Annotated in this window: 38 protein-coding genes and 5 pseudogenes (1 of these 43 running past the window's edge); 14 read left to right on the top strand and 29 right to left on the bottom strand. The window is 68.2% G+C overall.

Annotated features, from left to right (window positions below; genetic code table 11):
- Together ACFC8N_RS16610 and ACFC8N_RS16605 are read right to left on the bottom strand one after the other, a co-directional pair.
- A protein-coding gene (locus ACFC8N_RS16610; RefSeq protein WP_376288546.1) for an APC family permease crosses the window boundary here: on the bottom strand, nt 1–744 show its 5' portion. The gene continues 816 nt to the left of window position 1, outside the view; 744 of the gene's 1560 nt are visible here — the first part of the coding sequence; it begins with the start codon at nt 742–744; the stop codon falls past the left edge of the window.
- 1429 nt (nt 745–2173) lie between these two features.
- The gene (locus ACFC8N_RS16605) at nt 2174–3367 is read right to left on the bottom strand and encodes an FG-GAP-like repeat-containing protein (protein WP_376288545.1); all 1194 of its coding nucleotides are present in this window, start codon (nt 3365–3367) and stop codon (nt 2174–2176) included.
- A gap of 230 nt (nt 3368–3597) precedes the next feature.
- On the opposite strand from ACFC8N_RS16605, the gene ACFC8N_RS16600 reads away from it, so the two are divergent.
- On the top strand, nt 3598–4071 hold the full coding sequence (locus tag ACFC8N_RS16600; RefSeq protein WP_376288544.1) for a hypothetical protein: 474 nt from the start codon (nt 3598–3600) through the stop codon (nt 4069–4071).
- A 13-nt stretch (nt 4072–4084) separates the two neighbouring features.
- Here the strand turns inward: ACFC8N_RS16600 and ACFC8N_RS16595 are convergent.
- Nucleotides 4085–4222: pseudogene (locus ACFC8N_RS16595) on the bottom strand (IS5/IS1182 family transposase); the annotation flags it as partial.
- An 836-nt stretch (nt 4223–5058) separates the two neighbouring features.
- Here ACFC8N_RS16595 and ACFC8N_RS16590 point away from each other — a divergent pair.
- Nucleotides 5059–5403: a MerR family transcriptional regulator gene (locus ACFC8N_RS16590; protein WP_265566022.1), complete on the top strand. Its 345-nt coding sequence runs from the start codon at nt 5059–5061 to the stop codon at nt 5401–5403.
- Between the two features lie 323 nt (nt 5404–5726).
- Here ACFC8N_RS16590 and ACFC8N_RS16585 read toward each other — a convergent pair whose 3' ends face one another.
- Nucleotides 5727–7412 (bottom strand): ribonuclease J, encoded by a 1686-nt coding sequence (locus tag ACFC8N_RS16585; protein WP_376288543.1) that lies wholly within the window; start codon nt 7410–7412, stop codon nt 5727–5729.
- Between the two features lie 1205 nt (nt 7413–8617).
- On the bottom strand, nt 8618–14302 hold the full coding sequence (locus ACFC8N_RS16580) for a LamG-like jellyroll fold domain-containing protein (RefSeq protein WP_376288542.1): 5685 nt from the start codon (nt 14300–14302) through the stop codon (nt 8618–8620).
- A 1578-nt stretch (nt 14303–15880) separates the two neighbouring features.
- On the opposite strand from ACFC8N_RS16580, the gene ACFC8N_RS16575 reads away from it, so the two are divergent.
- Nucleotides 15881–22318: a polymorphic toxin-type HINT domain-containing protein gene (locus ACFC8N_RS16575; protein WP_376288541.1), complete on the top strand. Its 6438-nt coding sequence runs from the start codon at nt 15881–15883 to the stop codon at nt 22316–22318.
- A gap of 474 nt (nt 22319–22792) precedes the next feature.
- Here ACFC8N_RS16575 and ACFC8N_RS16570 read toward each other — a convergent pair whose 3' ends face one another.
- From ACFC8N_RS16570 to ACFC8N_RS16550, 5 genes and pseudogenes are all read right to left on the bottom strand, one after another.
- Nucleotides 22793–23356 carry a transposase gene (locus ACFC8N_RS16570; protein WP_376288769.1) on the bottom strand — a complete coding sequence of 188 codons (564 nt, stop codon included), beginning with the start codon at nt 23354–23356 and terminating at the stop codon, nt 22793–22795.
- Entirely contained in the window at nt 23353–23898 is a 546-nt protein-coding gene (locus tag ACFC8N_RS16565; RefSeq protein ID WP_376288540.1) for a winged helix-turn-helix domain-containing protein, read from the bottom strand. The genes ACFC8N_RS16570 and ACFC8N_RS16565 overlap by 4 nt, the downstream gene beginning before the upstream one ends.
- Before the next feature lie 81 nt (nt 23899–23979).
- A pseudogene (locus ACFC8N_RS16560) lies at nt 23980–24372 on the bottom strand (tyrosine-type recombinase/integrase); the annotation flags it as partial.
- 296 nt (nt 24373–24668) lie between these two features.
- Nucleotides 24669–27794 (bottom strand): tetratricopeptide repeat protein, encoded by a 3126-nt coding sequence (locus tag ACFC8N_RS16555; protein WP_376288539.1) that lies wholly within the window; start codon nt 27792–27794, stop codon nt 24669–24671.
- A complete protein-coding gene (locus ACFC8N_RS16550) occupies nt 27791–28279 on the bottom strand; it encodes a hypothetical protein (RefSeq protein ID WP_376288538.1) in 489 nt (162 codons plus the stop codon). The genes ACFC8N_RS16555 and ACFC8N_RS16550 overlap by 4 nt, the downstream gene beginning before the upstream one ends.
- Before the next feature lie 165 nt (nt 28280–28444).
- Here ACFC8N_RS16550 and ACFC8N_RS16545 point away from each other — a divergent pair, with 165 nt between their 5' ends.
- A complete protein-coding gene (locus ACFC8N_RS16545; protein ID WP_376288537.1) occupies nt 28445–31723 on the top strand; it encodes a DEAD/DEAH box helicase in 3279 nt (1092 codons plus the stop codon).
- A 487-nt stretch (nt 31724–32210) separates the two neighbouring features.
- Here the strand turns inward: ACFC8N_RS16545 and ACFC8N_RS16540 are convergent, their stop codons facing one another.
- The 9 genes and pseudogenes from ACFC8N_RS16540 to ACFC8N_RS16500 form a co-directional block, all read right to left on the bottom strand.
- Entirely contained in the window at nt 32211–32549 is a 339-nt protein-coding gene (locus ACFC8N_RS16540) for a hypothetical protein (RefSeq protein WP_376288536.1), read from the bottom strand.
- A gap of 15 nt (nt 32550–32564) precedes the next feature.
- On the bottom strand, nt 32565–35264 hold the full coding sequence (locus ACFC8N_RS16535; protein ID WP_376288535.1) for a DNRLRE domain-containing protein: 2700 nt from the start codon (nt 35262–35264) through the stop codon (nt 32565–32567).
- Nucleotides 35265–35637: 373 nt separating this feature from the next.
- The gene (locus tag ACFC8N_RS16530; protein WP_376288534.1) at nt 35638–36093 is read right to left on the bottom strand and encodes a hypothetical protein; all 456 of its coding nucleotides are present in this window, start codon (nt 36091–36093) and stop codon (nt 35638–35640) included.
- Between the two features lie 68 nt (nt 36094–36161).
- A pseudogene (locus tag ACFC8N_RS16525) lies at nt 36162–36451 on the bottom strand (integrase core domain-containing protein); the annotation flags it as partial.
- A 330-nt stretch (nt 36452–36781) separates the two neighbouring features.
- Nucleotides 36782–37279: a hypothetical protein gene (locus tag ACFC8N_RS16520; RefSeq protein WP_376288533.1), complete on the bottom strand. Its 498-nt coding sequence runs from the start codon at nt 37277–37279 to the stop codon at nt 36782–36784.
- A gap of 29 nt (nt 37280–37308) precedes the next feature.
- Nucleotides 37309–37731: a hypothetical protein gene (locus ACFC8N_RS16515; protein ID WP_376288532.1), complete on the bottom strand. Its 423-nt coding sequence runs from the start codon at nt 37729–37731 to the stop codon at nt 37309–37311.
- Nucleotides 37728–38012: an integrase gene (locus tag ACFC8N_RS16510; protein ID WP_376288531.1), complete on the bottom strand. Its 285-nt coding sequence runs from the start codon at nt 38010–38012 to the stop codon at nt 37728–37730. Before ACFC8N_RS16510 ends, ACFC8N_RS16515 begins: the two co-directional genes overlap by 4 nt.
- A gap of 565 nt (nt 38013–38577) precedes the next feature.
- Nucleotides 38578–39039, bottom strand: coding sequence for a YbhB/YbcL family Raf kinase inhibitor-like protein (locus ACFC8N_RS16505; RefSeq protein ID WP_376288530.1), 462 nt, complete (start codon nt 39037–39039; stop codon nt 38578–38580).
- 505 nt (nt 39040–39544) lie between these two features.
- Nucleotides 39545–40378: an S-methyl-5'-thioadenosine phosphorylase gene (locus tag ACFC8N_RS16500; RefSeq protein ID WP_376288529.1), complete on the bottom strand. Its 834-nt coding sequence runs from the start codon at nt 40376–40378 to the stop codon at nt 39545–39547.
- Between the two features lie 609 nt (nt 40379–40987).
- Here ACFC8N_RS16500 and ACFC8N_RS16495 point away from each other — a divergent pair.
- The 4 genes from ACFC8N_RS16495 (at nt 40988) to ACFC8N_RS16480 (ending at nt 44309) form a co-directional block, all read left to right on the top strand.
- Nucleotides 40988–42124, top strand: a complete 1137-nt coding sequence (locus ACFC8N_RS16495; protein ID WP_376288528.1) for a molybdopterin-dependent oxidoreductase — start codon at nt 40988–40990, stop codon at nt 42122–42124.
- Nucleotides 42121–42534 (top strand): hypothetical protein, encoded by a 414-nt coding sequence (locus ACFC8N_RS16490; protein ID WP_071376289.1) that lies wholly within the window; start codon nt 42121–42123, stop codon nt 42532–42534. The genes ACFC8N_RS16495 and ACFC8N_RS16490 overlap by 4 nt, the downstream gene beginning before the upstream one ends.
- 76 nt (nt 42535–42610) lie before the next feature.
- The gene (locus ACFC8N_RS16485) at nt 42611–43204 is read left to right on the top strand and encodes a hypothetical protein (protein ID WP_362822710.1); all 594 of its coding nucleotides are present in this window, start codon (nt 42611–42613) and stop codon (nt 43202–43204) included.
- Between the two features lie 52 nt (nt 43205–43256).
- Nucleotides 43257–44309, top strand: a complete 1053-nt coding sequence (locus ACFC8N_RS16480; RefSeq protein ID WP_376288527.1) for an NAD-dependent epimerase/dehydratase family protein — start codon at nt 43257–43259, stop codon at nt 44307–44309.
- Nucleotides 44310–44387: 78 nt separating this feature from the next.
- On the opposite strand, the gene ACFC8N_RS16475 is transcribed toward ACFC8N_RS16480, so the two are convergent.
- Both ACFC8N_RS16475 and ACFC8N_RS16470 read right to left on the bottom strand, forming a co-directional pair.
- Nucleotides 44388–45500, bottom strand: a complete 1113-nt coding sequence (locus tag ACFC8N_RS16475; protein WP_376288526.1) for a sensor histidine kinase — start codon at nt 45498–45500, stop codon at nt 44388–44390.
- Nucleotides 45490–46218 carry a response regulator transcription factor gene (locus tag ACFC8N_RS16470; protein WP_356038901.1) on the bottom strand — a complete coding sequence of 243 codons (729 nt, stop codon included), beginning with the start codon at nt 46216–46218 and terminating at the stop codon, nt 45490–45492. Before ACFC8N_RS16470 ends, ACFC8N_RS16475 begins: the two co-directional genes overlap by 11 nt.
- A gap of 142 nt (nt 46219–46360) precedes the next feature.
- Here ACFC8N_RS16470 and ACFC8N_RS16465 point away from each other — a divergent pair, with 142 nt between their 5' ends.
- From ACFC8N_RS16465 to ACFC8N_RS16450, 4 genes are read left to right on the top strand one after another with little or no spacing between them, the layout of a single operon-like run.
- Complete coding sequence (locus ACFC8N_RS16465; RefSeq protein WP_376288525.1) at nt 46361–47086, top strand: glycosyltransferase family 2 protein; 726 nt, start codon at nt 46361–46363, stop codon at nt 47084–47086.
- A complete protein-coding gene (locus tag ACFC8N_RS16460) occupies nt 47083–47724 on the top strand; it encodes a DUF2064 domain-containing protein (RefSeq protein ID WP_376288524.1) in 642 nt (213 codons plus the stop codon). The genes ACFC8N_RS16465 and ACFC8N_RS16460 overlap by 4 nt, the downstream gene beginning before the upstream one ends.
- Nucleotides 47721–48596, top strand: coding sequence for a class I SAM-dependent DNA methyltransferase (locus ACFC8N_RS16455; protein ID WP_376288523.1), 876 nt, complete (start codon nt 47721–47723; stop codon nt 48594–48596). The genes ACFC8N_RS16460 and ACFC8N_RS16455 overlap by 4 nt, the downstream gene beginning before the upstream one ends.
- Entirely contained in the window at nt 48593–50119 is a 1527-nt protein-coding gene (locus ACFC8N_RS16450) for a glycosyltransferase 87 family protein (RefSeq protein WP_376288522.1), read from the top strand. The genes ACFC8N_RS16455 and ACFC8N_RS16450 overlap by 4 nt, the downstream gene beginning before the upstream one ends.
- Before the next feature lie 111 nt (nt 50120–50230).
- On the opposite strand, the gene ACFC8N_RS16445 is transcribed toward ACFC8N_RS16450, so the two are convergent.
- Nucleotides 50231–52054, bottom strand: a complete 1824-nt coding sequence (locus tag ACFC8N_RS16445; RefSeq protein ID WP_376288521.1) for a glycoside hydrolase family 15 protein — start codon at nt 52052–52054, stop codon at nt 50231–50233.
- 98 nt (nt 52055–52152) lie between these two features.
- Between ACFC8N_RS16445 and ACFC8N_RS16440 the strand changes: the two genes are divergently transcribed.
- Nucleotides 52153–52497, top strand: a complete 345-nt coding sequence (locus ACFC8N_RS16440) for a hypothetical protein (RefSeq protein WP_376288520.1) — start codon at nt 52153–52155, stop codon at nt 52495–52497.
- On the opposite strand, the gene ACFC8N_RS16435 is transcribed toward ACFC8N_RS16440, so the two are convergent.
- The 3 genes from ACFC8N_RS16435 to ACFC8N_RS16425 form a co-directional block, all read right to left on the bottom strand.
- Nucleotides 52498–52905, bottom strand: coding sequence for a hypothetical protein (locus tag ACFC8N_RS16435; RefSeq protein WP_376288519.1), 408 nt, complete (start codon nt 52903–52905; stop codon nt 52498–52500).
- Nucleotides 52906–52969: 64 nt separating this feature from the next.
- Nucleotides 52970–53125, bottom strand: coding sequence for a hypothetical protein (locus ACFC8N_RS16430; RefSeq protein WP_376288518.1), 156 nt, complete (start codon nt 53123–53125; stop codon nt 52970–52972).
- 78 nt (nt 53126–53203) lie between these two features.
- On the bottom strand, nt 53204–54478 hold the full coding sequence (locus ACFC8N_RS16425) for an MFS transporter (RefSeq protein ID WP_376288517.1): 1275 nt from the start codon (nt 54476–54478) through the stop codon (nt 53204–53206).
- 82 nt (nt 54479–54560) lie between these two features.
- Here ACFC8N_RS16425 and ACFC8N_RS16420 point away from each other — a divergent pair, with 82 nt between their 5' ends.
- Nucleotides 54561–55565 carry a helix-turn-helix domain-containing protein gene (locus ACFC8N_RS16420; RefSeq protein ID WP_376288768.1) on the top strand — a complete coding sequence of 335 codons (1005 nt, stop codon included), beginning with the start codon at nt 54561–54563 and terminating at the stop codon, nt 55563–55565.
- 108 nt (nt 55566–55673) lie between these two features.
- Here the strand turns inward: ACFC8N_RS16420 and ACFC8N_RS16415 are convergent, their stop codons facing one another.
- The 4 genes and pseudogenes from ACFC8N_RS16415 to ACFC8N_RS16400 all read right to left on the bottom strand — a co-directional run.
- Nucleotides 55674–56315, bottom strand: a complete 642-nt coding sequence (locus ACFC8N_RS16415) for a class I SAM-dependent methyltransferase (protein ID WP_376288516.1) — start codon at nt 56313–56315, stop codon at nt 55674–55676.
- 225 nt (nt 56316–56540) lie between these two features.
- A pseudogene (locus ACFC8N_RS16410) lies at nt 56541–56615 on the bottom strand (flavodoxin family protein); the annotation flags it as partial.
- Nucleotides 56611–56871 (bottom strand): annotated as a pseudogene (locus tag ACFC8N_RS16405) (transposase); the annotation flags it as partial. The pseudogenes ACFC8N_RS16405 and ACFC8N_RS16410, both read right to left, overlap by 5 nt.
- A 161-nt stretch (nt 56872–57032) precedes the next feature.
- On the bottom strand, nt 57033–57671 hold a 639-nt coding region (locus tag ACFC8N_RS16400; protein WP_376288515.1), incomplete at its 5' end, for a diacylglycerol/lipid kinase family protein.

The raw sequence follows: 57671 nt of genomic DNA, 5'->3' as shown, positions 1-57671 counted from the left end.
GTTGCGGGACTCCTCGCCGTAGACCGCGGTGGTCTCGAAGCCCACCCACGACCAGAAACCGAAGAACAGACCGATCGCCACGCTGCCGCCGGCCACCGCGGTGAAACCGCCTGCCGGGTCGAGGGAGCCGGTCATCAGCCCGTCGGGGCCGCCGCCGTGGAAGAGCACCGAGCCGCCCATCAGCAGCAGGATCAGTACCTCGGCGACCAGGAAGACGCCCAGCACCTTCCCGGAGAGCTCGATGTCGAAGTAGCCGAGTACCGCGATGGCGAGGATGCCGAAGAGCGCGTAGACGATCCAGCTCAGTTTCGGCCCGCCGAAGGTCTCCACGTCCGTCTTGAAGAAGGACGCGAAGATCCCGATCAGCGAACCCTCGAAGACCACGTAGGCAAGGGCCGCGATGAGGCCGCTGGCCAGCCCGGCGACCCGGCCCAGGCCGCGGGTGATGAAACCGTAGAAGGCGCCGGTGGCGGTGATGTGCCGGGCCATCGCGGAGTAGCCGATGGTGAAGATCACCAGAACGGCGGTGCAGAAGATGAAGGTGGCCGGGGTCCCCGTGCCGGCTCCGGAGCCTATCGCTATGGGCACGTTGCCCGTCATGGCGGTGATGGGAGCGGCGGTGGCCAGCACGGTGAAGACGACGCCCCACATGCCCAGCGCCCCGGTGCGCAGGCGCTTGGGCTCGGGAGTGGCGCCCGTGCCGGGACCGTCGAGAGGCGTGTGGGCGGATTCTGTAGTAGTCACGCGATCTGGCTCCGGATGTTGCGGGATGTTGCGCTGGACGGTGTAAGTGCCCGATCGTCGCGAACCCTCTTTACGGAATGCGGCGGCCGCCGTTTCGTCCTCGTTAAGCAGGGCGAAAGAGACATATCTCAGGCCATTCGTGGCCGCGTAGGCCGTAGTGAGGAAGTCCTGCGACACCTCCGCGAGCTGCAATCGCGTCGGGGGCGGTTCGCGTTGAGGGCCCGCGATCACGCCGGCGGCAGAGCCGCCGCGTGCGGAAAGACGGGGCCGCTGAAGCCTGTGTGGCCGTGTGTGCCGGATCAGACGGCGACGTTGGGCTCGAGCCGTCCGGTGAGCCGCTCAACGCGCCCCAGCTGGGTCCCCGCCCTGGCCATGGTGGGAGCGAGCACACTGCCCGCTCCAGCGAGTACGGCGCCCTGCGGGCGAGGCACATGGACGTGACCGGGTGCAGCGCCCGTGTGACGGTGAAGCGCATCGAAACCCTGACGGTCGTAGACCACCCCGCCGGCGTCAGGCACTGTCCCGGAACGCTGCAACTCTTCCAGCTCACGCGAACGGCCGGCGCCACGGTGCAGGCTACGAGGGTGAGACGCAGAGAACCGCCCGAGGTCGTCATCGAGTACGTCTTCGTGGATGGACCGAAGGTGAGCAGCTGGCGATCAAGCAGGGCGAAGCCATCCGTGATCTCCTCGCGTGGCTGTACACGCACCCCGGCTGTGCGGAGCGCAACAGGGAACCAGACGGCAACGCAGAGTCACAGCCCAATCCCCCAGGCCCGAGTGCATGAAGCAGCGCACCAAGACCGGCGGAAGCATCGTTCCCATGTCCTGGGTGCCCCCCGGGGGACCCACCTGCGCAGAAACCCAGACCAGCCCCGACCTGCGCAGAAGCGGAACAGCTGAGGGTCGGTCAGGATAAATCTGACTGACCATCAGCTGTTGGAGTCGCCCCCAAAGCGCACTCACCTGCAGCTATTCTGCGCAGGTGAGTCCCCCCCGGTGGGTGACGCAGAACATGGCCAGGGGCGGTAGCTCGGCACGATCGAGTCCCCAACCCGCTCTACCGGGACGCTTCGTGAGCTGCGATCGCCGCCAACTGCGCGGTACAGCCCGACGGCATCCGTCCGGACCTTCTCCGGGCATGGAGGCCGGCCTTGCCGTCGGGCTCACGGTGTTTTCCCTGACAGGTGAGCACCGTTGGAGGAGCGGCGTAGCGCGGTAACAATAGGACGAGCGGTTCCCCTCCGTCACGGTGGCACGGTCATGGACTTCGCCGGCCCGGGCTAGTCGGCAGGCCCACCACCTAGGTCGTGTCCGACGGGTCGCGGAATCGCGTGAGAGGCGGTGGACCGATGATGCGCGAGGTTCTCCCTTGCCGACCGTTGGAGCGTGGGCCCCTCCAGGGCTGTCCTCCCCTAAACGGGCCGCGTTCAGAAGCCGCCGTTGAGGTCGTACCAGCTGTGGTTCAGCAGTTGGTACTTGGCGAAGGAGCCCTTGCCGTTGTCCGCGTAGAGCCGTAGCTCGTCCGCTGTCGACGTGGCGTTGGGGTTGTCGTAGCCGTCCTGCGTGGCGGCGACCAGGTCGTTGTGACCGTCGCCGTTGACGTCGCCGACGCTGAGGAAGGTCGACATCTGGCCCCATCCGCTGCCGATGAGCTTGCGGGCGGCGAAGGAGCCGTGGCCGTTGCCGGGGTACAGCCACAGGTTGCCGGAGGTGTCGCGGGCGAGGAGGTCGCCGTGGCCATCGCCGTTGAGGTCGCCCAGAGCGGTGAGGGCGTTCATGGGCTTCCAGCCGCCGCCCAGGGATTTGCGGGCGCCGAAGGTGCCGTGGCCGGTGCCTGCGTAGAGCCACAGGGTGCCGGCGGAGTCGCGAGCCAGCAGGTCGCCTCGCCCGTCGCCGTTGAGGTCACCGGTGGCGGTGATGGTGGCCATCGACTTCCAGCCGCCGCCGAGGTCCTTGCGGGCGCCGAACTTGCCCTGGCCGTTGCCCGGGTAGAGCCACAGCTCGCCGGAGGAGTCGCGGGCGATCAGGTCTTCGTGGCCGTCGCCGGTGAGGTCGCCGTGCCGGGTGAGGGCGGTCATGGAGTTCCAGCCGCCGCCGATCAGCGTGCCGTTCCCGGTGCCGGAGACGAACCAGAGCCGACCGCTGCGGTCCCGGGACAGCAGGTCCGCGCGACCATCACCGTTCAGGTCGCCGAATCGGGCGGCGTTGGGGCCGGCCTCCGCGTACCACTCGGCGTAGGGCGTACCGGCACACTCGCGCTCGTTGGGAACGAACTTGATGGAGCTGATCGCCTTGTCGAGGCTCGAGTCGTAGTCGGCGCCGTTGCCCGGTGGGTCGGCGAAGAAGGTGCCGTTGTAGTTCGGGTCGGTGTAGAGGCAGGAAACGCTGGACGTGCGGTTCCAGTAGGAGCGGATCTTGTTGTCCCACGTGCCCATCGTGGTCATGTTGGTGCGGGTCTTCATCATGGAGCCGGTCTCGTTCGTACCGCTCCATCCGCACAGGTAGCCGGACGGGCATGCGCTCGCCGACGTGGTGGCGGCCTGCGCAGGTGCGGTGAGTGACACTGCCGCCAGCGCCATGGTCCCCGCCGCCACCAGCAGCCGTTTGAGGCGTTTGTTCACCTCGGTCCCTTCTGAAATTATCCCTGAAGATCGAATAGGACGAGCGCACTGTACGCCTGTTCTATAGGCGCCTCTCCACCGGAGAGTCAGTCGTGTTCCTCGTGCGGCAGCGAATCCAGCGTTTCACGTGTCGCGACCGACTCGACCACGTCACGGCCCCGCCCTAGGCAGTGTCCGATTGGTCATGGAAGTGCGTAGTCGTCAACGCAGCGTGCGGCGATGATGTGCGGGTGTTCTACGAAGATCTCAGCGAGTACACCTACCGGAACGAGGACGCGTTCGGTGACAGGGAGTCGCTCTACGAGCTCTGGTATCGCCCTGAGTACATCCGCCTGAATGTCGGATGGCTGGAGGCCCGCAAGCCATACTCGACAGGGCCTGTTCCCGCAGGCTTCGTGGAGAAGTTGCAGGCCATCCAGCAGGTCCAGTGGATGAACGTCTGCCTCGGTGTCCACGAATGCGACCTGTGTCCTGAGGCCGAGGCTCCGGAAGGGAACGGGGAGGTACGGATCCCGGGTGAGGTCGGCATCGCCTACGCCGCCCCGCTCCTGGTCACCCACTACATCACCGTTCACGGCTACCAACCGCCTGAGGTTTTCATCGACGCCGTTCTCGCCGTCGATCTCGGCGCGTGGGCTGCCGCTCGGTGGCCTGACGTGCCCTTCCCGTGGGTCCCGGAAGACGCCGAACGCCTGGTGGAGTAGGTCCACACGATCCTCACCGGCGCAGCCAAAGCCGGACCGAGGCGACAGTGACCGTCCCGTGGAAGATGTAGGCCCTCTTGTCATAGCGGGTCGCGACCGCACGGAACATCTTCAGCCGATTGATCGTCCGCTCCACTTCGTTGCGTCGGCGGACACTGATCCCCTGCTGCCGACAGCCTGGCGAGCAGACCCGCAACGGGTGGGTCGGCGCTGTCCGGAGATCGTGAGGCCATCGCACAGGATCTCACCGTCGATCGGGAAGCGGTCGGCAAACGCATCACGGCCCGGATCCTCCTGGATGTCTGAGCCCATCCCCGGCGCCAGCCGAAGGACACTCTGAACTTGGCTCGTGCGCGGCCACGTCTCGCAGGATCTCCAGTCGGAGATCGGTCCTGATCTGGGCCTCGGCGCGGGGTTGTGGCGGTGGACGTACGCGGCTTGGGACGGCGTTCAGCGTGGGCGAGCACTGGGCCGGTCCCACCGAGGACTTCTGTACGGGAAGCGGGGACCGCCATTCGAGTGAGCACTCTTCCTGATGTACCTGCGGTAGAAGCAGACGCACACTCCATGGAGAAATACTGTCATGGCGACAGTAGACATTCCGCCGTCACAGGGTTAGCGTTGTCTTCGTACCCAGAAGTCGAAGTGGGCACAGCAGGCACGAACTGCTGTGCAGGTAGACCAGAAGGACACGGCCCCAGCGGGGCTGTGAGCAGCACCCGCGGTATCCGCGTAATCGAAAGGTAGGAGCAGAACGCCATCAGGATCGCCCGGGCGAGGAAGTGGTTCGCCCGGGTACCGCAAGGCCCCGGATTGGAAGGTGGTCCCCGGTCACGCATTCGCGATCCCCGCAACCCCGCCCTCCCAGGCGGCACCTGCGGAAAAAGAAGGTCGGCGCAGCGCGCCGGTAGATGGTGTTGAAAGCTCGGGGCCCGGGTGCCGTACTGGCACCCGGGCCCCCCGACGCGTCCCCGAAAGAAGAGGTCTATGCCGCCTGCCGGTTCCCGTCCCGTCGGCCCTCTCGACGATGACGACTACCCCGCCTACACCATGGGCCGAGCCGCCGAGATGCTCGGCACCACCCCTGCCTTCCTCCGTGCCCTCGGTGAACACCGCTTGATCACCCCGCTGCGCTCCGATGGCGGCCATCGCCGCTACTCCCGGTACCAGCTGCGCATCGCCGCCCGCGCCCGCGAACTCGTCGACCAGGGCACCGCCATAGAGGCCGCCTGCCGCATCGTCATCCTCGAAGACCAGCTCGAAGAGGCGCAGCGCATCAACGAGCAACTGCGCGCCGAGGGTGGCAAGCCTCAGCCGAAGACATCAGCCTGATCAGAACGCTGGAACCCGAGGCAACCGATGCACTGCCGACGGACGAGGCCGTCGAGGGACCGCACCGCCGTTTCGCAGCTCAGGCGGGCTCAACGCGTCAACCGGACTCCACGCAAAAGAGAACCGCCAGCGAGCGTGACGCACGTAGTGGGTGACGAGGGGCGAACCCGGGGAAGAAGGAGCGGCAACCGATAGGAGGTTGCCATGGGTGGCGGGGATCTGGAACCTGGGGCAGCCTCTGGCCGCCGCTGAGGCGGCACCGCCCGGGAAGTCCGTCGCGGGCGGGGCCGCGGCCGGAACCGACCGTGCTGCTGGGCTGTGGTTCAGGCGTCGATGATGACGGGGATGATGAGGGGCTTGCGGCGGTGGGTGCGGAATGCCCAGTTCGCGACGGCGCGGGCGAGGAGTTGTTCGAGTTGGCGTGCGTCCCCGACGCCTTCCTCGGCCGCGGTGGCCAGGGTCTTCTCGATGACGGGGATGACCGGTTCGAAGGTGGTGTCGTCGTGGACGAAGCCGCGGGCCAGGAAGTCGGGGGCCTCGGCGAGGGCGCCTGTGTCCGCGTCGACGATCGCCACGACCGTGACCACGCCTTCGGCGGCGAGGGTGAGGCGGTCCTTGAGGGACGCTTCGGTGGCGCCGCCGACTTCCATGCCGTCCACGTAGACGTTGCCGGCGGGGACCTTGCCGGTGATGGATGCGCGTTTGTCGACCAGGTCGACGACGACGCCGTCCTCGGCGATGACGACCCGGTCGGGGTCGACACCGGTACGGACGGCGAGGTCGGCGTTGGCCCGCAGGTGGCGCCATTCGCCGTGCACGGGCATGACGTTGCGGGGTTTGACGATGTTGTAGCAGTAGACGAGTTCGCCGGCGCTGGCATGCCCGGAGACGTGCACCTTGGCGTTGCCCTTGTGGACCACGTGGGCGCCCCACCGGGTGAGTCCGTTGATCACCCGGTAGATGGCGTTCTCGTTGCCGGGGATGAGGGAGCTGGCGAGCAGGACGGTGTCGTCCTTGCCGATGCGGATCATGTGGTCGCGGTTGGCCATCCGTGACAGCGCGGCCATCGGTTCGCCCTGGGAGCCGGTGCACACCAGAGTGATCTTGTGGTCCGGGAGCTTCTCCAGCTCCTTCGTGCTCACGACCAGACCGGAGGGGACCTTCAGATAGCCCAGGTCACGGGCGATGCCCATGTTGCGGACCATCGACCGGCCGACGAAGGCGACCTTGCGGCCGTGCTGGTGGGCGGCGTCCAGGACCTGCTGGATGCGGTGCACATGGCTGGCGAAGCTGGAGACGATGACCCGGCGCGGCGCGGTGCGCATCACCTGCTCGATCGCCGGGTTCAGCTCACGCTCGGAGGTGGTGAAGCCGGGTACTTCGGCATTGGTGGAGTCGGTGAGGAACAGGTCCACGCCCTCCTCGCCGAGGCGGGCGAAGGCGCGCAGATCGGTGATGCGGTCGTCGAGAGGGAACTGGTCCATCTTGAAGTCGCCGGTGTGCAGCACCATCCCGGCCCGGGTGCGGATCGCGACCGCGAGGCTGTCGGGGATGGAGTGGTTGACCGCCACGAACTCGCAGTCGAAGGGCCCGAAACCACGCCGGTCGCCCTCCCGTACCCGCACCGTGCGCGGCCGGATGCCGTGTTCCTTGAGCTTGGCCTCCAGGAACGCCAGCGTCAGCTTGGAGCCGACGACGGGAATGTCGGACCGCTCGCGCAGCAGGTACGGCACACCGCCGATGTGGTCCTCGTGGCCGTGGGTGAGGACCACGGCCACGATGTCGTCCAGCCGGTCCCGGATCGAGGTGAAGTCCGGCAGGATCACGTCCACGCCGGGCTGGGTCTCCTCCGGGAACAGCACGCCGCAGTCGACGATCAGCAGCTTGCCCGCATGCTCGAAGACGGTCATGTTGCGGCCGATCTCACCCAGGCCGCCCAGGGCGATGACCCGCAGCCCTCCTTCGGGAAGGGGCGGGGCGGCTTTCAGTTCAGGGTGCGGATGACTCATACCCTGACGGTACCCGGACAGCGGGAGGGGGTGATCCATTGCCCGTGTGATCTCCTTCTCCCGACGGAGCGGGATACCCGCAGCGGGTGCCTCGGCACGATCGGATCACGCCGGCGGCCGGGGACAGGCAGGGGTGAAAGCGGTACCACCTTCCGTGGCCGAACCGTTCGCCCGGTGCTGGAGAAGACCTCGTGCACCCTGTCGCGTCTTCCGGCGTTCGTCACCTCCCGGCGGGCCTCGGCGTTGGTCCACTCGAAGTGGTCGAGACGCGGGTGCCCTCGGCGCTCACGAGCAAGTGGGCCGAGAGGGCCCCGAGGCAGCTTCCTTCGCCAGGCAGACAGATGGCGGTGTCCCCGAAGCGCTCGCCGCCCCCGCCCGCCATGCCGGAACCCGATGTGGTGCCCCATCGAACTCGACGACGAGGTCGCGCGGGGGCGGCTCGGCCGTGCTCTCGAGCCGGTCCCGGGAAGTCGGAGGTGACGTCCGTGACTGCGAGGAGCAGCCCCGCACGACGTCCGGGTGGCGTGGAACTGCGACGCAGCCGCAGCGATACGCGAAGCCCCCGCCCCTGATCACACAGATGAAACACGTCACCCGCTGAGAGCCAATACGACGGTCGGTGCGCGAGTAATGGGACGCACGCCCGGCATTCGAACTGACGCGGTGCCAGGAGGGCGTTCACATGGACTCGCGGCGCTCATGAGCGGGCGGCTCGTGGGGTGATGTCGTTCGGCACCGTTTGGTCCACGACTGGTCCGGGAGAGACCTCCTGGGGTGTCAGACAGTAGCGCGAGGGCTCCAGTTAATCACAGAGTGTAGCCGTTATTTCGGGTTGCCTGGAGCGCAACGATGCCTCCAGGCAATCGACTTCAGGCTCTAGAAGAAGCCAAGCTTCTGAGCACGGTGACCGCCAGCGCCTCCACAAGCCTGCGGCGCGGTGTACTGGTGCCACACCAGGGAGTGCAGGGCGAACTGCTTCCCGGGCCTTCGATTTACCTCCGAACGTATGTGGTCGATACCGCCTCACCAGCTCCTGTCATGCGGAATCTCCCATGGGGCCGGGCACTTCGAGATCGGGGTCCAGCGGCAGGCTGGCGATAGCGGGCGGCGCCCGTCGCTCCTTGCAGGATGTCGGTGGCGGCTGAACGCTGGTTCGGCCGTCGTCGAGACAGGAGCGGCGGGCGCCGTTGCGACGGGGGTACGGGTTAGTGCAGTGCGCTGACCTCGGTCGCCGAGAGTGTTCGCGGGTAGACGTGGACGTCGGCAACGGAACCGGGGAATGCCAGGTACGGGGTCGTGGCGGAGGCGCTGTTGATGCAGCCGCCGATGGTCAGGGGCATGGAGGAGTCGTACTGGGGGCTGAGGTTGGTGGCTGTCCCCATGAGGGTGCCGTTCTGGTAGAGGGCCATGGAGCCGGTGCTGGAGTTCCCGGCTACGGGGGCCCGGTAGGCGGCAACCAGGTGGGTCCAGGTGCCGACGGGGCCGCTGCCTGGGTTTCCTTCCGCGGTGGGGAAGTTGGAGTTTTCGTCGTTGGTGGTCGTGGTCTGGAACATCCAGGCGCCGCTGGGTTTGTCGTAGGAAAGGTAAAACGCCTGATGTTGTGTCGTGCCCTGGCAGAGGGCTGTGGTGCCGAGTGCCTGGTTGATCTTCACCCAGGCGGAGACGGTGTAGTCGCCGAGGGTATTTACTGCGCTCTGTTTGCTCTTGAGGAAGCCGGTGCTGCCGTCGAAGGCGACGCTGCCGGGCAGTCCGCTGGGTGCGTCGGTGCCGAAGGCGGCGCTACCGGATGCGGTGAGTGGGTTGAGAGCTGCGGTGTCGGTGCCGTTGGTGCCGAGTTTCCACTCGTCCTCCGGCATGCCCTTGTCCCAGCCACTCGGCACGATCACGCTGCCTGCGCTGGCCTGGCTCGCTGTCATCGCATATGGGTAGACGTGGACGTCGGAGACGGAGCCGGGAAAGGCGTTGTACGGAGTGGTGGTGTCGGTGCTGTTGATGCAGCCGCCGATGGTCAGGGGCATGGAGGAGTCGTACTGCGGGGTGAGGTTGGTGTCCGTCCCCATGAGGGTGCCGTTCTGGTAGAGCGACATCACTCCAGTGCTTGAGTCTCCGTCGACAGGGGTGGTGTAGGTGAGCAGGAGGTGGGTCCAGGTGCCCAATGCTCCTGTGCCTGTGTCTCCCTCGGCGGTGGGGAAGTCGGAACTGGGGTCGTTGGTGGTCGTGGTCTGGAACATCCAGCCCTTGTTGCCGCTGTCGTAGCCGAGGTAGAACGCCTGGTGCTGACTGGTCCCCTCACAGAGGGCTGTGGCGGGTCCGGAAGCCGAGTCGAGCTTCACCCATGCGGAGACGGTGTAGTCGGCAAGGGTGTTGATGGCGGTGTGGTCGCTCCCCAGGAACCCACTGCTGCCGTCGAAGGCCGCCGCGCCCGCGCTGGCGTTGACTGCGTCCGGGCCGTTGGAATTGAAGGACGCGCCGCCGATGGTGCCGAGCGGGTTGTCGGTGTTGCTGTCGGTGCCGTCGGTGGCCAGCTGCCAGTCGTCCTCGGGGGTGTCGCTGCCGGTGGCGAGCGGGACGACCAGGTTCGGTGCGATGTCCACCTTGGTGTTGGTGTCGTTGAGGTACTCGTTGGCGAGGTCGGAGTAGTAGGCGTCGGACGGGGTGCCGCCCGAGAGGTCAGCCGATTTCACGGTCGAGGACTGAGGAGTGCCGTCCGCGGAGACTGCCGTCGCGAAGTCGATGTACTGGCTGGGGTAGCTGCTGCGGAGGAAGTCATTGACCTCCAGGCGGGCGGCCTCCTGGGTCGCCGTGCCGGGGTGGGCGGTGGTGAACGGCGGGATGGTGGCGAAGTAGACGGTGATGGCGGAGTTCTGGCTGACGTTGATCTGGCTGTCGTCGGTGTTGTAGGAACTCAGCTGGTTGCCAAGCGAGGCAAGGCCGTTTTCCACGTTGGTGGCGCAGGCGTCGGCGCTGCTGTCGCTCTTGCAGCTGAGCAGGTCGGCAGCGCCGGTGGAAACAAGGACAGTTCGCACGTTGCCCTGCGCCAGTACGCTGCGGTCCAGAGGGTTCAGCGCGCTTCTCGGAGAGCTGTCGGTGCTCTGCGGAAGCAGGTTGTTCGGGCTGTTGCTGTTGGAGCCGGCGTTGAGGACGCCGTAGTCCACAGAGTTGTCGCCGTTGGTGTCCGCGACGATCGCGTTGGTGATGGCATCACTGAGGTGGTGCTGGCCGTCGGCGGTCGCGGTGTCCGCGTTGACGCTCTGGTCGCCGTATAGGACCAGCGATCCTGTGGGAGCGGTGGTGGACGTGGTGACGTCGATGCCGGACAGGTAGGGCAGGCCGGTGTAGGTCGTCTTCGTGAAGTTGCCGGCCGTGGCATCACCAGTGTGATTGGCGGTGTCGCCGCTGATCCATACGGGGGTCTGGGCGACATCGTGACCGGGCATGGCGGACACCGCGCCGTGCAGCTGGAGGCTCACCAGGACGGTTGCCTGTTGGTCCATGTGCAGTGCCACGGGGTCGCTGGCGACGTCGCCTCCCGCGGGGATGGTGACGGAGGTAGAGCCGTTGAAGGCGAGTGCGGTCGGCTGCGCGGTTGCGGTGGCGCCGCCGGCAGTGGCGTCCTGCAACGCGACGGAGGCTGCGTCGAAGGTCACCGGGGTGTTGCCCATGGCGTTGGACAGGTGGACGCGTACGCCGTTGCTGTCGTCGGTGCCGATGCTGACGCGCGCGGGGATCCGCAATGTCTGTCCGTTGACAGTGGCGGTGGTGCCGCCCGTCTGCTGCACTTTGGCGGTGTCCTGAGCGGAGGACCAGGTGCCGACCCAGTGCTGGGAGCTGGTCCCGCTACCGGAGAGGGTCATCGGCCGAAGGCCGAGCCCGAGGATGTGCAGGGAGGGCTGGCCGGCTTGGACGCCATTGGTGAACAGCGGGAGTGAAATGCTGCTGATCACCGAGCCGGGGCAGTCCAGCGGGACGGTGATCGCGTAGACCTTGGGACCGGACGCCGGGCTGGTCTGAGTGTTGTTGCTGTGGTTCTCGTGGACCAGGGTGAGCGAGGCTGCGGAAGCTGGACCGGTGATCCAGTCGGGCACAGTGTCCAGTTTGTAGGGCTGGTCGTATGGGTTGTCCTGGCTCACACAGTTGTTCTTCGCGTACGTGATGATGCCCGTGGCTCCGGTGGCGGTGCCCCCGGTGGCGAAGGCGAGGAAGACCAGAGCATCGCCACTGTTCACGGTGCCATTGCTCGGCAAGGTGACGGTCTGGCCGGAGGCCAGCATGTTGTCGTAGGTGCCCGTGCCGAACTTCGGCAGCGTGACGGTGGCGCCGTCGACCGTGACCGTCTTGTTGCTCTGCCAGCCAGATGCGCTCGTCAGGTCGGTCGAGTTGATGCTGTTGCCGGATCCGTCGGCGTCAGCCGCGCTGGTTGTGGTGGTGAAGGTGCTGGTGGCGGTGTTGTTCAGACAGCTGCCGGTGGCGTCGATCGCGCAGGCCAGCGCCGGGCCCAGTCGGACCACGTCGATACCGGCCTGGTAGCCCGTCGACTTGGGGTTCTTGCCGGTTAGGGTGAGGGTCAGGGTGTGCACGCCCTGCTTGAGCGTGAGGAGCTGACCGTTCGTGTCCTTGGGGATGCCCAGATTGACGAACTGGGTGGTCACGTACGAGTTGTAGGCGTCGAAACCGCTGATCAGGGTGGACTCGGTGGGCTTGCCCGCGTCCAGCACCAGGCGGTAGATGCCGTAGTCCTTGGCCTTGGTCAGGTTGGCACCGAAGCTCCAGGGGCCGTCCTTGGGGACGTCGAAGCTGAGGGTGGTGCTGTCACCGCTGACGACTTTCGAGGTGCTGCTCTTGTTGGCGAGCATGGCCTGGTAGCCGTCGGCGAAGGCGTAACCGCTGCCGGCTGCCTGGCTGATCAGCTGCCCGCCACTGCTCGTGGTCGTTGCCTTGGGTACGGCGGTGGTGGTGCCGTCGGTGTTGTTCGCGGTCCAGCCGCTGACCATCTTGTCGCCGTAGGCGTAGGTGGGGGTGCTGGTGCCTGCGTAGAAGGCGTAGGACGTCTGGGAGATGGACGTCGATCCGGCTTGGTCCACGGCTTTGGCGTAGAGCGTGTGGGGTCCGGCAGTGCCGGGGATGAGCGCGGGGGAGGCGCTGCCGTTGATCACCGAGGTGCCGGTGCCGGGGCCGTTGTCGGAGGTGACGTAGTAGATCTTGCCCGGCGTGACCTTCGTGCTCGTCGTCACATGGTTGACACCGGTGCTGCTGTACACGGTGTTGCCCAGGGTTGCGTCAAGGGAGAACAGGTAGCCGGTGATGTTGTTGGTGTGGTTGTTGCTCAGGACGAAGGTGCCGGTGTCGCCGAAGGCGGCGCCGATCTGTTTGAGCGGGAACTGGCTTGAGGTCACTGTGGGCGCTGGCGGTGCGCTGGTGTCCACGGTGAAGCTCTGGGTTTTGGTCCAGGTTCCGGATCCGGTGCCCGCCCAGTAGCCGGCCGCGTTCTGTGCGGTGGCTTTCCAGGTGTAGGTGCCGTCGGGCAGGCTGGGAGTGGTCCAGTCGCTGCCGTTGGTGTTGTAGCGGGCGCGTTTCTTGGAGTCGAGGTTGGGGCCGAAGCCCTGACTTACAAGGGTGCCTGAGGAGTTGTAGACGTTGTACTCGATGCGCACCAGCTCGCTCCCGCCGGCCAGATCGGGGTCGACCGCGCGGGCTGACAACGTCGGGGTGTGGGTGGTGGTCATCGTCTTGCCCACGCTCACGGTGGAGGGCTTGATGGCGGGAGTGCCGGTGCCGTTCTTGAGCTTGGGCCGATAGCTGTAGGTGACCGACATCGTGGCGCCGCCACCATAGGCGAGCTGCTTCCACTGCTGCGCGTCGTTCATGTCGGCTGACTGGACCATCAGCGTCATGCTGCTCCAGCTTCCGGCGGCGGCGCTCTGAGCTCTGGAGGTCACGTCGAACTCCAGCGACGGCGGACTGACCCACGAGTTGGCGCCGTCGGTGACCGGGCAGGTGCCGGCTTCATGGCTCTTGGGATTGGTACTGCCCAAAGAGCCCGTACGTCCGCCGGGCTCGTGGTTCCAGTACAGGGAGGAGGAGTTCCAGCCGGCGGGGCGGTCGGTGCCGTAGACGGCGGCCGGGGTGTCCGAGCACGAAGCAGCAGAGAGCTGCTTCACGAAGAGCGAGGCTTGGCTGACGACCGCACCTTTGATACCGCTGGTGTTGATCTGGTAGTAGGTGCGAGCCCGCTCGCCGTTGCCCGGATAGGTGTTGTCCCAGCCTTCGCGGGCGTTGGTCGCGCCCGTCGTGGAGGTCGAGTTGTAGACGTTCCACCCGTTGTCCGAGATCCTCGCCCACTCCAGCTGGGACGGCCTGCCGCTCCACTCGGGGTCCACATACACCGGGTAGGTGGTGCTTTTGGCCGTGAGCAGGGTCTTGTCCAGCCCGAGGAGTTGCTTGCCCTGCTTGAGGGCCACATGGACCTGGGCACGGTGCTTGCCGGTCCTGCTCGCTGCCGTATGTTCGGCTTTGGCGACAGAGAGGTTCGTCGTCCGGGTGAAGGCACGGTCGTCGGTCTTGGTTCCGCTGCTGTCCCACATCAGCGCGGTGTCGCTGTGAAACACCGTCTTGCCGGTGTGCGCATCGGTTGCTTGTGCGCCGCCGTCTGGGGTGGTGGCCAGCTTGAGCTGGGTGGAGGTGGTGTTCAGCGCGAGGTTCTGCAGCTTTGCGTCGGCAGCGGCTTCGGCTGTCTTGATCACGAGGATCGAGGAGTATCCGGAGGCGTCCGCGGTCAGTTGGAGGTCGACCCCGGGCAATACATCCGGGTAGGTGGCGGTGTCGGTGGAGACCACGGGCTTGGGCAGCGTGCCAGGCCATGAAAAGCCCAGCTTGTCCGCTCCGCTGCGCATGGTGACCAGTGACCCGGAGCCTCCGTCAGAGAAGGCCACGTCGGTAACGGCCGCCTTGGGTGCCCACATTCCGTCTGCCTTTTGCACCAGGGTGGTGTTGACGGGGACCCATTTGCCTGACTGCTGGACACGTTGAGGCATCGATGAGTCGGTGCGTGTGAAGGTCCCGTCCGGGTTGGCCACCACTTGGGTCCCGGTGCCGGTGAGTTGGTCGACGATCACCGGCTTTCCGGTCGCCTTGGCTTGTGCGGACGCCGCCTCGGTGAGATTGAGGCGTCTGGGGCTGCGTTCAGGGTCATTGCTTGGTGAGGCGGTGCTGGAAGATGTGGCCTTGGAGCCGGATACAGCGTGGGCTGGTGCCGTGACGGCCAGGGAACCGGCGGCCAGGGCGCTGACCACTACGCCGGCAATGGACCTTGCAGTGTGGCGTCTTGGCCCGTGTCTGGATATGCGAGTGGCGGACATCAAGGTTGGGGTCCTTCGCAGCTCAGGCGGGTCCCCCCGTGGGCCCCGTCCCGGGGTGCATTCTCAAGGGCGGTGGACGCGGGGTCCATCATCAACTGATCGTTCGGCGTCCGCACACAGTCCGTTTTTGACGGATGCGAGTCAGCTTGCGTTCCCCGTGAAGTGATTTCTTTGTCCTCCCTGTGGAGAATCTTTGCAAGTTGTGTCGACTTCAGCGCCTAGCGTGATGGACTGCGGGGGGCTTGATCGACTGTTCCACCGCTTTTGACGCGCACTCAAATCACCCGAGATGCAACCGAGTTGCCACCCTCGGGTTCAAAGAGGGGGATGCTCGGCATGGCGCGGACATGGGGGCGGAGACACAGCCGGGCGGCCTGGGCTGTTCGCAGCGTTCGCCGCACGGCAGTTGTGACTGCAGGCGTATTGGTGGCGGGCCTGCTGCCCACTGGCCTGGCCACGGCTTCCTCTCCAGACAAGGCGCAGGCGTCCGCTCCGGCCGCTCCGGCCGCCAAGACGATCCCGTTCACCCGCACCACACCCAGGAAGGGGAATCCGCCCAGGCGGTTCAAACGCTTCGATCCCGCCAAGGACGCGAAACTCCCCGCACCGGCTACCTCCGTGGTGACCTTGCCCATCGCGGCCGGCTCGGCGAGCCGAAGCGTCAGAACGCCTGAGACCAGAGCAGGAGACACGCCGATCCTGCTCGGTGCTGCTGCCGGCGTGCAGCCCCAGGCGGCAGCCGTCGTCCGATCGCAGCAGGTGCGCGTGACGGTGCTGGACCAGAACGTCACACAGGCTGCCGGTGTCCATGGCGTCCTGTTCTCGCTGCAGCGCATCGGCGCCGGCGACGGGAACGTCGCGCTGAGAGTCGACGATTCGTCTTTCCGTAACGCCTTCGGCGGCGACTTCGCCGCGCGTCTCCACTTGGTGCGCCTGCCCCTCTGTGCCCTGACCGCGCCGAAGTCGGCGCGCTGTCAGGTACAGACTCCGCTGCGTACGGCTCCGGGCTCACCCCTGTCCGCGCAGGTGTCCGTGCCGGGCACATCGGGCTCGGAGCTCGGCGCCCTGCCCTCCACGCGCCGAGGGGTAGCCGCATCCAACACGATGGTTGTCATGGCCGCGACTTCGGGTGCCTCCGGCTCGTCCGGAGACTACTCGGCGACCAGCCTGTCACCCGGCGGATCCTGGTCGACCTCTGGGAACACCGGCTCGTTCACCTACAGCTACCCGATCTCAGTGCCGGCGGCGATCGGCGGCGCGACTCCCAACGTCGATCTCTCCTATGACTCCTCCACCCAGGATGCACGCACCGAGGGAACGAACAACCAGTCGTCGTGGTTGGGAGACGGCTGGAGTTCGACGGAGAACTATGTCGAGCGGACCTACAAGTCCTGCCAGGACGACTCGTCGTCCGGGGCCCCGAAGTACGACGGAGACCAGTGCTGGGCAGGGCAGATTCTGACCCTGTCACTGAACGGCACGTCCACCGACATCGTCTACGACGACTCGACCAAGACCTTCCGCCCTGCCGCAGACAACGCCACCACCAAGATCGAGGACCTGACCGACGCCACGAACGGCACGGCGAACGGGGAGTACTTCAAGGTCACCGAGGGCGGCGTGCAGTACTTCTTCGGCCTGGACCGCCTTCCGGGCTGGACCAGCGGCAAGGACGAGACGAACTCTGTCTGGACCGAGCCGGTCTACCACGCACACAGTGGCGTGGCCGCCTGCCCCGACAGCACCGACTTCGCCGCCACCGCCTGCACCCTGGGCTACCGCTTCAACCTCGACTACGCGGTGGACACCCACGGCAACGCCTCCGCCTGGTACTACACGCCGGAAACCGGCTACTACGGCGCTGACATGAAGGACACCGCCGTGGCCTACACCCGCGGTGGCACCCTCTCGCGCATCGACTACGGCATGACCTCGACGAGCATCTACTCGGGAACCGCCCCGGAACAGATCGTCTTCGACACCGCCGAGCGCTGCATCCCCGGCACCCCGTCGGGCAACACCTGTGCGGACAGTCAGTTCACTCCGGCCAACGCCGCCTACTGGCCGGACGTACCGGTCGACATGGACTGCGCCAAGGGATCGAGCTGCACCAATCACGGTCCGAGCTTCTGGTCACGGAGGCGTCTGACAGCGATCACAACCAAGATTCAGGTAGGCGGTGCGACCCAACAGGTCGACGAGTACACCTTCACCCAGTCCTTCCCCGACGGCGGCGACCACGCCCCCACCCTGTGGCTGGACTCCATCCAGCGCACCGGCCTGGACACCCAGGGCGGTGCGTCGGGCAGCGCCTCGACGCCGGCAGTGAACTTCGACCCGCCGCTGCAGCTGCCCAACCGGGTGGGCACCATCCCGCAGATGCCGCTGATGTATCACGACCGGATCCAGACGGTCACCAGCGAAACCGGCGGGCAGACCACCGTCACCTACGACCGGCCCAACTGCTCCAGCGCCCCGGCCAGCGACCCCAACGACCCCACGGACACAGCCGCACAGACCTTCGCCTCGACCAACACCTTGTCCTGCTTCCCGGTGTACTGGACACCGGACGGCCAGCCCGCACCGTGGATGGACTGGTTCTACAAGTACAAGGTCAAATCGGTCGTCACCGAAGACACGCACAACTCCTACCAGGACGGCACCGAGCCCAAGCTGGAAACCGATTACGACTACAAGGGCAACCCCGGCTGGCACTACGACGACGAGGAGGTCGTCAAGGCCAAGAACCGCACCTGGGGACAGTTCCGGGGTTACCCGGAGGTGGACATCACCATCGGTGACCCCACCGTGTTCCACTACACCAACGGCTCCAAGGTCTACGACCAAAAAACGCTGAGCAAGAGCTTCTACTTCCTGGGAATGAACGGCGACACGCTGCCCGGCGGCAAGACCCGCTCGGTGCTGGCGCTGACCAGCCAGGACGGAACCACCTCAGTCGCCGACGACAACGCACTCGCCGGACAGGTCTTCGAGACCGACACCTACACCAGTGCCACCGGCCCCCTCGACAAGGCCGTCGTCACCGTGCCGACGATCATCGGCCCCACGGCCTCCCGATCGCGCAGCGGCCTGCCGGACCTGACGGCGCAGATGGTCCGCACCGCAAAGAGCCTCACCCGGCAGGCGGTCTCCTACGGCTGGCGCAAGACCGAGACCGATACCTTCTACAACACCGGCCTCGGCAAACCGACCACCGGCATGCCCGTCCAGGTCGACGACCGCGGCGAAACCGCAGACACCAACAACGCCAGCAACTGCACCTACAACCGCTACCTCACCGGCAGCACCGACACCCTGGTCGAGACAGCCGAGACCATCGTCACCGACCAGGACTGCTCCACGGCCGGAGCGACCCCCGGCGGCACACTGATCTCGGACGTCCGAAACTCCTACGACGACAACGCCTTCACATACGACGGCGACGGCCGGCAAAACCCGGCACTGCCCAAGACCGGCGACGTCACCCTGGTCCAGAAGGCATCCGCGTCCACCGGCGCCACAGCCACCGCCTTCGTCGATGAGACGTCCGTCGCCTACGACAGCTACGGCCGCGTCACACAGACCACACGCACGCCGAACTCCACCTACAACGGCACCAGCCTGTCCCAGACCACCGCCACCGGTTACACACCCGCCAGCGGAGCACTCCCCACCAGCATCGTCACCGCGACCCAGGTCACCCCGGGAGTCACCTGCACCACGGGCACGACCAGCTCCAAGGACTGCCAGGTGGCCAGCAGCACAGTGGATCCCGGCCGCGCGCTGCCCACCGCCAAGACAGATGCGGCCGGCCTGCTCACCTCCCTCGCCTACGACGCACTCGGCCGCCTCACCGCCGTATGGCTGCCCAACGAGATCAAGGCCAACGGCGCGCCGGCGAATGCGACCTACAGCTACAGCCTGTCGCAGACCGGACCGTCCGTGGTCGCCACCAACACGCTGCTGGACAACGGAAGTTACAAGACGAACGAAAAGCTCTACGACGGCATGCTGCGCACGCTGCAGACGCAGTCGACGGCAGAGAACTCGAGCACGACGGTCAGCGACACCCAGTACGACTCCCACGGCTGGACAGTCGCCACCAACAACACCTACACCGTGTCGGGGAGCCCCGGGAACAAGCTGATCTCCGTCTCCCAGGTGTCCATACCCGACACCACCGTCACCGACCACGACGGACAGGGCCGCGCGGACCTGGTGACCGAGGAGCACGACGGCTCCAAGACCTGGGCGACGGTCACCGCCTACTCCGGAGACAAAACCGCGGTCCTGCCCCCCAAGGGCGGAGTCGCCACCGCCACCGTCGTCAACGCCCGCGGACAGACCACAGAACTCGACCAGTACACCGCAGCCCCCACCTTCACAGGCAACGCGGCAACCGGTTACACCGCCACCGGCGGCACCACCTCGGCCACCACCTACGGGTACAACCCCGCAGGACAGCAGAACCAGGTCACCGGCCCGGACCACACGCAGTGGACGTTCGCATACGACCTGCTGGGACGTAAGAGGTCGCAGACGGACCCGGACACGGGCAAGAGCGGGTACGGATACGACGACGCCGGCAACCTCGTCTCCACCACCGACGCCAAGCAAGTCGAACTCGACTACACCTACGACCTCCTGGGCCGCAAACTCACTGGTACGGACAAGTCCAAGTCCGACTTCAAATTCGCCTCGTGGACGTACGACACCCTGCGCATCGGTCTTCCTACCTCATCGACCCGCTACGTCCAGGGCACCACAGGCGGCTACACCGTCGGCGCGACCGGCTACACCGTCCTCGGCAAGCCGACCGGCACCAAGATCACCCTCCCGGCCTCCGAAGCACCACTGCCGTCGACATACACGACGACGTACACCTACACCCTCCGCGACCAGCTGCTCTGGACACAGACCGACCCCCGCACCCAGGGACTGAACAGCGAAACCATCACCTACGACCGCGACGCACTGGGCAATCCGACGGCAACGGGCAGCAGCGCCAACATCTACGTCGCCGGAACCGTCTACACGGCCTACGGAACCCCCGCCGTCGTCACCATGGGCGCCTCGACCAATCCGGCCAAGGTCACCTACCACTACGACGACCAGACGCTCCGGCTGACCGAGCGTGCGATCGACCGGACACAGGCACCCGGTCCGACGGTCGACGACACCAAGTACTTCTACGACGCCGTCGGCAACCCCACGACCACCATCGACCAGCAGTCGGAGACCGGAAACACCGTCACCGACCAGCAGTGCTACAACTACGACGCCCTGGACCGGCTCACCGACGCCTGGACCGCCAACGACAACTGCACCGCCAACCCGCCCACCACCAGCACCCTCACCACCACCCCCGGCTCGTACTGGCAGACCTTCAGCTACGACGCCGTCGGCAACCGGAAACAGAGCATCGACCACGCCATCGGCAGCTCCGGCACGACAGCCACCACCACCTACACCGACGGGTGCACCGCCAACTGCAACTCCACCGGAGCCCAGCCCCACACCCTCACCGCCACCACAGGCGGCACCAACCCCACCGCATTCGGCTACGACGAAGACGGCAACCTGCACACCCGGACTCCCGCCACTGGCCCCAGCCAGAACCTGACCTGGGACGACGAAGACCACCTGGCCCAGGTGGACACAGGCGGCTCCAACCCCACGACCACCAAGTACCTCTACGACGCCGACGGCAACCAGCTCATCCGTCGAGACCCCGGCCAGACCACCCTGTTCGCCGGCGACACCGAGATCGTCGTCAACACCAGCGTCACCCCCAACGTCCTCCTCGGCGCCGTCCGCACCTACAGCCACGGCGGAAACGGCGCGCCCGTCGCTGTCCACTCCAGCCTCGCGGGCGGCGGGGTCAAGTACCTGTTCAACGACCCCAACGGCACCGCGACCCTGGCGATGGACACCACCACCCAGCAAGTCGCACGCCAGCAATACACCCCTTACGGCCAGCCCCGCGCCAGCGCCAACAGCACCAACTGGCCCGACCCCACCCACTCCTACCTCGGCAGACCCCAGGACACATCCACCGGCTACACCGACGTCGGCGCCCGCAAATACGACCCCACCCTGGGCAGCTTCATCAGCGCCGACCCGCTCCTCGAGTCGGCCAGCCCCCAGGAACTCGGCGGCTACACGTACGCCGCCGATAACCCGATCACCGGCAGTGACCCCACCGGCTTGATGGCCTGCGAAACCCCCGACGAATGCGGCGGCGGAGCACAGTACGGCAACAACACCCCAACCCGAAACAGCGGCGGCAAGGCGCTCAACGACGCCTCCTGGGGCTGCAACGGCTGTGACGTCGTCAACAGCTCCAACAGTGACCCAAACAACCCGGCAGAGGTCGCCGCAAGAAAACGCCGTGCTGTCAGCGCTGCATTCAACAAGAAATATATGGAGATCTATCCGCAGGTCTTCATCCCCCGCAACTGGAAATACGCCAACCAGTTCTCCGAGGTTTTCAACGAGTACGTCAACAACGAATGCCGGGGCTTTGAAATTGAATGCCTGAATAACCCGCAGGATGCGGAACAGGCGGCAGCCGACCAGCATGAGATCACCCACCTCGAATTCCTCACCTGCGCGGCCCTCGGTCACGAAAGTGGCTGCCTGAGTAAAATCCATGCCTCGCTCGGTGGGGCTGCAGCAGCCGTGTTCGCGCTCACGGGAGGCAGCGGCGAACACGCCGGGGGAGAAGGGGTCGAGGGGGGTGGAGAGGGGGCTGGATGCAGCTTCTCGCCCGATACACCCGTGCTCTTGCCTAAGGGCAAGACCAAACCCATCGGCAAGATCAAAGTCGGCGACAAGGTCGAATCCGCAGACCCTGCAACAGGAAAGGACAGAAGTAGCCGCACCGTCCAACATCTGTGGATCAACCACGACCACGACCTCCTCGACGTCGTCGTCGATGTCGGTCAGGGTCGGACAAAGGTCATCCACACCACTTCCAGCCACCCCTTCTACGACGCCACCACACACGCCTGGACAGCAGCCGGCCACCTTAGATCCGGTGACCAACTGGCCAGCACCTCACACCACCACCCCACGGTCGTCCGCGTTCTGAGCACACCCGGCACCGCCGACCGCTACAACCTCACAGTCCAGCAGCTCCACACGTACTATGTGCTGGCGGGGGCCACGCCGGTCCTGGTTCACAATGCGTGTGGACCTAAGACCACGTATCGGAGTGATACGCGTGGCCCGGATGACATCTTCAAGAATGGGTTCGAGCCGCGTGGATCAAATATGGACCTAATGGAGCACGCTTCTGGTTGGTCGACAGATTCCGGTTATGTGGCGACGACTAAACACGAGAGCATAGCCATCGGGCGCGGCGGAAACGTCTATCACGTAGACGGGGTCGAGGGCCTCGATGTGAATGGCGAGTGGCCAGACAATCCATTTGCCGACGAACAGGAAATTGCTGTTGCGGGTCGCATTGATCCGAGCCGTATCATCGGCGTGCGGTTGCGTGATGGGACTTGGATGGACAATCCCAACTATGTTCCTCTGGGGAAGTGATGGATGTACTAAGCCTCACCGCTGCTAGCGACGATGGCCGTCGCGAGGAGATTAACCTCGAAGTCGATGACTCAGGCACGCCGAGCATCAAGCTAGTCCGCGCCAATAGGATGACTAGCGTCCATCAAGGCGGAGATCTCTTCGAGTGCCTTAAGGTTTTGCGCCGTCACCTTGAGGCGGAAGGTCTCCTCGTTTGCTGTCAAGGATCACGACCGACGGTATTTCCATCGGGGATGGGACGTCAGATGTCAAATGGAAGGCTTGCTTATCCGTTGCGGCGCGATCCGCCTCTGACCGACGCGGATCTTGTGGACATATTCGCGCCGGCTAAACTTTCCGAGGTGGGTACGGTCGAAGATCAACGTCGAGCTGTAATGGAGTTCTTCGGGTTCTCAAATAAGTAGCTTGGCGGTCCCGCCGGATTTGTATCCGGTGGGACCGCTGTGGCGTGCTGAGGGGGTCTGACGGCAGTACTCAGGTTGAACTCGCGATGTCCGGTGGTCTGATCGCGTCCAGGTCCATGATCAGGCCGGTGGGCGGCAGGCATCCGTCGATCAGGTGGGGCCGGTACTGGATCTTCTTCAGCTTCCGCTTGATCACGCGGGTCAGGTGTGCGAGATCGGCAGCGGCGAAGTCGGCCAGGTGCCGCTTGAGGAGCGACCAGATGCCCTCGGCCGGGTTCAACTCCGGCGCGTAGGAGGGCATCTGGAAGATCCGCAGCCAGTCCTTGTGCTCCTCGGCGTAGTCCGCCAGGTCCTTCACCAGGTGCACGTTCAAGTTGTCCCAGCACCACACCACGGGTGTGCCCAGCTGTAGGTGGGTCATGACGATCAGATCGCGGTACTGGCGCCAGGAGAATGCCTTCGGCTCGCCCCGGCGCCCGTGCCAGATGTGCAGCGCGTAGAAGAACCGGGAGCGGTGCCCGGCGCGATAGCAGACCACCCCGGCGATATTGACCCGACCCTGGTTACGGCCACGCACCCGAACCACGGGCCGACTCCCGCGGGGCGCCCAGGTATGTCCCTTCGGCGGCCTCAGCCCCTGACCTGCCTCGTCCTCGAAGCAGACGTGGGCGCCCAGGTCCGCCGCTGCCCTTTTACCTGCGGCCACACCTGGGCTTTCCACACCTCGATGGCCTCCTCGTCGCGTTCGATCGCCCGCCGCAGCGGGACCTGCGCGGACCAACCGTGCCGGCGCAGCAGCTTCCACACACCCTGGACCGTGTAGCCGACGTGGAACATCCGCCCGATCAGCAGCTTGATCCGCTTGAGCGTCCACCCCTGGAACCCATCGCCCCAGCCATGCGCCAGCGGACCGCGCATCAACTCCCGCTCCAGCCGCTCCCACTGCCGTGCACTGAGCCGCTCGACAGACACCGGCCCCTTCGAACGCAGCGCCTGCCCACCGCCCAGCTGCCACGCACACCGCCAGCGTCGCACCGAACGCGAGGTCACCCGTAACTCCCGCGCGATGACCTCAGTCTTCTCACCGCGTGCGAATCGCTCGGCCGCCTCCAGCCGCAGCCGCTCCCGCTTCTCCTGCTCTCCGGGCGTCACCCCGCCCCCTTGCGCGTATCGCATGACCCCCTCGTACTGCAGGGATCAAGGAACGTCACCGGGTTGCGGACATCACGAGTTCAACCTGAGTAGCTGACGGCAACGTCAGTGGACGGGTGCTGCACAAGCGGTCGAGTCGTCGCCGTCGTCTGGCTCGGTGGTGGGCTCCTGCGGAGCCTGGAGGCTGTGGTTGAGGAGGTCGATGGCTTGGCACTGGAGGCGGAGGCGGACGTGTGCGTAGACCGTCGCGGTGACACCGATGTGGGCGTGGCCGAGGAGTTCCTTGATGACGACGAGTTCGACGCCCTGTTCCAGGAGGAGCGTCGCCGTTGAGTGGCGGAGGTCGTGGAACCGGATTGGCCGTAGGCGGGCGTCGCGAAGCAGGGCGTTGAAGTGGCGGGTGAGGGTGGCGGGTTCGATCGGATGACCGTCGGACCGGGTGAAGACGTGGCCGCCGCCCTGCCAGTCCGAGCCCGCCTCCTCCTTCTCCTCTGCCTGATGCCGCGTCTGGCGCTCGAACTCGCCGACCAAGCCGCTTGTCCAGTGCCCGGATCTCCGCGATCAGATCGCGGGCGTAGCGGGGACCACTTCATCCAGCCACCGTGTTGTGGGGGCGATGCCTTGTGCATCGGGCGATGACGGCTTCGGCCTGGGGGCAGTCGTTGCGGGTCGAGGCAGGGTGGTCGCCTGCCGGACAGAGGTGAGTGTTGCCGTCCCTTCCTGCCCGCGCCCGGAGGGGGAAACGGCCCCGGTGGTCTGTTCGGCGTCGTACCGCACCACCGGGACCGTCCGGGTCAGTCCACGACAATGCCCGGATAGCAGTGCTCGTGGTGCCAGCCCGGGGCCACCGGGTACCCGCAGTGGCAGAATTCGGGCCGGGCCGACTCGCCCCTGGCACGTCGGGTCAGGGCGACGATCAGGGGCTGGCGGTCCAGCCAGGACCCCGCGTCGTCGTGGTCGGTCAGGCCGAGGGCCTCCGGTGTCACGTCGAGCCCGTCTGCGAGCAACTCGATCAGCTGGTCCATCTGTTTACGGATGAAGCGCAGGACGTTGCCGCAGTAGGACGGGGGCATCTCGTCCAGTCGGTGGCGGCGGTCCTGAACGTCCTGCCAGACCTCGTCCTGGTTCAGGAGGTTCACCCAGTGCTCCTCCGAGGTCCAGCGTGCCGTCGGCGCGATGGGTCCGCCGCTGCCCGCGGACCGCACCAACTCCTGGATGTCCACGGCTTCCTCGAGGGCCCGGAAGTACTCCGCGCGGTCCTCGGCCGCCAGGCGCCGGTAGATCGCTACGGACATGTCGGCGTCCCGGCGCGCGGCGTCGAGGTCGCCCTCGACGCCGAGCCGGGCCTGGGCCGACTGGCGCAGGACCTTCGCGTGGTCGCTCTCGTAGCGGACCGGGTCGGCCGCCGCGAGCCGTGCGGTGATCCCAGCCGCCTCGTCGGCCAGGGTGAGGGCCTCCCGCCACCGTTGCAGCCTCCCCAGATAGGTGACGAGCCGCGACGCGACGTCGGCCAGGACGGGCTCGTGCACGGCGGGCGCCACAGCGGCCAGCCGTCGGGCGGTCGCGACCGCCTCCTCCAGCGCGGTGACTGCCTCCTCCCTGCGCCGCGACGCCCACAGCAGGAGGGAAAGGTTGCCCAGGCACTGCGCCAGCTCGGACTCGTCGAGCACGAACGCGCGAGCGAGCAGCGACCCGGCGGGCGGACCGGCCGCCAGGCCGCGCCGGGCGAACTCGATGGCCCGCGCCTGCGCGGCCACGGCGTCCGAGAGACGGCGCAGCTGCCAGGAGAAGATGCCGAGGTTGTTCAGGGCGAGCGCGAGGCCGGTCTCGTACTGGTTCGGATGGGTCGCCGTCAGACGCCAGAAGATCCCGACCGCTTGCTCCGTGGGGGCCATGGCCCGGTCCGGGTGTCCGGCCGCAGCCAGCCCCCGTCCCACCTGCGCGAGGGCCAGGGCAAGGCCGGGCTCGTGGGCTGCCGGGTCCGCCACGGCCAGGTCCTGGAAGAGCGCGGCCGCCTCCTCGGCCGCGTGCAGGGCGCGGTCGGGGGCGTCGGCGTCGAAGGCGTGCTGGGTCAGGTGCAGCAGCGCGGTCGCCAGGGCCGCGGTCGGCGATATGTGCGGCGATGTGGACGAGAATGCGACAAGGGAAGAGGACGGAGACTGAGAACCGGCCGGGTGTGGGCCGACAGCAACCGCCTTCCGGAAGCAGCGCACCGCCTCCTCGTCCGCGGCCAGCGCCTCTTGTGCCAGCCCCGCCCGGCCGAGCCGGAAGCCAAGTCCCTGGTGCAGGCGGCCGCGCTCTGAGGGGTCGGCGGTGTGGGGGAGGCGCTCGGCGACCAGTCGGGCAGTGAACGTCGCGATGCCCGCGTCCAGGTCGAGCTGCCCGAACTCCGGGAAGCAGGTCTCCACGGAGGCGAGTACGGAGACCGGAAGAGTGGTCTCGGCGAGCGCCGTGAGGGCCGCGCTGCCCGCGGCGACGGCCACCGACGGGTCCTGCCGCAGGATCTGCTCCAGGTGCCCGGCGACGTGCGGCCAGCGCCCCGGTGCCGCCGCGGCGGCCAGGAACGTCAGGCCGCGCGTGACCGACGGCGGAACCGCACCGTCCGGGTCGCGGGCGCTGAGCGTGCGCGCTGTCGGTGCGGCCCAGGGGTCGGCCGGATAGCCGGTCACGCGGTGCCCGTCGAGGCTGAGGGCGAGGAAGTCCTCGGCGAGCCGGTCCGGGTAGAGCGGCTCGAGGACGGCGCCCGGCTCCGCCGCCGGGTAGCACGTGCCGTGGTCGGTGAGCAGCCGCAGGGGCCGCTCCAGGCCGATCGCCCCGAGCAGGGCGCCGCCCTCCCCCGGTGACACGGCCCCGGTGAGGGCGGCCGTGAACACGACGCGGTTCATGTCGTTCGGCGCGGTGCTGAAGTCCAGTCCCTCCAGGCGGTTCTCCCACAGCCGGGTCCAGTGCAGTCGCTCCCGGTTCAGGAGGTACGCGGAGAGGCCGGCCAGGTCGTTCGGGGCCTGTTCGCCGCGTACGTGGGCGTCGACGGCAACCAGGGCGGCCATGTGCACTGCGAGGACGAGCCCGAACTCCGGGCGCCCCAGATCCTGCGGTTGTGTGATCACGGCCGGGTCGGGCACACCGTACCGGGCGGCGAAGCAGTCCCGGGCCGCGGCGAACATGGCCGACCGGGCCCGCGGGTCGCTGCCGGGGGCGCCCAGCGGGCTCAGCTCCTGGTCCCGCGTGCCGGCCATGACGTCTTCCAGGGCGGAGCGCACGGCGGGCCAGGCGGTGGCCGAGCGGGCGAGCAGCAGCAGCCGAGTCGGCAGGTGGCCGGTGAGCAGCCGGTTGCTGAACAGCCAGGTGAGGTGCGAGACAGGCCACCGGTCGGCGTAGTCGACCACGAGGAGCATGCCGCGAGCCCCGTCGGACCGCAGGTCCGCGCTGTTCCCCTGGCCCGCATCCAGGACGGCGCCCGGGCCGTGCGTGGCCGTGACGACCTTCCAGCCCGCGGCGGTGCTCTCGGCGGCGAACTCGTCGGCGAGGCGGCTCTTTCCGTGCCCGCCGGGGCCGTGCAGCCAGGTCGCCGAGAGTCGCGGCCCGGGGCCGTCCCGCCAGGCGGTGAGCTCGGCGCGCTCCCGCTCCCGGCCGGTGAAGTCGACCAGCCGGTAGCGGGCGTTGAGCATCCGGCTGGGCTGGTGAAGCAGCCAGGTGTCGTCCGGCGCGGGGGCTGCACTCCGGTGTTGGCCGAGCAGGTAGACGGGCCCACGATCGGGGAAGACGTGCAGGTCGGCGCCCACAACGCCATACCCGAAGCCGCTCTCCACACGGATCGACTGGTGGACGGTCGCCTCTGTGGCGGGGCCGGGCGGCGCTGCGCCACCGCTGCCAGTGGCGACCCGATGGCCCTGCCGGGTGCCCTCGTCGGCCCCTGTCACCGAGCGGCCCCGGAGGTCCCGTCGCCACCGAACTCCCCGTCTCTGTACGGAGGTTCGGCCATGCGACCCGGCGCTGACCCGGTGCTGTGGTGGTGGTTGACGATGTTTCCGCCCTGGACTAGGAACGCCTTCGCGTTGTCCCGTACGACGACGTCCTGCACCCACTTCGGCTCGCTGTTCCCGGCGGGCCGGACCTCATCGATCAGGGCCCTCAACTCCTCGGCCGCGGCCGGGTCACGTTGCAGCAGCGAGCGCAGCTCGAGCTGCCACAGTGGAAGGAGCGTCTGCCGCACCTGGTCGCCATCCTCGGCCTCCGCCACCAGTCGGGCGTTGCTGTCGAGTTGGCCCTCGATCGCCTGCTGCCGTTCCTCGCCGCCACGGTGCCGGAACAGCTCCGCCACGCGAGCGCGGGTGAGCATCCAGGAGTCGGTGGCCATGGCGCTGACCACTGCCGTACCGCCGGCCATCACGAGTTCGTCGAGCACAATTCCTCCCTCAGCGGGCCCCGTTGACGTCGCTCACTCCGCGCGCCGCCACCCCGCACCGACGACCGTAGAACATCCGGCCGGAATCCGGGGATTGTGCTGGCCGTTCTCACAACGTGTGAGTGATCACTCGCTCCGCGGTGGCCCCTGTGTCAGAGTTGGTTCATGCGCACGGCTGACGGGGGAAAGCAGGATGGAACGGCCGCGTCGGGGGAATCGGTACCCGAGCTGGTCCGTATGCGGTGGGGGACCCGCCTGACCGACCCGCTGCCGGCCCGATTCGAGGAGCCGGGCTGGAGCTACGAGGAAAAGGTCCCGCGCCGCTGCCCCGCCTGCGACGGCGAACTGCACTCACTGCGCAGGCCGTACGAGTCCCAGGGGCGCGTCTACCGCTACGTCGCCGTCGTCTGCCCGCGTTGCCCCGCTGCCTACGCCCTCGCGGATCTCGGCGTGAAGACCTACGACAAACTCATGGGCCACAGCGGCCGGGCAAAGGCCCCCACGTCCGCTCCCGCCGCGAAGCCGGATGCCGGCCCCGATGCCAACGATGCCTGGGGCATGCTGCTTGGCCCGTGCCCCACGGGTGATGAGCCGGGCGGCCTGACCATCAGACCGATCCATGCCTTCCCCGGCGCGACACTCCGGCCTGCTCCCGGCCCCGCGCGCGTCGTCCCCTCCAACCTGACGTCCCTCGGGCCTAGTTGGCCTGCCGACCTGCCGCTGCCCGCCGATCCAGAATTGCGGCTCCTGTACTGGTGCAAGGTGACCGACCCGCACTGGCGGCCTTCCTTCGCGGCTGTCGACGCGGCCGAGGACATCCGCGTCATCATGCCGGACGGCCCGGAATTCGACGTCCTGCGCGCGTACCTGACCGACGAGGACATTCCGTACCGCTGTGCACGGCACTGGCAGGAGTCAGAAGTTGTCGGCACCGTCAGCGAATCGGGGTGCCGAACCGACCTCGTCGCGTGGCCCGTCCGCTCCGGGCCGCTACCTGCAGCCCCGGTCGCGGGTCCCGGTGCCCATGCCGCCCGTGACGCGTTTGCGCTGCAGTGGGACGCCCTGGAGGAACTGCCCGAGGACGCCGACGACGCCTACGTCCCGGTGGCAGACCTGGTGCCGCCGGGCTGGTCGCGGTTCCTGAAATACCCGACGTTCAATCCGGCGCAGGCCGACGCCGTCCCGGTGATACTCGAGAACGACGGGAACGTCCTGGTTGTCGCCCCGACCGGCGCGGGCAAGACCCCGATCGGCATGGTCGCCGCCCTCAAGGCCAACGCACAGGGCCGCAAGGTCGCCTGGCTCGTGCCGCAGCGCTCCCTGACCGACGAACTCGACCACGAACTCGACTTGTGGCGCAGCAACGGACTGAGCGTGGTTCGCCTCACCGGCGAGTACGCCGTCGACGCCGAGCTGATCCACAAGGCCGACGTCTGGGTCGCGACCACCGAGAAGTTCGAGGCCATCTGCCGCACTGGCTCGCTGCGCGACGCCCTCGCCGACGTCGGCTGTCTCGTCGTCGATGAGGTCCACCTGCTCGGCGACCCTGGCCGCGGTCCCATCCTGGAGGCCCTGCTTGCTCGAATCGGTGAGGATAGCGGGCAGGTGCGTGTCGTCGGCCTGTCCGCGACGGTCGCCAACGCCGACGAGGTCGCCGACTGGCTCGGCGCCCGCCTTGTGCGCACCACGTGGCGGCCCACCCGGCTGATCTGGCAGATACCCGTCCCCGCCGCGTCCACCAACAGCGACCGGGGCGCCCGCGCTGCGGCCCGCACCCGTGCCGCCGTACGTCAGGTCCGCACCATCGCCGACGAGGGCGGCAGCGCCCTGGTGTTCTGCGGCAGCAAGCGCGGCGTGCGCATGACCGCGCTCGCCCTCGCCGACGAGCGCGGGGCCCGCACCAAGGGCGTCGACAAGGACGACCCCGAGGTCGTCGAGCGGCTCTGCTCGCTGACGGGCGTGCGCATCCACTATCGGGACTGGCCCTACAAGCGCGAGGCCGAACAGGCGTTCCGGAACCGCGAGGCAAACGCCCTGGTGGCGACGTCGACCGTGGCGGCCGGGGTCAACCTGCCGGCTCGCGTCGTTGTCGTACGTGACACCGAGATCGGCCTGGACCGAGTCGAAGTCTCCATGGTCCAGCAGATGTTCGGCCGCGCCGGGCGAGTCGGCGCCGGGGAGCGCGAGGGCTGGGCCTTCCTCCTCACCGACGGCACCGACCGGCCCGAGTGGCAAGCCCGTCTGGCCGCCGGCTACACCGTGCGCTCTCGCATCCGCGAACGCCTGCCCGACCACCTGCTGGCCGAAGCTGTGCAGGGCCGCGTGCGCACGCTCCGCGAGGCCGAGAACTGGTGGACCCGTACCCTCTCCTACCACCAGGGCAACGAGAGCTTCGACCCGCTGTACGACGCCGTCGAGTTTCTCACCGAGGCCCGCTACCTGCGCCGCAGCCCCGGCCTCGAGCACGACGACACCCTCGTGGCCACCGAGCTCGGCACCCTCACCAGCCGTTTCATGCTGGCCACCGACCTCGCCGACGAGTTGTCCGACGTGCTGCGCGCCGCCCCCGTGCCCCAGGACCCGGACGCGGCCGAGCAGTTGCTCACCGCACTGCTCGCCACGCACCTGCCGAACCTGGAACAGGCCCAGTTCACCGACCGGGCCCGCGCCGTGCTGCTGCGGGTGCTGCGCAACGGCGGGCACCTGGACCCCCCGGACTCGGAGGCCGGCGGTGCCCCGACGCGGCCGGGCGACGAACCACTGGTCGCCGGGGACCTGGCGCGGGCAGTACTGCTTCTGGTCGCGCACAGCCCCAAGGTGTTCCGCACCCGCTCCCCGTACGTCCTCGGCATACCCTCCGAGAGCCTCACCGGCATTTACGAGGAGTCCCAGCGCTATCTGGCCTGGCTCGGCGCACAGGGCCCGCTCGGCACCGTGCACCCCTGGGCCGCCGTTGTCGCCGCCGACCTGGCCGCCCGGATCCGCTGGCGGGAACTCGGCCCGCGCCGCGGCGCCGGTCGCCTGTTATGGATCTGCGAGCAGATGGCCACCGCGACGCTCGCCATCCGGCTCGTGCCGCAGATGTGGCGTGCCGCTCGCAAACGAGGCATAGGCGCCCCCGACTGGCCGGGCACCACGCCCCCGAACGGTTGCGCCCTGCCCGCCCAACGCTATCGGCAACTCCTCGCAGAGCGTACGACGGGCGCGCTCCTGACCCCGGGCCCGGACGGAGTCCTGGTCCGGGACTGCCCGCGTGGCGCGACCGTACGTCTATGGGACGGCATGTCGGTGGAGTCTCACCCGGTTGAGGGCGCCCAGGTCGAACTCTCCTACCCACGCCCGGCACCGGACGACCCGGAGGGCGGCCAGCGTGGCGCGGCCGTTTTCACTCGGAGCGACCACTTGGCCACGGGCTGGTTGGCCGCGTACACCGGCTTGGCCTGAGAGCCGTCCCGGCTGGGGCAGCCCTTCGCGGAGTCCGACCACTTCGCGCAGCAGTGGCATCGCATCGCGGATACCCCTGGGGTCGCTGAGTTCTCACCATAAGCTCAAGCTACGAGGGCACTTCTGACGTTTCTGCTCAGTGAGCGCGGGGCGCCGCGGCTGGGACGGTGGACGGGAGAGTTCACGCCGGCGGTCAAGTAGATCGAGATCCACCGCTTCTTGGGCGCACGGCAACGCGCCGATGTGAGGACCATTCCGCGCGAGCGGCGGCGCGCTTCACTTGGCCGCTGCTCGAGGCGGACCGGCGGTGTATGTGGGACATGCGACGGGCAAGGGAGCAGGTAGTGCGGCTGCCGTGCGCCGGATTCTGACGCGTTCCCCCCCGATCCACAGGTTCCGGGCATTGCTCCGGTGCTCGGTCCGGTTGACGTGAAAGGGGACTGGCCCGCCCGTCAGTTTTCTGGGCGCTTGCGCAGCGGGGAAGCGCCTACAAGGTGGCCATGCCTGTGGTGAGTCCTCCTGCTGCGCAGATGAGCCAACCGGTGAGCGGCTGCCGCCATAGGGTGGTGGCAGCGAGGGCGGCTGCTGCGGGGATGAACACTCCGATGAACAGCACGGTGGTCAGGGCGCCCCAGCCGGTGTCTGCTCCGGTGACGGCCCACCCGACGGTGGCCGCGGCCAGGGCTGCGGCGAGGTGGCCATAGCGGACGTCGGTCAGTTGGGGCCAGTTGCTGGGGCGTTCCTGGCGACGGTGGACGAGCCGGTAGCGGACGATGACGCCCAGTTCTGCCAGGAGGACCGCCGTTGCGATCGCGTCGTTGATCATGGTGGTTCCTTGTGGTCAGAACTTGCAGTGCTTCTTGATTCCGTCGATGCCTATCAGCGCACCGACCATCTTTCGGAACGAAGGGGTCATTTTGCGGCGCTTGGAGTAGTTGTAGATGAGCCGCGCTGTCTTCTTGACGCCGATCCTCTTGGCCAGGCGGACGGCGGTGACGACACGCGCGGACGATCCCGCCGGGGTGAACGTGAACACGATGGGAGCGATGCCGTACACGCTGCACTTGTAGATCTTCTTGGTGGTGGACCACCAGGAGGGGTCGATGACGATGGGGAAGGCGCTGTTGGCGTCGAAGTCGACGTGCTGGACCAGCTTGTTGCCCACGACCTTGTAGCTGGTGGGGACGTCCTTTCCGTGCACGTCCTTCGCCCAGGGGGCGTCGAAGAATCCGGCCGGCTCCTTCTGCGGTGCCTTGTCGGTGTTGTCGTCGCCCTCGGAGTACAAGGACACGGACCCGTCGTCATGTGTGACGGCCTTCATGCCTGCCGGGATGACGAAGCCGGTCTCGTAGTCGTGCGGTGCGGAGCTGTTCTTGAGGATGTTGAGTGTGCGCGAGCCGCCATCGGCGGTGGGCTGGACGACGGTGTCGACGGGACCGGAGGAGGTGTAGACGACATTCCCGCCCACCTGAGTGCCCTTGGTTCCACCCTGGGGGATGGACAGCTTGTTGGGCATCTGGGCGTTCTTGATGTCGATGCCGTTGTTCTTGCCGTCCCAGGGAACCGAGACGGTGTTCTCCTCGGTCGCGGCGATCGAGGCGTACGTGTCGTCGGAGGCGGTCGCGGCCGTGATGTCCGCGGCGTCGGAGTACAGGTTCGCCAGGCCCAGCGCGTGTTCGGCGCCGGTGGGCTGCCACGAGGTGTCCACAGTGAAGCGGACCGGGTCGGACCAGCCGTTGGCGTAGTGGGTGCCGTCGTAGGTGGTGGTGCGGAAGCTGTACGTCCTGCCCGAGACGAGCTTCCCGGCAGGGACCCGCACGCTGGAGGTGCTGTTGGACGGCACCGGATCGGCATTGAACATCGCCACGACCTTGGTGGTCGAGATGTCGGTGATCTCGTAGGTGCCGATGACCTGGTCCGCGCCGTTGTGATCGTCGGCGGAGAACCGGAGGATCGGCGTCGTCGAGTTCACCTTGAAGATGCCGCCCTGGGACAGGAACGGCGTGCCGGCCTGCAGGTTGGTGCCGTTGTCGGGCCGATAGTTGTAGGTGACGTCGAGGGTGGGGACTTGGTCCTGGTCGGGGGCCTCGGAGGAGGAGAACCGCTTCCACGCGTAGGTGTCGGACTCGTCCGCCGCCTTCAGCGCGATGGACCCTTCTTCCGCCTTCTCCGACGACCAGGTCTGCGCGAGCTTGGTGACGTCCGCGCTTGCCCATCCCGCGTTGGAGCACGAGGCGGACCTGGTCTCGGTGGAGGTGGCGATCTTCTCCTTCAACACCGGCTGCCTGGTCCAGCGGGTGTTCTTGTCTGCCGGGTCCGCGGCCCACACCTCCCAGCCGCGCTTCTCGCACGACCAGGAGTGGTAGTTCCACAGCTTCAGCGTCGCCTTGGACACCAGGGAGTCGGCGAAGTTCGAGGTCCGGAAGGTCAGGAACGACCGGGCGGTGCGCTTGGTGGAGCCTGAATGGTCGCCGGGCCAGCCGAGCTTGAGGTCGGTGTTCGCGGACTGGTCGGTGGTGTCGCCGCCCTGCACGAAGGTGTCGAACAGGGTGTCCAGGGTGTCGGTGGCCGGGTCAATCGTCACCGGGTACCGAGTCGCGGGATCGTTGAGCCACTTCGTGTCCGGGGTCAGGGTCAGCTCCACGGTGTTGCCGTGCTGGGCGACCTGCATGTCGACCGGTCTGCTGTTGGTGTGCTCAAGCGAGTTCTTGTCGACGGTCGTGTCCCACATCACCGGGGCCGGCATACGTGTCTGTTCCTCGCCGTGGGCATCGGTGAAGGACACCGACCCGTCGGCGTTCTGCCGGGCCGTCACCCCGTCGGGCACCGTCATGGGCAGCACCATTGGTGCCCCGTTCTCGGGCGCCTTGTGCAGCCGCAGGAACTGCTCGAACCCCGTCCGGGTGGCCTCCACGATCAGGTCGCCACCGGGTACCGCGCCCTTGTAGGTGGCGACGTTCCCGTCCAGGACCGGAGCGGGCAGCCCGGCCTTCCACTGCACCGCCAGCCGGTTCTGGCCCGTGCCGAGGGTGACGAGGTCGCGGGCCTCGGACACGGGGGCTTCGGCCGCACTCTCGATCGACCGGGGCAGCACACCTCCCTCACCGGCCAGCCGCAGCTGCTTGGGGTGTGCCTTGGCGGATACCTTGCCGTCCTCCATGGCCTTGAAGTCGACGTCGACGTCCACCCACCGTCCGTCACGGATCATGCGAATCGGGCCGGCTGCCATCTCCCGGGTGAGGGTGCCGTCGGGGTTGGCGTAGACGGTGTCGGTCTCGGTGCGCAGCTGCAGCACCTCCACTCGGCGGTCCTGGACCGCCGCAGCCGCCCGTGCGGCCTCGACGCTTTCGGCCTCCTTGATCGGATCGGCCTTGAACGTCTCCAGGGCCTTCTCCAGATCCGACACCGCCTGGTCGAACTCGGCTGAGCTTTCCTCGCCTTCGGCCGAAGGTTTGGCGATGGCGTGCGGTGCAGACGTCAGGACGGCGCCTACGGTCAGCATTGCTATGCCCGCGGTACGGGCACGCCAGCTGTACTTCACGTGGTGACTCCAGGGTCAGGCATGGCGATTCGCCCCCTTGCGGGGAGCGGAGAGTCGCCGCGATCGGCGTGCGCGACATGTGCAGCGCAAAACGACCGCTCGAGAGTAGGGACTTGGGTGAAACTTTACCCTACTTGGTAAATGCTTGGTCGACTGGTGTGCCGTGACCTGGTTCGTGACATCTGGGGCGCTTCGTCTCGCGGGCCGGGCATTCATCCCTTCTCTGGACGGGCGGCGTAGTTAAGGGCTTTTGTGGTTGATTGTCATGCATTGGCTGACATGGTGGAACCTGTCAAAGCGATCAAGGCAGGTGATCGTGTCCAACTTTGGCCTGTAAGTTCGGGCCTGTCCGTGATCTGACAGGTCCTCGCGGTCAGAGCCGGAGTTCCGCGAGCACCGGGTTGGCCGCGAGTCGTGGGTACTCGCTACCGAGCTTGGTCAGCACGGCGTGGCGCAAGCCCAGCCAGGCGTCCTTGAGGCCAGCGAGCTCGCAGGTCGTCCCAGCCGTCGTGTACGTGCACGAGACCTGTACCTTCCCGCCGTCCGGGGCGAACTCGATCAGCTCGGCGTTCTCGGTGAAGCCGATTGTCGAGTGCTTGAACCGCTCCAGATGTTCGAGTACGCCCTTCATCGACCAGAGGAAGTCGAAAACAGGCGTCCACGACCACGGCGGGGTCAGCTCGACCTCGCCGATCGTGAACGAGAGGTCGGACAGAAAGCAGTACCAGCGCAGGTCAGCGCGGCTGACCACGGCGAGGTCCACTCCCTCCAGGTTCTCCCGACCATGGCTTACATACGGGCCGGTCTGGCGATACTCGATCTCGATCATCGGATCTCCTGCAGACGCTCCACCGGAGACTGCTGCTCGGCGATCGCGTTGTCGGCGGGCCTCTTGATTCAGGCATGGTCGGGTATGGCGGGCGGTTCGGGGATCTTGCGAACGAAGCCCTCGGGGTGCTGGTTGTAGGCATCGGCGAGGACTTTGGCACGCAGTTCTCGGACGAGGCCGGCTTCGCCGTGATGGACGTCGTAGGGGGTGTGGTAGCCGATGCCGCTGTGCCGGTGTATTGGTACCAGTGGAAGAACTCCGCACACCACTGCCGGGCATGGGGCAGCGAAGCGAACCGGTCCGGATAGTCGGGCCGGTACTTGATCGTTTTGTACTGAGCCTCCGAATACGGATTGTCCCCCGCGCACGCGGCGTTGGTCCCATGGGCGCGTGCACGCTGCACCCGGGGACGTCGTGGTCTCACTTCTGCAGGGGTGGTCCCCAGGGAAAGGACCGGTGGGGCCAGTTCCTGTGGTGGAACCCGCGCCTTTGGGGTTGGACGCGTCGGGCGGGTCCCCCGCCTGCGGGGAGTCCCGTCACTACGTCATCGGGGTCTCGGGATCGCAATGGTCCCCGCGGGCGCGGGGGTGGTCCCTCCGGCATACGGTACTTGTCTCAGTCACGACTGAGACAAGTACTGCTTCGCGACAGCGTGTTGCGAACTCCTAGCCGATGCTGGGGCAGGCCACTACTGACCGTGGTCCTGATAGCGGTAGTTGTAGTAGTCCTTGCCGCCCACCAGGACAGAGGTGACGAACCTTGGCAGTCCATCGGCGTTCCGCTCGACTTCTTGTGAGGTCTGACGGGTGAAGCCCAGCGACACCCCGGGGACCACCGGGTACTCGGGCTGTGACCTGTCGATGGTCCAGCCCCGCTCGGCGGCACGCCGGAAGAGATCCTCGGCGGGGGTGGTGAACACCTCGTCTCCCTCAAGCAGGACACGCGAGGTGGACGAGCGGCCCTCACCGGGCCACCACAGCTCGATCGCGGTGACCTGGGTGCCGCCCTCGGCCAGGGCCTGTACGTCGACGTGGTCGAGGGTCCAGGATGCCTTCGCCGAGTTCCGGCTCGGGCGCCTCAGTACCCGGGGCTCGCCCCAGTCCGGCACTGCGGCGAGTGCCTCGTCGAGCGTCATGCCCAGCAGGATCGGCGCGACTCCGCGCGGCGGGTCGAGTACCAGATCCATTGCCAACCACTCATTCGTTCACGACGTCGTCATTTCAGGATGTCGTAGTGTATCGTCCAGCCCTTCTTCGTCAGCATGGCCTGAAACTTCTTGTTGTTCTTCAGGCTGTCGACCTTGTCCTTGATGTGGGTGTCGTACTTGTCGCCGTGCAGATCACGGATCTCGTCGATGTCCATCTTCATGACCTGGTTCCAACGGCCGGCGTCGATCAGCTTCCGCTGTTTGGCGAGCCATTCCTCGCTCTCCTTGCTGGAGCCTGTGCTCGTCAGTTCGCGGTGGTCTGCGGCGTCCATGCGGATCGCAGGTCCCATGCCGGCGCCGCCGCTCTTGCTTGTCCGGAACCCGGGCATGTCCAGGTGGGCGTAGGATGCCTTGGCGGGGATGTGGTTGATTTCCTGGTCGACGGGGTTGATGCGCTTTTTGTCGTCGTCCAGGAGGTTCGCGGGCTTCAACCCGCTGTACCAGCCGCCGTTTTCCGTGCATCCCGTAGCGTCCCCGGTGTGACCGGGAAGGCTCTGTTCCAGCGGGGGTGCGGTATCAGCGACGACAGCGCGGCCAGCCAGAACCGGTCGGCGGGCTCGTAGCGGATAGGACTGGCGAGTTGCCGTCGCGGCACCGCGTTCTCGTGCCGCAGCACCAGCAGTTCGGCATCCTTGGCGTTCTCCTGGCGCAGCAGTACCGCTGGCACGGACAGTAGCGCACGGGTGGCCCGGTACAGCTGCGAGGTGATCACGCGTGCAGCATCCCAGCCACTGCCGATTGCTCAGCACGCAGGCTCCCACCTGCAGCGACGACTTTGCGAGCCTCACAGGGTCCTGGTCCGTGACGGGTCCAGATGAGCTGGTCAGAAGGGGATGGCGATGAGAGAACTGGGAGTTGAAGTGCAAACCGGGCTCACCTGTGAGTGAGCCCGACGCAATGCGCCTGACGGGCAGAAGCCCGGTTCAGGCGCCTTTCCCCGTGCCTCTAGAAGAAGCCCCCCGGCCAGACCACCCTGTTCGCTGGCGACACCCGCCGCGGCCCGGTACCGGCAACGTGACACGCTATCGGCCCGGAAACGGAGACCGGCATGCCCAGTTCGACCATCTCCGGTACGCCGCCTGATCCGCAGCCCCGTTGTCGTCGCTCTGCGCGGGGAGTGGTTTTGGGAGTGGACACGCACCGGGATATCGCGATCTGCTGAAGCGCGCCTGGAAGGTTGAGGTCCTGTCCCGTCAAGTGTTGTAGGAATCCGCAGCGCTACACCACTTCGAGGACGATACCCCTTCAAAAGACCCTCGAGTGGCTCTCACAGGGCGTCAGCGCCTGGTGTACGGCGCGACGAGCACGGCAGTCGCATCCGACCTGCTTCGAAGTTCTGTCAGTGTCTGACTCGGAGACGAGCTGTCGCCAAGGGATTTCGGCAGCGCATCGTGGAACGCATACAGCGTCAGCAGGTACTGGTGGGTGCTGTTGGGGGGCGGGCACGGCCCGTCGTACGTTGCCTCGCCGAGGTCGTTGAGGAGTTCCCTCGCGCCGGGTGTCAGATGGTGCGCTTTCAGTTTCCGGGTCGCCGCCGGAATACCCACCTGTAGCCAATGGATCTTCTGATCCTGGACATCGACCATGGAAAGGGCGAGTTCGGCGGTCCCCGCCGGTGCATTCGCGATGGTGAGCCCGGGCGAGTAGTCATGGGGGCTGTCGCAGGACATCAGGGAATCGAAGGAACCCGAGAAGTTGAAGCCTTGTTCTCGTCCGAGCGTGAACGGACCGGTGGGCATTGCTGTTGTCCGGGTGACGGCCGGGGATGCACTTGTGGTTGTCCGGGCGTGACGTGACACGGCAGAGCACGCGGAGGTCCCCCCAAGGGTGGTGACGCAGGCAGCGCTCAAGGCAAGGAATCGAAGCCTCATGTGGCCAGCCTATGTGTTCTATCCACCCGTGATTCCATAGCGGCCGCTTACGTATTTCTAACGGAGTTTCTCCGGTCGGGCGCGAGGAGGAGTCGGGTTCGCGCGCCGGTGTCGTCCGATCCATCATGGGAAATGTGTGATTCGACCGCAGTGACCACACATGATGAGCTGCATCTGACGTGCTTCACGCGGTCGGCCGGTGTGAGCTGTTCTTGAATCTCACCCGCTAATAATTCGCCGCAGTCCGCGGAGCCCCGGAAATCGCGCGGTACCAGATGGCAGCGACATCTCTGCGGGGCGAGCCGGACGTACGATACCGGCCGATTGGGTAGGACGACGTCCCACCAACGGGACACCTTCGAACCCTCCGCGGCTACGGTAGTTCGAAGCCCGGGTTCATTGCGCCGAGCGCGTTCACGCACAGGCAATCCCGTTCCTCGGCGGTGGGCAGCGCGGCCACCGCGTCGAACAGCACGCCCCGCAACCGCTCCACGTTCGCCGCGAAGACCTTCAGCACCTCGTCGTGCGAGACGCCCTCCCCGGTCTCCGCGCCCGCGTCGAGGTCCGTGACCAGGGTCAACGATGTGTAGCACAGCTCCAGTTCACGGGCGAGCGCGGCTTCGGGATGACCGGTCATGCCCACCACGGACCAGCCCTGCGCCCGGTGCCACAACGATTCTGCGCGGGTGGAGAACCGCGGCCCTTCGACGACGACCAGGGCGCCGCCGTCCACCGGCATCCAGTCCCGTCCGCGCGCGGCCTTGAGCGCGACCGCCCGTCCGGCGGGGCAGTACGGGTCGGCCAGGGACACGTGCACCACGTTCGGCACGGTGCCGTCCGGGAGCGGCAGCCCGTCGAAGTACGTCTGCACCCGGGTCTTTGTGCGGTCCACCAGCTGGTCGGGGATCAGCAGTGTGCCCGGCCCGTACTCCGGGCGCAGTCCGCCCACCGCGCACGGGCCGAGAACCTGACGTACGCCGACGGAGCGCAGCGCCCACAGGTTGGCGCGGTAGTTGATGCGGTGCGGGGGCAGATGGTGGCCGCGGCCGTGGCGGGGGAGGAAGGCGACCTGTCGGCCGGCGATCGCGCCGAGGAAGAGGGAGTCGCTGGGTGCTCCGTACGGGGTGTCGACCTGGACCTCGGTCACCTCGTCGAGGAAGGAGTAGAAGCCGGACCCGCCGATGACACCGATCTCCGCGTTCGTCATGCCCAGCACGCTAGCCGCGCCGGCACGGTTCGAGATCACGGCATCGGGGAACGTCATGCTCTCGAAAGGAATTCGGCCGCCCGGATCGGGTGCCCATTGTTGGAGTCGGCAGTTCGGCAACGTGGGTACGCACTGATCTGGTCCGGGTCCAGGACTGCTGCGGGAAGGGCGGCCGTCGGAGCGGAGGCTACGGCGGCGGGGCGGTTCCCGGAGGGAACGCTCCCTCGGTCGAAAGCTGCGGGTGAGGAGTCGGAGGTCGGCTTCGCGGCCGCGTGGCCGGCGCTGGCCGGGCAGCGACGCGTGTGCGTCCTCACGCTGTGACCGTCCTGCTCGGGCAAGGCTGTGCACCGGCCCGGCCGCCTCGCAGGAGGTGTTCCTGTAAGGCCCATGTGCAGGCTTCGAGGCGCTGGACGGCGTGACGGCCGTATTGCGAAGCGCGGACGCCGGACAGGTGCCCGGCTTCCGCCAAGTGCCTGCCACACGGGTGGTCAGGACTGCGACGGGTGGAGTCCCGCGGATGTTCGGCGCGCCCTGCGGCCGGGAGATGTCCCTGTTCCGTAAGGCGGTCGGACGTTCCATGGCGGCCTTCCTCCGGGTGGGATGGAAGGCATGACATCGCGTTTCCTTCCGCCTGTGTTCAAGGGCAGACTGCACGACGCCCGCACGGCGACCTCCATCGGGCGGTGGCTCGGCCTGGCGTTCACGGTGTGCTTCTGCACCGGCTTGATCAGCCACTTCATGCAGCACCCGCCGGGATGGCTCGCTAACGAGCTGCCCAGCCGTCCGGTGTGGGGATACCGGTTCACGCAGGGGCTCCACGTCGCGTCCGGTATCGCGGCGATCCCGTTGCTGCTCGCCAAGTTGTGGACGGTGTATCCCCGCCTGTTTGAGTGGCCCCCGGTGCGCTCGGTGCGGCACGCCCTGGAACGGGTGTCGGTGGCTGTCCTGGTCGCGGCCGCCCTCTTCGAGCTGGCGACCGGCCTGCTGAACACCGCCCAGTGGTACCCGTGGCCCTTCTCCTTCGTGGAGGTGCACTACGCCGTGGCCTGGCTGCTGACAGGAGCGCTGGTGCTCCACATCGCGGTCAAGGCACCTGAGATCGCGGCACACTGGAGCCGTCGCTCGGCGGGCACGCTGTCCCTGCCGGCCGAGGACGCCCCGGATCGGCGCTCCCTGCTCGCCGCGGTGGCAGCGGCGGTCGGCGCGGTCACCATCACCACGGTGGGGCAGTCCTTCACCCCGCTGAAGGACCTGACTCTTCTCGCACCCCGCCACCCCGACCATGGTCCCGAGGGCCTGCCGGTCAACCGGACTGCCGCCGCGGCCGGGGTCGGCCTGATCCACGCCGAGCGCTACCGCCTGACCGTCGCCGGACCGCGGTCCTACACACTCACGCTGGACGAGCTGCGCTCACTGCCCCAGCACGAGGTCGAGCTGCCGATCGCCTGCGTGGAGGGCTGGAGCAAGTCGGCGCACTGGACAGGTGTGCGCGTCGTGGACCTGCTGGAGCGGGCGGGCGCGCCGGTCCACGCGCGGGTACGGGCGGTGTCCTTGCAGACCCGGGGCGGTTACCGGGTCTCCGAGATGGGTCACGAGCACGCCCGGGACCCGCTGACCTTGCTCGCACTGCGGCTGAACGGTGAGGAACTGTCGCCCGACCACGGATACCCGGTGCGCCTCATCGCTCCGAACCGTCCGGGCGTACTGCAGACCAAGTGGGTCGGCCGACTGGAGGTGCTGTCATGAGGGTCAAGGTGCTGCGACTGCTGGTGGGCGCCGCCGGGCTGGCGCTGATGGGTGTCGGCGCGTCCTTGCTGCTGGACAGACAGCAGGAGCTGATGGGTGTACTGGAGTGGCTCGGCGGGGCGGTCGTGTTGCACGACGCGCTGGTCGCGCCGGTGGTGCTGTTGCTCGGGCTGGTGCTGGTCCGTGGTGGGGTACGGGGGCCGGTCCGCGGGGCGCTGCTCGTGGCAGGCGCTCTGACTGCGGTGGCGCTTCCGGTGCTGCTGCGGCCGGGGCCGCGGGCCAACTCGACGGTGCTGCCGCTCGACTACCCGCGCAACTGGCTTCTGACCCTGGTGGCCGTGGCCACGTTCACGGCCCTGTTGGTGGTGGCGAAGGAGGTCCGTCGCAGCCGACGGCGTCCACCTTCGTAACAGCGGCGTCTTACGGGTGTCTTACGCACCGCCGGCACGGGCCCCGCCTGGCGTAGGGCATTCCTACGGTGGCGCCATGCGCACTCTTCGTACGGTGGTCCTCGCAACGGCTCCGCCCCTGTTCCTGGCTGTGGCGGGCCTGGCCCACCCGCGGCATCTCACCGCGTCGACGGCCGCTCAGTGGACGGCGCTGCATGTCGCTCTGCTTCCCGCCTTCCCCCTGCTGGCGCTCGGCCTGCTGGTGCCGCTGTGGGGCAGACCAGCGGGTGACCTCGACGGTGCACTCACCGTGGTGGCCTGGGCAGGGTGTCTCGGTTACGCGGCCTACTATTCGGGGCTGGACGCGGTGGCCGGTGTCTCTGCCGGGACGGTGGGGAGCCATGGGGCGCAGGAGGCGGTGGGGTGGCTGTTCTCGACCGGTGACGAGTTGGGCCGGGCAGGGGTGTACGCGCTGACAGTCGCCGCTCTCGCCACCGGCGCGGTGCTGCTGCGGCGCCACGGCGTCCGGGTGCTGCCCGGGGCCGTGGTGGTGCTGGGGGCGTGCTGGTCGTTCCTCGACAGTCACATCTTCTGGCCCCGCGGTGTCTTCACCATGCTCGCGTTCGCCGTGGGCTTCGGTCTGCTGAGCGCGGCGGCGTCCGGCCGGTCCGGAAGGCTTACGAACCCCTGACGGTTCTGCGTCCAGGCATCCGCAGATGCGTAGCCGGGCTTAGCGTCGGAGCATGTTGATCCTGGTCACCGGAGGTGTGGGCTTCATCGGCTCGCACATCGTCAGCGCTTTCACCAGTGCCGGGCACGAGGTACGCGTGCTCGACGCGCTCCTGCCCGCCGCCCACCGTACGCGGCCGCCCGTCCCTGATGGTGTCGACTGGCGCCACGCGGATGTGCGCGACAGGGGAGCGGTGGTGGACGCTCTGCGGGGCGTGGACGCCGTCTGCCATCAGGCGGCGATGGTCGGGCTCGGCAAGGACTTCGCGGACGCGCCCGACTACGTCGGCTGCAATGACCTCGGCACGGCCGTACTGCTGGCGGGCATGGCTGCGGCCGGGGTACGCCGGCTCGTGCTGGCGAGTTCCATGGTGGTCTACGGCGAGGGCCGCTACGAGTGTGCCCGGCACAGCGTCGTACGGCCGGGGCCGCGACGGATCGCCGAGCTGGACGCGGGCCGCTTCGAACCGCCGTGCCCACACTGTGGCGAGCCCCTGTCCGCCGGTCTGGTGGGGGAGGAGGCGCCGACCGATCCGCGCAACGTCTACGCGGCCACCAAGCTCGCCCAGGAGCACCTGGCCGCGTCGTGGGCACGGGCGACCGGCGGAAGGGTGGCGGCGCTTCGCTACCACAACGTGTACGGACCCGGCATGCCGCGGGACACCCCGTACGCGGGAGTCGCCTCTTTGTTCCGGTCCGCGCTCGCACGCGGTGAAGCTCCACGTGTGTTCGAGGACGGCGGTCAGCGCCGGGACTTCGTGCACGTGCGGGACGTCGCGGGGGCCAACCTCACGGCCATGGAAGGGCTGCCCGCTCTGCCGGAGGGTGGCCTGCGGGCGTACAACGTCGGCAGCGGCGACCCGCACACGGTGGGGGAGATGGCCTCCGCGCTGGCCGTGGCGCACGGCGGCGACGCACCCGTCGTCACCGGGGAGTACCGGCTCGGCGACGTCCGTCACATCACTGCCTCCTCGCGCAGGCTGTGCGAGGAGCTGGGCTGGAAGCCGGTGGTGGGCTTCGCAGAGGGGATGGCGGAGTTCGCGGGGGCTGCGCTGCGGGCGGGCTGAGCGTTCCCCGGAGACTACTCGGAAGGGCCGTCCCTGTACTTCCACGGGGACGGCCCTTCTCCGGACCGGAAAGCGGACTCAGGCGGCTGTCGGCAGGCGGACCTCGAAGCGGCAGCCGCCGGGCACGTTGTGGACGGCGGCCCGGCCGCTGTGGGCCTCGACGATGCCCCGCACAATGGCCAGTCCCAGGCCTGCACCGGCGGGCGGGGTGCGGGCGTCGGTGCCGCGCCAGCCGGTGTCGAAGACGCGGGGCAGGTCCTCGGACGGGATGCCGCCGCAGCCGTCGGTCACCGAGACGACGACGCTGCCGCCCTCCTCCCGGGCGGAGACGGCGACCGTTCCGTCGGTGGGCGTGCGGTGGATGGCGTTGACGAGAAGGTTGGCCAGGACGCGGGACATCTCGCGGCCATCGACCTCGATCGGCACCGGTTCGACTCCGTCGCCGATGATCCGTACGCCGTGTTCCCTGGCGAGGGCGTCGGCACCCGCGATCGCGTCGCCGACGAGGTCGTAGACCGACATGCGGGCCGTGTTCAGGGCGAGTACGCCGGCCTGGATGCGGGAGAGTTCGAACAGGTCGCCGACCATCTCGCTGAGCCGCTCGACCTCCGTGCGGATCCGGGCGTGGTAGACGCCCGGATCGTCGACCATGCCGTCCTCCAGCGCCTCGGTCATCGCCTGCAGCCCGGCGAGCGGGGTACGCAGGTCGTGGGAGATCCAGGCGACCAGCTCCCGTCGGGACTCCTCCAAGGCCCGCTCGCGCTCCCTGGAGGCGGCCAGCTTCCCACTGGTTGCATTCAACTCCCGGACCAGTTGGGCCAGTTCGGCTGTAGGGGCGGTGCTGGGCGGAGTGAAGCGGCCCTCGTCACCGAGGGCGCGGGTGGCCTCGGCGAGTGCCTGGCTGCCCTTGACGACGCTGCGGCCCAGGACGAGCGCCACCGCGAGGGAGACGACCGCCGCTATGGAGCACACCATGGTGACGACCCACAGGTCGTGATCCGACAGCAGCATCGCCCACGACACGAGCATGGTCCCGGCGAGCATCGCCGCCACGGCGACGGCGGCGACCACGGTCAGCGACAGCGCGACCGAGCGGTTGCGCAGCAGCCTCAGGGCGGCCACACCGAGCAGTCCGGCGGCGCCCGCGCCGATCGCCGCGTACAGGGCGATCAGGAAGGTGTCACGCAGCATCGTCCGCCCCGGTCGCCGCAGGTACATCGAAGCGGTAGCCGACGCCCCACACGGTGTTGATCAGCCGCGGGCGGGCCGGGTCGTCCTCGATCTTCTCGCGCAGCCGCCGTACATGGACGGTGACGGTGGACAGGTCGCCGAACTCCCAGCCCCACACGCGACGCATCAGTTCCTCCCGGCTCGTGGCCCGCCCGGGATGGCGCAGGAAGAACTCCAGCAGGTCGAACTCCCTGATAGTCAGGGCGAGTTCCTGGCCATCGCGGGTGGCCCGGCGAGCCGTGGGGTCCACAGCGAGCGGTCCGGCCCGCAGTCCGGTCAGGCGTGGTACGGACGGTGTGCTCCGCACCGCCGCCAGCGTCCCCGCACGGCGCAGTACCGACTCCACCCGCAGGACCAGCTCCCTCGGGCTGAAAGGTTTGGTGACATAGTCGTCGGCCCCGACCTCCAGGCCGAGGATGCGGTCCTCCTCGTCACCCCGCGCGGTCAGCATGATCACGGGCAGCGGACCGGTCTCGCGGATACGGCGGCAGACCTCCAGCCCGTCCATGCCGGGCAGCATCAGGTCCAGCACCACCAGTTCCGGCGGCTGTGCCATGGCCCTGGCCACGGCGGACGGGCCGTCGGCGGCCACATCGACGTCGAAGCCCGCCCGGGTCAGATATCCGGCGACGACCTCGGAGACGGTCGGGTCGTCGTCCACGACGAGTACGCGTTTCACGGTATCGAGTCTCACACCGCCCCGCGGCTGTCAGGGGGAGTGGTGGCGGATGTCAGAGATCCGTAAGGACTGTCGCCGACGTCAGAGATCCGTAAGGACGCCAAGTCCCTTACGCCCCTTTTGTGTTCGTAGGGTGAGTGGGGTGATCGAGACTTCCCCCTCTTCTCCCGCCCGGGTCGATGTGGTGCTGCCCTGTCTGGACGAGGCCGAGGCCCTGCCGTGGGTGCTCGACCGGATCCCGCCCGGCTGGCGCGCCATCGTGGTCGACAACGGCTCCACCGACGGCTCGGCGGACATCGCCCGCGCACTCGGCGCCCACGTGGTGACAGAGCCGGTGCGCGGCTTCGGCGCCGCATGCCACGCCGGCGTCATGGCCGCGACCGCCGACGTCGTGTGCTTCTGCGACTGCGACGCCTCCCTCGACCCCGCCCTGCTGCCGGACATCGCCGCACCCGTGCTCGGCGGCACCGCCGATCTGGTGCTGGGCCGGCGGCGCCCCACGTCCCCCGGGGCGTGGCCCGTGCACGCCCGCCTGGCCAACCTGGAGCTGGCCCGGCTCATCCGCAGGCGCACCGGGGTGCGCCTGCACGACCTCGGCCCGATGCGCGCCGTCCGCCGCGAGGCTCTGCTCGCCCTGGAGCTGACCGACCGGCGCTCCGGGTACCCGCTGCAGATGGTGGTGCGCGGCGCCGACGCCGGCTGGCGGGTGCGCGAGACGGAGGTGCCCTATCACCCGCGCACCGGCCGCTCCAAGGTCACCGGTACCTGGCGGGGTACCTGGCAGGCGGTGCACGACATGCGTGCCGTGCTCGCCGAGACGCCCGCCACTACGACCGCCGTCGCCGGCGTGCGGGGAGGCGGACGATGAACGCCCTGCCCCCGGTGACCCTGCTGGTGATCGCCAAGGAACCCGTGCCCGGCCGCGTCAAGACCCGGCTCACCCCGCCCCACACGCCTCAGGAAGCGGCCACTCTGGCCGAGGCTGCCCTCACCGACACGCTCCACACCCTGCTGCAAGCCCCCGCACGCCGTCGCGTGCTCGCTCTCGACGGCACCCCTGGCCCCTGGCTGCCGCCCGGCTACGACGTCGTACCCCAGAGCCCCGGCGGCCTGGACGAGCGGATCATCGCCGCCTTCGCCCACTGTGACGGCCCGACGCTCCTGGTCGGCATGGACACCCCGCAACTGACCGCCGACATGATCGCCGGAGTCGGCCGGGACGGCCGTGATGCCTGGTTCGGTCCGGCCGCGGACGGCGGGTTCTGGGCGCTCGGCCTCGCCGATCCCGCCCGGGCCGGTGCCCTGGTCCGTGGGGTGCCCATGTCCACGGACCGTACGGGCGCGATCCAGCGCATCCGCCTGGCCGAGGCAGGACTGGCCGTGACCGACCTGCCGGTGCTTCGTGACGTGGACACAGCAGCCGACGCTGCCGCGGTCGCCGCCTGCTGTGCACGCGACTCCCGCTTCGCCGCCGTCCTCAACTCGATGGCAGAGGTGGTCCGATGAGCGGGACGGTGGTCGGCATCGACTCCGCCGTGGCCGAGCGGCCGGAACCGGCCGTGGCGGAGGCGGAGCCCCGGGCGGAGAACCCGACGGTGGTCAGGGCCAGGAAGCGCATGCCGGCGCTACCCGTCCGCCCCGCCGTGCCCGTGGAACCGGGCACCCCGTGGATCGACGATCCCTACGCCCACGCTCTGCGCAGCGGACGCGGCCCGCTGTTCCTGCGGCGCCTGTCACAGCCCGATCACCCCGACAGCCTCGGCGAGGACCACGTACTGCCACTGGACGTGGAGCGCTGGTGTGCACGTCCCGACGCGGCGGACACGAGCGTGCTGCGCCGATGTACGGGCTCCGTCCTGGACGTGGGATGCGGACCGGGACGCATGGTGGCCGCACTGGCCGCCCGCGGCATACCGGCGCTGGGTGTGGACCTCAGCCGGGACGCCGTGAAGCGCACCCGGCGCAGTGGTGGCGCCGCCATCCAGCGCTCGGCCTTCGACCGCCTCCCGGGCGAAGGCCGCTGGGGCACCGTGCTGCTGATGGACGGCAACATCGGCATCGGCGGCAATCCCGTCGCCCTGCTGCGCCGCATGCGCGAACTCGTCGCCCCCGGCGGGCTCCTGCTGGCCGAAGCCGCCCCGCAGGACGTGGACCAGCGCCTCACCGTGCGCGTCGAGGACGCCCACGGCCACCACGGACGGCCCTTCCCCTGGGCCAGGCTCGGCACCACCGCGCTCCTGAACGCCGCAGACTCCGCCGGCTGGACCCCGACCGGCAGGTGGACCTGCGAAGGACGCCCGTTCGCGGAACTACGCCGCCGGCGCGCGAATCACCCCGACGCGCAGCCCTCGAACACCGAAAGGCCGCACCACTCATGACCGACAGCGCCCCCACGCGTAGGTCGGCTCCCCGGCCCGCGGAGCCATTGCCCGACCACCCCGCAGAGCCGATGAACCGCCGCGCCGGCCGTACGCGTACCACCCTGGTCGTGGCGGTGCTCGTCGCACTCAGCGCCGTTGTCATCGGCACCCTCCACGCCGGCGACAACCAGAGCGACCCGGGCCGCCTGCTCGTGGGATACGCCATCGCCTGGGCACTGTTCGCCGCCGGGGTCTGGGCCGTGCGCAAACTCCCCGCTCGCGCCGCGACCTTCCTGGTGCTCGCGGGCTCCGCCGCCGTCGCACTGTCCGGCCTGGCGGCACCGCCCCGCACCAGCGACGACATGTACCGCTACGCCTGGGACGGCCGCGTACAGGCGGCCGGTATCTCCCCCTACGCCCACCCGCCGGCCGCCCCCCAACTCGCCCGTCTCCGGGACGAGTGGCTCTTCCCCACCCATGGAGCCTGCGACGGCTGGGGACTGAGGCGCACCGACAGCGGCGCGTGCGTCCGCATCAACCGCCCCAGCGTGCCGACGATCTACCCGCCCGTCGCGGAGGGCTGGTTCCTCGCCGTCCACACCCTCTCGCCACCCGGTACTCGTCACAAGCCGCTCCAAGTGGGCGGAGCGGTACTGGCGTTCGGCACCACCATCGCCCTGCTCGCCGTCCTGCGGCGACGCGGCGACCCGCAACGAGCCCCTGCCCGGGCCGCACTGTGGGGCTGGTGCCCGGCCGTCCCCTTCGAAGCCGTCAACAACGCCCACGTCGACACCCTCGGCGTCCTGCTCACCGTGCTGGCACTGGGCACCGCCGCTTCCGGGGCGCGTCGTGGAGCCCTGCTCGGCGCGGCCGTCGCGGTCAAACTGCTGCCCGTGCTGGCGCTGCCCGGCGCCCTGTCCGGACAGCGCAGCGCGCGACGCATCGGGAGCGTGGCGGCGGCTGCCCTCGGCGCGGTCGCGCTCGCCTACCTGCCCTACGTCCTGGCCTCCGGCACCAGCGTCCTCGGCTATCTCCCCGGCTACCTGAACGAAGAGGGCTACGAACCCGGCGACGTACGCCGCTTCGCCCTGCTTCGGCTGATCCTGCCGGACTCGGCCGCCGGAATCGCCGCTGTTGTCCTGCTCGCGCTGACGGCTCTGTTCGTATGGTGGCGCGGAGACCCGGCACGTCCCTGGAGTGGTGCCCTCCTGGTGACCGGCACGGCGCTGCTGCTGTTCTCACCCAACTACCCCTGGTACTCCCTGCTCGTCATCGCCCTCGCAGCCCTGGACGGCCGCTGGGAGTGGCTCGCCGTCACCGTGGCCGGCACAGTTCTCTACCTCGCCGGCCGGCTGTTGCCCGGGTTCCCTTTGCAGGCATGGGCCTACGGCGTTGCCGCTCTCACTGTCGCACTGGGTGCCTGCCTGAGAGGCATGAAGCCGACGCAGCCCCTGCTGAGTTGCCCCGGGCCTCAGCTGCCCGGCCCGGCGCAGTTCACGACATCAAGGCCGCCCGATCCCACGGCATCATCGGCGCCTTGACCCACGCGGGCGCCCTCTGCCGGGCCGACAAGGCCACCTGGCCACCTCAGCATGTGGTTGACGTGACTTCGAGCGATCGGTGGCCACGGGCCGCCCTGTCGACAACAGTTCCTAAGCGTGGATGTCATGTCGCTCGGCATCGCGGATGGCGCGAGCGGCGTTGATGAGACCGATGTGGCTGAAGGCTTGGGGGAAGTTGCCGAGGGCCTCTGCTGTGGCGGAGTCGGTCTCCTCGGCCAGCAGGCCGAGGTCGTTGGCGTGCGCGAGGGCGGTTTGGAAGGCGTGTCGTGCACGGGCGGTGTGGCCGGTGAGGGCGAGGGCTTGGGCAAGCCAGAAGGTACACAGCAGGAAGGTGCCTTCTTCTTCCTGCAGTTCGTCGGTGAGGTAGCGGCGGACCAGGGCGTTGTGGTCGGTCAGTTGGGTGGCGATGGCCAGCACGGTGGACTGGATGCGGGGGTCGTGTGGTGGCAGGAAGCCGACGATGGGCAGCATCAGTGCGGAGGCGTCGAGGTCGTCAGTGTCGAATGCCTGGGTGAAGGCGCCCAGGTCGGGGTTCCAGCCGCGTTGTTCGATGGCTTGGCGGATCTGGTCGCGCTCGTGCTGCCAGTGGGGCAGGCGTTCGTCGGCCTGGAGGGCTGGGGCCATGTTGATGGCGCGGTCCAGGGCGACCCAGCACATCAGTTTCGAGTGGAGGAAGTGTCTGCTGGGTCCGCGTCTTTCCCAGATGCCTTGATCCGGTTGGGTCCACCGTAGGGCGGCTGTCTCGGCTGCCTGGAGCAGGAAGGTGCGGGTGGCCGGGTCGAGAGGCTCATCGGGTGGAAGGGTCTGGGCTGCGGCGTCGAGGAGTTCGCCGTAGACGTCGAGTTGGCGTTGGCGCCAGGCGTCGTTGCCGATCCGAACGGGGCTGCTGTTGCGCCAGCCGGTCAGGTGGGGCAGGGGCCGCTCGCTGAGGTCACGTTCTCCGCCGATGCCGTACATGATCTGCAGGTCGGCGCCGCGGTCGAGTTGGGTTGCCGCGGCCCGGGCGAGGAAGCCGAAGAACCGGTTCTTCTCTTTCTCGCAGGCGGCCGTGGCCAGTGCCTGAATGGTGAAGCTGGCGTCGCGGACCCATGTGTAGCGGTAGTCCCAGTTGCGCGTTCCGCCCGTCTTCTCGGGTAGAGAGGTGGTGGCCGCGGCGACGATGGCTCCGGTGGGTGCGAAGGTCAGGGCCCGTAGCACGCGCCCGCTGTGGCTCACTTCGTCCTGCCAGGGGCCGACGTAGCCGCGGTGGAGCTTGGACCAGGAGCGCCAGCCTTTGACGGTGTCGGACATGCGACGCCGGATCCGTCCCGTCCGCCAGGCCGCCGACTCCGTTTCCCATGCCGTCCCGACGTGCAGGGCGAATCCGAGGCGGTGCCCGGCCGTGAGCGGGATTCGGCCGTGGGCCGTGGAGCCGCTCATCCGCAGGTCGACGGGGCTCGACAGGAGCAGAACATGGGCGCCCCCGTGCGCCGCAAGCCCGCCTGGCACGGCTGAGAGGAGTGGGTGGACGAGTCCGAACTCCGGGCGCGGCGCGTAGGTGATCTCGATGTCCATCCGCCCTTCGGTGCAGGTGATCTGCCGCAGCAGCATTCCGGGGGAGGCGGTGCCGAGCGCGTGCGCGCGTTCGCGCCGTCCCAGGGCGAGGGCGTCCCGCAGGACCGCCGTGCCGCCGGTCGTGCGGAAGACCGTCTCCAGAACGAGGGTGTCCTCGACGTAACGGCGGCTGATGTCGACCGGGCCGGTGACAGGGCGGATGGACCAGTGGCCGGCGTCTTCGTCGAGGAGTCGGGCGAAGATCGCCGGGCTGTCGAAGCGGGGCACGCACAGCCAGTCCACCGAGCCGTCGGAGGTCACCAGCGCGGCCGAGCGGCAGTCGGACAGCAGGGCGTGGTCACCGATCGGTCGCGCACTCATGCGTCGCAGCCCGTCCACCTCGGGCCGGGCGCCGCCCGGCCGGGACGACGTGAGCAGTCGCCCGCGCCGCAGGTCTCTCCAGGTGCCTGACGGGTGACATGGATCCCAGCCTCCCTGAACAGCGGATTCACCTCCAGCCAATCAGCACGATCGGTGGATCGCATGTGCCGGTTGCCGACGGTTGCTCCGACCGAGTGGCACGAGCTGGTGCCGCGCTCGGCGTACGTCGTCTCTCCCCGCCGCCGCGCTGCGAGCGGCTGCCCCTGCCGCTGATGTCGCTGTCGGTGTTCGGGGTTCTCGTGGTCGCGCCGGCAACCGGCGTCCCGGGCGGTGCGCCGGTTCCCGTAGCCGGGGATGCCACCAAGGTGCTTCAGTACCGGGACCGAATGCAGCACGTTCCAGGTCATGAAGGTGGTGTCGCGGCTGGTGAAGTCTCTCTGTGATCACCCAGCGGACTCCGGGCCGTGATACTTCCCGAGCCGCTGGTGCCAGCGCTGGGCGTCCAGTTCCTGCCGCAACATCCCAAGCTCGATCTGTGCGTGGGTGAGCCCCGTCTCCTCGGCCAGCTCCTCCGGGCTGGTCCTTCCACGGTGAGCCTCGATCGCACGGCCGATCTTGCCTGACCACAGCTCGGTGTCCACGAACGGCCGCGCTTCGACCAGCGCGGCCATATGCTCGCTCGAACATGCGGTCAGCCGCCGCTTCCCGTCCAGTTTCGGGGCATGACCATGGATCGCCGACGAATCCGGCACCAGCGCAGAAACCTCCGTGTCGTCTGAGATCTCCTCCCCGCACAGATCACATAGCTCCGGCAGGAACGCGCCCTCGTCCGGTTCACCCCTATCGGTCACCCTTTCTTCCTACCGCTCAGCCACGACCGCTGAGTGTTGCGACCCAGGCGGCACCGTCCGCAGATCACCCAGACTGCGAATCCCGCAACTGGCGCAGGGACGGGCCCCTGCGCCCAGCACCGGTAAATTGCGGCGGGTGCCCTGGGGCTCGGCTCATGGCAATCTGGCCGTCGATCTCCACATACAGTCCGGTGACGAGGGTGTTCAGCTCGTCGTTCACGCGGAGATCCTGAACACCCTCGTCGCGCTCCCGGAAGCGATGTGTGTGCCGCGCGTGAGGTGGTTGCCAGGGCCGGGCCTACGGAGGCCCCGCACTCCGCTTTCCGATTCGTAGATCCTGAGCAGACTGGGACGTCGTGTTGGTCTGTGGATGTCCGTGCGCGCGTAGTCGGCGCACGGTGGTGGAGGCCAGCGGGGTCACGGCTGCGGTGGCGGAGACGGCGCCGGCGATGGCGGCGAGGCGGTAGCCGCCCACGGCGTGGGTGAGGGGTGCGACGCTGAGTTGGCCTATGGGGATGGTGAGGTAGGAGAGCAGGTCGTTGTAGGACGCGACGCGGGACAGCACGTGTTGGGGGACGTGTTCGTGGAGGGACGTCTCCCAGGCGATGCCGGTGATGGACATGCCGAGGCCGGAGATCAGGGCAGCTGTGATCAGCCAGGGGGTGTCCGTCCGGGTGCCGAGGGCGAGCAGGGGCAGGGCGGTGAGCGCGCTGGCCAGCTGCCCGAGCCGCAGCAGGTGGGTGACCGTGAGGCGGTAGAGCAGCGCGCTGGCTGCCAGCAGTCCGATGCCACGGGCGCTGAGCATGAATCCCCAGGTCGTCTCGCCGCTGAGCTGTTTGGTGAGGGTGGGGCCCAGGATCTGCCAGGTTCCGGTCTGGACGAGGTTGATCACGCAGAAGGACGCGGTGCCGATCCACACCCATCGAATGCGCCGGAACTCGCTCCAGCCGTCGCGGATGTCGGACCACAGAGTGACCGAGCGCGGCTTGGGCAGTGTGCCGGTCAGGGGGAGGCGGGCCAGGCATAGCGCCGCGAGGAGATAGGTCAGGGCATCGAAGGCGAGGGCCGTGCCGCTGCCCGCGGTGACGACGATGACGCCTGCGAGGCTCGGCCCGAAGATCTTCGTCGCGTTGCGGACCGAGCCCAGCATGGCGTTCGCCTGCCTCAGCTGGTCCCGGTCGACCAGCTGAGGCACCACGCCGCGCAGCGCCGGGGTGGTGAAGGCGGCGAGCACGCCGTTGAGGAATTCCAGCGAGGCCACGGGAAGCAGGGCGTAGCGGCCGGAGAGGAGGACGGCGGCGACAGCGCCCTGGGTGAGTGCCGAGCCGAGGTTGGCGGCCAGCAGCACCGTCCGGCGCGGAAACCGGTCGGCCGTGGCGCCGCCCACCAGCAGTAGGCCGAGCAGCGGCACCATGCGGGCGGCCAGCACGACACCGAGGTCACCGGCGTCGGCCTCGGCGGCGAGGACCGCGAAGGTCAGCGCCATGGGAGCCATGGAACTGCCGAGCAGAGAGATCGCTTGTCCGGTGAGGAACCACCGGAATCCGGCCCGTTTCAGAAGAGAGGAACGCACCGGCGAGAGTGTGGGGACACCGACCGGCTGACGGTATCGTTTCGGCAGGAGGCGAAAGGTGACACTGCTCCGCTTGAGCCCGATGGCTCTGTCCCGGTCCCGGTTCGCCCTCTCGCCGCTGGCCGAAACCTTCGGCTCAATGCTCGTACTCAGCAAGCCATGCACCGACCCCTGGCTGACCGCCTGGCACACCCGGCACCACGGCGCCCTGGCCGCCGCTCTGGAGGCCGACCCCTTCGCCAGGGGCCTGGTCGCCCTCCTCGGCTCGACCAAATGGATCCCCGAGTTCATCGCCGGCCCGCCCCCGGGCGGCATGCGCACACGTATCGCCGACGAACTGACCGTCCTGAGCCGTGCCACCGATGACGAGGTGCGCGCCGGGCTGGAGAAGTCACTCGCGCACAGCTGGAAACAGCACGACCCGAGCTGGCTGTCCGGACACGGACTCGCGGCGCGCGTGGCCGGCCTGCTCAAGTCGGTGTGGACGGCGCATGTGGCCCCGGACTGGCCACGCCGCCGGGCACTGCTGGAACGGGACGTCATGTACCGGGCGGGCCTGCTGGCCGCCTACGGCTGGCCACGCGCCCTGCAGCACATGACCCGCCGCAGCGCATGGGTGGGCACCGACGCCATCCGTTTCACTCACCACAAAGGCCCCGACCTCATTGTGGGCGACGAGGGCATGCTCTTCGTGCCCGTCAGCTGCTCCACCGGCAGCTGGCTGTGCTCAGCACCACCGAATCGCTACGCCTTGGTCTACCCCGCCCGCGGAACCGCCGCCGCATCCCCGCCCGCGAAACCCACGGGTGCCCTGGCACGGCTGATCGGTACCGGCCGGGCAGCGATCCTGCAGGAACTCGACCAGCCGGCCACCAGCACCGAACTCGCTGCTCAGCTGGGTCAGTCGCTCGGCACCATCGGCGGTCACCTCGCCGTGCTTCGCGACGCAGACCTGATCACCGGAGCGCGCGTCGGCCGACGCGTGGTCTACCGCCGTACCGCTACAGGCGATCTGCTGGCCGCGCAGCAGCCGACCGACACCCCTGCACCGGAGACCAGCCAAGACCCCTCAATACGTTCGGAATAGCTCGTCCAGTGCGCGGGACTCGTGGCTGGCCAGTCACATTGCCCAGGTCCTTCGCAGACCATCGCATCCGCGAGCACGTATGCCCCGGTTCACCGGGCACTGCCGACTTCAGCCGTTGCGGGTGGCCCACACCTCGACGTACGGGCCCGGATCCACACGGTCGACCTCGAAGCCCGCACCCGTCACGGCGGTGGCAAACTCGTCCGGATCCCAGACGGTGTACCACCGTCTTCCGTCCGGTTCGTCGAGCCAGCCCGTGTGCCCGGTGCCTTTGAGACACACGTACAGCTTGCCACCAGGCCGCAGCAGCGCCGCGAACTGCCCGAGCACGTCCATCGTCTCCGCCGCATCCAGATGGACAAGGGAGGCGGACGCCCAGACACCGTCGAACGTTCCGGCCGGGAACCGCTTCCCGACCTCACGCAGATCGCACTGCGACGTGGGCGCGTGCCTGTTAGCCATCTCCACGAACACCGGGTTCAGGTCGACACCGCGCGCCACATGCCCGTATGTCCGGAACCTCGCGAGGTCGCGGCCCGGACCGCATCCGGCGTCGAGGATCAACGAAGGCGCCGGCAAAGAGCCCGCGAACCGCTCGGCTCGATCCGCCATCTTCGGAGCATGCACAGCCGCGTACTCGCCGGCGTGGTCGCTGTAGACGGCGACCGACTCAGCGACAGGATCCAGCTCTCCGCCGGCGGACGTGGTGTGAGACATCATCCCGTCCATCCTGGCCAGCTCCCGCGTCACCAACCAGTAGCCGGCGCGGAAAAGGGATCAAGCTCATACACGCCATGTAGCCCATCCGTCGCATCCCCCTCCCCACCTCCGGGCCACATGAGCGGCGACGGTGCCAGGGCCGCGACCGCGCAGGGACGAACTCCTGCTGCCAACCGACGCCGCTGCCCCTGCCGCTCAGTGCCTACCGGTGTTCGGGGTTCTCGTAGTCGCGGCGGCACCCGGCGTCCCAGGCGACTTGACGCCGTCCTCGTTGCCGGTGATCAGGCAGCCGCCGACCCGGCCGTAATAGGCGTACTGTCCCGCGTCGTTGCCAGACGCCAGCGTCGTTCCAGTCACGCAGACGCCGCCAGCACGTCATCCCCGAGCCGAAGCCCAGTTCCTGGGGCAGGAACTCCCACGGAATGCCGGTGTACAGCACGAACAGGATGCCCGACAGCACTTTCCGGTCGTCCAGACGCCTGCGCCCCGGGTGATCGGCCCTCCGCGGCACGACCGGAAGCAACGGTTCGATCCGCGCCCACAACTCATCGGACACGACCCACGGAAGCTGCTCACCCTTTCTCACGTGAAGGCTAACGCTCCATCAGGCACCCACATTCCATGGTAAGAAGCCTCACTTTGTTAGGAGTTCTTATGCGATGTCCGCTCCGCGCCCGGACCACCGACGCTGCCTCCCCACCGACGACGCGCCGGTAACAGACGCACCACGGCTTCCACACCCCACCGTCAGGGCGCCTCGGGCAGTGGGCGGTAGACGGTCAGTGCGCTCGGCGCCTTGTCCAGCAGCAGTGCGGGCGGGGCCGGGGCGGTCTCACCGTCGTAGGCCAAATGGGAGGCGCCGTCCAAGCCGGTGACGCGTAGGCGCTTGACGCGCCGCGCCGACAGCACGGGGGAGTGGCGGAGGGTGCCGGACAGGGCGGCGGCGACCAGGCGCAGTCGGGCCAGGTGTCCGGCCCGTACGACCCGGACGTCGAGCAGGCCATCGGCCAGGTCGTGGCGCCGTACCGGTGCCAGGCCCAGGCCACGGTAGGTGCAGTTGCCGGCGAACAACAGCCAGATCTGACGCCGCCGCCCGCCGAACTCGGCCTCCACCGGACGCGCGGTACCCAGCACGTGCAGCACCGCGAGAGCGCCCGCAGCCAAGCTACCCAGCCGCGGCGACCACTTCTCCCGCACCCTCACCAGGTCGGTGTAGGCGCCGATGCTGAAGGTGTTGACGAAGTAGGCCTCGCGTCCGTGCGGCCCCGGCCGGAACCGGGCCACGTCCACACTCACCGCGTGTCCGCCGGTGACGGCCTCGGCCGCGTCCTCGACCGAGTGCAGGTCGAGGTCGTAGGCGAAGTGGTTCAGCGTCCCGCCGGGCAG

This window comes from Streptomyces sp. NPDC055966 (assembly GCF_042269865.1).
Lineage (GTDB): Bacteria > Actinomycetota > Actinomycetes > Streptomycetales > Streptomycetaceae > Streptomyces.
This window is presented reverse-complemented; position numbering and strand designations above follow the sequence as displayed.

Coding starts and splice junctions, on each gene's coding strand:
- ACFC8N_RS16590 (WP_265566022.1), top strand. CDS start 5,059: ATGCCGCCTGCCGGTTCCCGTCCCGTCGGCCCTCTCGACGATGACGAC.
- ACFC8N_RS16585 (WP_376288543.1), bottom strand. CDS start 7,412: ATGAGTCATCCGCACCCTGAACTGAAAGCCGCCCCGCCCCTTCCCGAA.
- ACFC8N_RS16580 (WP_376288542.1), bottom strand. CDS start 14,302: ATGCGCAGCGGAGCGGACAAGCTGGGCTTTTCATGGCCTGGCACGCTG.
- ACFC8N_RS16575 (WP_376288541.1), top strand. CDS start 15,881: ATGGCCGCGACTTCGGGTGCCTCCGGCTCGTCCGGAGACTACTCGGCG.
- ACFC8N_RS16565 (WP_376288540.1), bottom strand. CDS start 23,898: ATGCGATACGCGCAAGGGGGCGGGGTGACGCCCGGAGAGCAGGAGAAG.
- ACFC8N_RS16545 (WP_376288537.1), top strand. CDS start 28,445: ATGCGCACGGCTGACGGGGGAAAGCAGGATGGAACGGCCGCGTCGGGG.
- ACFC8N_RS16540 (WP_376288536.1), bottom strand. CDS start 32,549: ATGATCAACGACGCGATCGCAACGGCGGTCCTCCTGGCAGAACTGGGC.
- ACFC8N_RS16530 (WP_376288534.1), bottom strand. CDS start 36,093: ATGATCGAGATCGAGTATCGCCAGACCGGCCCGTATGTAAGCCATGGT.
- ACFC8N_RS16520 (WP_376288533.1), bottom strand. CDS start 37,279: ATGGATCTGGTACTCGACCCGCCGCGCGGAGTCGCGCCGATCCTGCTG.
- ACFC8N_RS16505 (WP_376288530.1), bottom strand. CDS start 39,039: ATGCCCACCGGTCCGTTCACGCTCGGACGAGAACAAGGCTTCAACTTC.
- ACFC8N_RS16500 (WP_376288529.1), bottom strand. CDS start 40,378: ATGACGAACGCGGAGATCGGTGTCATCGGCGGGTCCGGCTTCTACTCC.
- ACFC8N_RS16495 (WP_376288528.1), top strand. CDS start 40,988: ATGACATCGCGTTTCCTTCCGCCTGTGTTCAAGGGCAGACTGCACGAC.
- ACFC8N_RS16490 (WP_071376289.1), top strand. CDS start 42,121: ATGAGGGTCAAGGTGCTGCGACTGCTGGTGGGCGCCGCCGGGCTGGCG.
- ACFC8N_RS16485 (WP_362822710.1), top strand. CDS start 42,611: ATGCGCACTCTTCGTACGGTGGTCCTCGCAACGGCTCCGCCCCTGTTC.
- ACFC8N_RS16480 (WP_376288527.1), top strand. CDS start 43,257: ATGTTGATCCTGGTCACCGGAGGTGTGGGCTTCATCGGCTCGCACATC.
- ACFC8N_RS16475 (WP_376288526.1), bottom strand. CDS start 45,500: ATGCTGCGTGACACCTTCCTGATCGCCCTGTACGCGGCGATCGGCGCG.
- ACFC8N_RS16460 (WP_376288524.1), top strand. CDS start 47,083: ATGAACGCCCTGCCCCCGGTGACCCTGCTGGTGATCGCCAAGGAACCC.
- ACFC8N_RS16455 (WP_376288523.1), top strand. CDS start 47,721: ATGAGCGGGACGGTGGTCGGCATCGACTCCGCCGTGGCCGAGCGGCCG.
- ACFC8N_RS16450 (WP_376288522.1), top strand. CDS start 48,593: ATGACCGACAGCGCCCCCACGCGTAGGTCGGCTCCCCGGCCCGCGGAG.
- ACFC8N_RS16445 (WP_376288521.1), bottom strand. CDS start 52,054: ATGAGTGCGCGACCGATCGGTGACCACGCCCTGCTGTCCGACTGCCGC.
- ACFC8N_RS16440 (WP_376288520.1), top strand. CDS start 52,153: ATGGATCCCAGCCTCCCTGAACAGCGGATTCACCTCCAGCCAATCAGC.
- ACFC8N_RS16420 (WP_376288768.1), top strand. CDS start 54,561: ATGGCTCTGTCCCGGTCCCGGTTCGCCCTCTCGCCGCTGGCCGAAACC.